59 protein-coding genes, 3 tRNA genes and 1 pseudogene (2 of these 63 running past the window's edge) are annotated in these 55738 nt (G+C 71.3%); 5 read left to right on the plus strand and 58 right to left on the minus strand.

Annotated elements, in window-relative coordinates; translation table 11 throughout:
* From WCD74_RS11210 to WCD74_RS11445, 48 genes and pseudogenes are all read right to left on the minus strand, one after another.
* On the minus strand, window positions 1-109 hold the 5' portion of the coding sequence (locus tag WCD74_RS11210) for an adenylate kinase (RefSeq protein ID WP_337694939.1). 449 nt of this gene lie to the left of the window's left edge; 109 of the gene's 558 nt are visible here — the first part of the coding sequence; it begins with the start codon at window positions 107-109; the stop codon falls past the left edge of the window.
* Window positions 110-212: 103 nt separating this feature from the next.
* On the minus strand, window positions 213-1532 hold the full coding sequence (gene secY, locus WCD74_RS11215) for a preprotein translocase subunit SecY (protein WP_337694940.1): 1320 nt from the start codon (window positions 1530-1532) through the stop codon (window positions 213-215).
* 232 nt (window positions 1533-1764) lie between these two features.
* Entirely contained in the window at window positions 1765-2214 is a 450-nt protein-coding gene (gene rplO / locus WCD74_RS11220; protein ID WP_337694941.1) for a 50S ribosomal protein L15, read from the minus strand.
* A 1-nt stretch (window position 2215) separates the two neighbouring features.
* The gene (rpmD, locus tag WCD74_RS11225) at window positions 2216-2395 is read right to left on the minus strand and encodes a 50S ribosomal protein L30 (RefSeq protein WP_337694942.1); all 180 of its coding nucleotides are present in this window, start codon (window positions 2393-2395) and stop codon (window positions 2216-2218) included.
* Between the two features lies 1 nt (window position 2396).
* Window positions 2397-2999, minus strand: a complete 603-nt coding sequence (gene rpsE / locus WCD74_RS11230; protein WP_018330924.1) for a 30S ribosomal protein S5 — start codon at window positions 2997-2999, stop codon at window positions 2397-2399.
* 58 nt (window positions 3000-3057) lie between these two features.
* On the minus strand, window positions 3058-3459 hold the full coding sequence (rplR, locus tag WCD74_RS11235; protein ID WP_337694943.1) for a 50S ribosomal protein L18: 402 nt from the start codon (window positions 3457-3459) through the stop codon (window positions 3058-3060).
* Entirely contained in the window at window positions 3459-3995 is a 537-nt protein-coding gene (gene rplF / locus WCD74_RS11240; RefSeq protein WP_286051540.1) for a 50S ribosomal protein L6, read from the minus strand. Before rplF ends, rplR begins: the two co-directional genes overlap by 1 nt.
* 19 nt (window positions 3996-4014) lie before the next feature.
* The gene (gene rpsH / locus WCD74_RS11245) at window positions 4015-4413 is read right to left on the minus strand and encodes a 30S ribosomal protein S8 (protein ID WP_286051539.1); all 399 of its coding nucleotides are present in this window, start codon (window positions 4411-4413) and stop codon (window positions 4015-4017) included.
* A complete protein-coding gene (locus WCD74_RS11250; protein ID WP_337694944.1) occupies window positions 4410-4652 on the minus strand; it encodes a hypothetical protein in 243 nt (80 codons plus the stop codon). Before WCD74_RS11250 ends, rpsH begins: the two co-directional genes overlap by 4 nt.
* Complete coding sequence (locus tag WCD74_RS11255) at window positions 4649-4834, minus strand: type Z 30S ribosomal protein S14 (RefSeq protein WP_337694945.1); 186 nt, start codon at window positions 4832-4834, stop codon at window positions 4649-4651. Before WCD74_RS11255 ends, WCD74_RS11250 begins: the two co-directional genes overlap by 4 nt.
* Before the next feature lie 3 nt (window positions 4835-4837).
* The gene (gene rplE / locus WCD74_RS11260) at window positions 4838-5398 is read right to left on the minus strand and encodes a 50S ribosomal protein L5 (RefSeq protein WP_337694946.1); all 561 of its coding nucleotides are present in this window, start codon (window positions 5396-5398) and stop codon (window positions 4838-4840) included.
* Window positions 5398-5718: a 50S ribosomal protein L24 gene (gene rplX / locus WCD74_RS11265; RefSeq protein WP_018330917.1), complete on the minus strand. Its 321-nt coding sequence runs from the start codon at window positions 5716-5718 to the stop codon at window positions 5398-5400. The genes rplE and rplX overlap by 1 nt, the downstream gene beginning before the upstream one ends.
* Before the next feature lie 4 nt (window positions 5719-5722).
* Window positions 5723-6091 carry a 50S ribosomal protein L14 gene (gene rplN, locus WCD74_RS11270; RefSeq protein ID WP_018330916.1) on the minus strand — a complete coding sequence of 123 codons (369 nt, stop codon included), beginning with the start codon at window positions 6089-6091 and terminating at the stop codon, window positions 5723-5725.
* A 64-nt stretch (window positions 6092-6155) separates the two neighbouring features.
* The gene (gene rpsQ / locus WCD74_RS11275) at window positions 6156-6494 is read right to left on the minus strand and encodes a 30S ribosomal protein S17 (RefSeq protein WP_286051536.1); all 339 of its coding nucleotides are present in this window, start codon (window positions 6492-6494) and stop codon (window positions 6156-6158) included.
* On the minus strand, window positions 6491-6727 hold the full coding sequence (rpmC, locus tag WCD74_RS11280; protein WP_018330914.1) for a 50S ribosomal protein L29: 237 nt from the start codon (window positions 6725-6727) through the stop codon (window positions 6491-6493). Before rpmC ends, rpsQ begins: the two co-directional genes overlap by 4 nt.
* Entirely contained in the window at window positions 6727-7143 is a 417-nt protein-coding gene (rplP, locus tag WCD74_RS11285) for a 50S ribosomal protein L16 (protein ID WP_337694947.1), read from the minus strand. The genes rpmC and rplP overlap by 1 nt, the downstream gene beginning before the upstream one ends.
* Window positions 7144-7146: 3 nt before the next feature.
* Window positions 7147-7998, minus strand: coding sequence for a 30S ribosomal protein S3 (rpsC, locus tag WCD74_RS11290; RefSeq protein WP_337694948.1), 852 nt, complete (start codon window positions 7996-7998; stop codon window positions 7147-7149).
* Window positions 7998-8417: a 50S ribosomal protein L22 gene (gene rplV, locus WCD74_RS11295; RefSeq protein WP_337694949.1), complete on the minus strand. Its 420-nt coding sequence runs from the start codon at window positions 8415-8417 to the stop codon at window positions 7998-8000. The genes rpsC and rplV overlap by 1 nt, the downstream gene beginning before the upstream one ends.
* Window positions 8418-8468: 51 nt before the next feature.
* Complete coding sequence (rpsS, locus tag WCD74_RS11300; RefSeq protein ID WP_286051532.1) at window positions 8469-8750, minus strand: 30S ribosomal protein S19; 282 nt, start codon at window positions 8748-8750, stop codon at window positions 8469-8471.
* Window positions 8751-8768: 18 nt separating this feature from the next.
* Window positions 8769-9608 carry a 50S ribosomal protein L2 gene (gene rplB / locus WCD74_RS11305; protein ID WP_337694950.1) on the minus strand — a complete coding sequence of 280 codons (840 nt, stop codon included), beginning with the start codon at window positions 9606-9608 and terminating at the stop codon, window positions 8769-8771.
* 16 nt (window positions 9609-9624) lie between these two features.
* The gene (gene rplW / locus WCD74_RS11310) at window positions 9625-9924 is read right to left on the minus strand and encodes a 50S ribosomal protein L23 (protein ID WP_286051530.1); all 300 of its coding nucleotides are present in this window, start codon (window positions 9922-9924) and stop codon (window positions 9625-9627) included.
* A complete protein-coding gene (rplD, locus tag WCD74_RS11315; RefSeq protein ID WP_373696064.1) occupies window positions 9921-10568 on the minus strand; it encodes a 50S ribosomal protein L4 in 648 nt (215 codons plus the stop codon). Before rplD ends, rplW begins: the two co-directional genes overlap by 4 nt.
* Before the next feature lie 212 nt (window positions 10569-10780).
* The gene (gene rplC, locus WCD74_RS11320; protein ID WP_337694951.1) at window positions 10781-11461 is read right to left on the minus strand and encodes a 50S ribosomal protein L3; all 681 of its coding nucleotides are present in this window, start codon (window positions 11459-11461) and stop codon (window positions 10781-10783) included.
* 8 nt (window positions 11462-11469) lie between these two features.
* The gene (gene rpsJ, locus WCD74_RS11325; RefSeq protein ID WP_018177839.1) at window positions 11470-11775 is read right to left on the minus strand and encodes a 30S ribosomal protein S10; all 306 of its coding nucleotides are present in this window, start codon (window positions 11773-11775) and stop codon (window positions 11470-11472) included.
* A 387-nt stretch (window positions 11776-12162) separates the two neighbouring features.
* Window positions 12163-13356 carry an elongation factor Tu gene (tuf, locus tag WCD74_RS11330; protein ID WP_337694952.1) on the minus strand — a complete coding sequence of 398 codons (1194 nt, stop codon included), beginning with the start codon at window positions 13354-13356 and terminating at the stop codon, window positions 12163-12165.
* A 192-nt stretch (window positions 13357-13548) separates the two neighbouring features.
* A complete protein-coding gene (gene fusA / locus WCD74_RS11335; protein WP_286051527.1) occupies window positions 13549-15651 on the minus strand; it encodes an elongation factor G in 2103 nt (700 codons plus the stop codon).
* A gap of 99 nt (window positions 15652-15750) precedes the next feature.
* Entirely contained in the window at window positions 15751-16221 is a 471-nt protein-coding gene (gene rpsG, locus WCD74_RS11340; RefSeq protein ID WP_286051526.1) for a 30S ribosomal protein S7, read from the minus strand.
* Window position 16222: 1 nt separating this feature from the next.
* Complete coding sequence (rpsL, locus tag WCD74_RS11345; protein WP_018330902.1) at window positions 16223-16597, minus strand: 30S ribosomal protein S12; 375 nt, start codon at window positions 16595-16597, stop codon at window positions 16223-16225.
* Between the two features lie 472 nt (window positions 16598-17069).
* Window positions 17070-20978 (minus strand): DNA-directed RNA polymerase subunit beta', encoded by a 3909-nt coding sequence (locus WCD74_RS11350; protein WP_337694953.1) that lies wholly within the window; start codon window positions 20976-20978, stop codon window positions 17070-17072.
* A gap of 84 nt (window positions 20979-21062) precedes the next feature.
* Window positions 21063-24545 (minus strand): DNA-directed RNA polymerase subunit beta, encoded by a 3483-nt coding sequence (gene rpoB / locus WCD74_RS11355; RefSeq protein WP_337694954.1) that lies wholly within the window; start codon window positions 24543-24545, stop codon window positions 21063-21065.
* A gap of 434 nt (window positions 24546-24979) precedes the next feature.
* Window positions 24980-26068 carry a hypothetical protein gene (locus WCD74_RS11360; protein WP_337694955.1) on the minus strand — a complete coding sequence of 363 codons (1089 nt, stop codon included), beginning with the start codon at window positions 26066-26068 and terminating at the stop codon, window positions 24980-24982.
* A gap of 15 nt (window positions 26069-26083) precedes the next feature.
* The gene (locus tag WCD74_RS11365) at window positions 26084-26728 is read right to left on the minus strand and encodes a hypothetical protein (protein WP_337694956.1); all 645 of its coding nucleotides are present in this window, start codon (window positions 26726-26728) and stop codon (window positions 26084-26086) included.
* Window positions 26694-28082 (minus strand): MCE family protein, encoded by a 1389-nt coding sequence (locus tag WCD74_RS11370; RefSeq protein ID WP_337694957.1) that lies wholly within the window; start codon window positions 28080-28082, stop codon window positions 26694-26696. The genes WCD74_RS11365 and WCD74_RS11370 overlap by 35 nt, the downstream gene beginning before the upstream one ends.
* A gap of 1 nt (window position 28083) precedes the next feature.
* The gene (locus WCD74_RS11375) at window positions 28084-29403 is read right to left on the minus strand and encodes an MCE family protein (protein WP_337694958.1); all 1320 of its coding nucleotides are present in this window, start codon (window positions 29401-29403) and stop codon (window positions 28084-28086) included.
* Window positions 29400-30719 (minus strand): MCE family protein, encoded by a 1320-nt coding sequence (locus WCD74_RS11380; protein ID WP_337694959.1) that lies wholly within the window; start codon window positions 30717-30719, stop codon window positions 29400-29402. Before WCD74_RS11380 ends, WCD74_RS11375 begins: the two co-directional genes overlap by 4 nt.
* A 3-nt stretch (window positions 30720-30722) precedes the next feature.
* Window positions 30723-31937, minus strand: coding sequence for an MCE family protein (locus WCD74_RS11385; protein WP_337694960.1), 1215 nt, complete (start codon window positions 31935-31937; stop codon window positions 30723-30725).
* Window positions 31934-32986 (minus strand): MCE family protein, encoded by a 1053-nt coding sequence (locus tag WCD74_RS11390; protein ID WP_337694961.1) that lies wholly within the window; start codon window positions 32984-32986, stop codon window positions 31934-31936. Before WCD74_RS11390 ends, WCD74_RS11385 begins: the two co-directional genes overlap by 4 nt.
* Window positions 32983-34464, minus strand: a complete 1482-nt coding sequence (locus WCD74_RS11395; RefSeq protein WP_337694962.1) for an MCE family protein — start codon at window positions 34462-34464, stop codon at window positions 32983-32985. The genes WCD74_RS11390 and WCD74_RS11395 overlap by 4 nt, the downstream gene beginning before the upstream one ends.
* Window positions 34461-35300, minus strand: a complete 840-nt coding sequence (locus WCD74_RS11400; RefSeq protein ID WP_337694963.1) for an MlaE family ABC transporter permease — start codon at window positions 35298-35300, stop codon at window positions 34461-34463. The genes WCD74_RS11395 and WCD74_RS11400 overlap by 4 nt, the downstream gene beginning before the upstream one ends.
* A gap of 48 nt (window positions 35301-35348) precedes the next feature.
* Complete coding sequence (locus WCD74_RS11405; protein ID WP_337694964.1) at window positions 35349-36143, minus strand: MlaE family ABC transporter permease; 795 nt, start codon at window positions 36141-36143, stop codon at window positions 35349-35351.
* A gap of 737 nt (window positions 36144-36880) precedes the next feature.
* Window positions 36881-37933: pseudogene (locus tag WCD74_RS11410) on the minus strand (ABC transporter ATP-binding protein); the annotation flags it as partial.
* 350 nt (window positions 37934-38283) lie between these two features.
* The gene (rplL, locus tag WCD74_RS11415; RefSeq protein ID WP_337694965.1) at window positions 38284-38673 is read right to left on the minus strand and encodes a 50S ribosomal protein L7/L12; all 390 of its coding nucleotides are present in this window, start codon (window positions 38671-38673) and stop codon (window positions 38284-38286) included.
* 74 nt (window positions 38674-38747) lie between these two features.
* On the minus strand, window positions 38748-39344 hold the full coding sequence (gene rplJ, locus WCD74_RS11420; protein WP_337694966.1) for a 50S ribosomal protein L10: 597 nt from the start codon (window positions 39342-39344) through the stop codon (window positions 38748-38750).
* Between the two features lie 339 nt (window positions 39345-39683).
* Window positions 39684-40394, minus strand: coding sequence for a 50S ribosomal protein L1 (rplA, locus tag WCD74_RS11425; RefSeq protein WP_337694967.1), 711 nt, complete (start codon window positions 40392-40394; stop codon window positions 39684-39686).
* Window positions 40395-40481: 87 nt separating this feature from the next.
* On the minus strand, window positions 40482-40916 hold the full coding sequence (rplK, locus tag WCD74_RS11430) for a 50S ribosomal protein L11 (protein ID WP_337694968.1): 435 nt from the start codon (window positions 40914-40916) through the stop codon (window positions 40482-40484).
* 78 nt (window positions 40917-40994) lie between these two features.
* Window positions 40995-41909: a transcription termination/antitermination protein NusG gene (gene nusG, locus WCD74_RS11435; RefSeq protein ID WP_373696065.1), complete on the minus strand. Its 915-nt coding sequence runs from the start codon at window positions 41907-41909 to the stop codon at window positions 40995-40997.
* A gap of 163 nt (window positions 41910-42072) precedes the next feature.
* Window positions 42073-42444: a preprotein translocase subunit SecE gene (secE, locus tag WCD74_RS11440; RefSeq protein WP_337694970.1), complete on the minus strand. Its 372-nt coding sequence runs from the start codon at window positions 42442-42444 to the stop codon at window positions 42073-42075.
* 81 nt (window positions 42445-42525) lie between these two features.
* A tRNA-Trp gene (locus tag WCD74_RS11445) sits at window positions 42526-42598 on the minus strand.
* A gap of 188 nt (window positions 42599-42786) precedes the next feature.
* Between WCD74_RS11445 and WCD74_RS11450 the strand changes: the two genes are divergently transcribed.
* Entirely contained in the window at window positions 42787-44037 is a 1251-nt protein-coding gene (locus WCD74_RS11450) for a pyridoxal phosphate-dependent aminotransferase (RefSeq protein WP_337694971.1), read from the plus strand.
* 14 nt (window positions 44038-44051) lie between these two features.
* Window positions 44052-44921, plus strand: coding sequence for an SGNH/GDSL hydrolase family protein (locus WCD74_RS11455; protein ID WP_337694972.1), 870 nt, complete (start codon window positions 44052-44054; stop codon window positions 44919-44921).
* Between the two features lie 10 nt (window positions 44922-44931).
* On the opposite strand, the gene WCD74_RS11460 is transcribed toward WCD74_RS11455, so the two are convergent.
* From WCD74_RS11460 to WCD74_RS11485, 6 genes are all read right to left on the minus strand, one after another.
* On the minus strand, window positions 44932-45351 hold the full coding sequence (locus tag WCD74_RS11460) for a MaoC/PaaZ C-terminal domain-containing protein (RefSeq protein WP_337694973.1): 420 nt from the start codon (window positions 45349-45351) through the stop codon (window positions 44932-44934).
* Window positions 45348-45797 (minus strand): FAS1-like dehydratase domain-containing protein, encoded by a 450-nt coding sequence (locus WCD74_RS11465; protein ID WP_337694974.1) that lies wholly within the window; start codon window positions 45795-45797, stop codon window positions 45348-45350. Before WCD74_RS11465 ends, WCD74_RS11460 begins: the two co-directional genes overlap by 4 nt.
* 13 nt (window positions 45798-45810) lie before the next feature.
* Window positions 45811-45975, minus strand: coding sequence for a 50S ribosomal protein L33 (gene rpmG / locus WCD74_RS11470; RefSeq protein WP_230756020.1), 165 nt, complete (start codon window positions 45973-45975; stop codon window positions 45811-45813).
* A 38-nt stretch (window positions 45976-46013) separates the two neighbouring features.
* Window positions 46014-46089: transfer RNA gene (locus tag WCD74_RS11475), tRNA-Met, on the minus strand.
* A gap of 49 nt (window positions 46090-46138) precedes the next feature.
* Window positions 46139-46211 (minus strand) — tRNA-Thr (locus WCD74_RS11480).
* Between the two features lie 15 nt (window positions 46212-46226).
* The gene (locus WCD74_RS11485) at window positions 46227-48275 is read right to left on the minus strand and encodes a putative bifunctional diguanylate cyclase/phosphodiesterase (RefSeq protein ID WP_337694975.1); all 2049 of its coding nucleotides are present in this window, start codon (window positions 48273-48275) and stop codon (window positions 46227-46229) included.
* 244 nt (window positions 48276-48519) lie between these two features.
* Between WCD74_RS11485 and WCD74_RS11490 the strand changes: the two genes are divergently transcribed.
* Window positions 48520-49818, plus strand: a complete 1299-nt coding sequence (locus tag WCD74_RS11490; RefSeq protein ID WP_337694976.1) for a competence/damage-inducible protein A — start codon at window positions 48520-48522, stop codon at window positions 49816-49818.
* Here WCD74_RS11490 and WCD74_RS11495 read toward each other — a convergent pair.
* A complete protein-coding gene (locus WCD74_RS11495) occupies window positions 49815-49982 on the minus strand; it encodes a hypothetical protein (protein ID WP_337694977.1) in 168 nt (55 codons plus the stop codon). The two genes, WCD74_RS11490 and WCD74_RS11495, sit on opposite strands and share 4 nt — an antisense overlap.
* 128 nt (window positions 49983-50110) lie before the next feature.
* Here WCD74_RS11495 and WCD74_RS11500 point away from each other — a divergent pair, with 128 nt between their 5' ends.
* The gene (locus tag WCD74_RS11500) at window positions 50111-50947 is read left to right on the plus strand and encodes an alpha/beta fold hydrolase (RefSeq protein WP_337694978.1); all 837 of its coding nucleotides are present in this window, start codon (window positions 50111-50113) and stop codon (window positions 50945-50947) included.
* Here WCD74_RS11500 and WCD74_RS11505 read toward each other — a convergent pair.
* From WCD74_RS11505 to WCD74_RS11515, 3 genes are read right to left on the minus strand one after another with little or no spacing between them, the layout of a single operon-like run.
* Window positions 50926-52470 carry an acyl-CoA synthetase gene (locus tag WCD74_RS11505; RefSeq protein WP_337694979.1) on the minus strand — a complete coding sequence of 515 codons (1545 nt, stop codon included), beginning with the start codon at window positions 52468-52470 and terminating at the stop codon, window positions 50926-50928. The genes WCD74_RS11500 and WCD74_RS11505 overlap by 22 nt on opposite strands.
* 53 nt (window positions 52471-52523) lie before the next feature.
* Window positions 52524-53105 (minus strand): methyltransferase family protein, encoded by a 582-nt coding sequence (locus tag WCD74_RS11510; protein ID WP_337694980.1) that lies wholly within the window; start codon window positions 53103-53105, stop codon window positions 52524-52526.
* Between the two features lie 29 nt (window positions 53106-53134).
* Entirely contained in the window at window positions 53135-54652 is a 1518-nt protein-coding gene (locus WCD74_RS11515; RefSeq protein WP_337694981.1) for a long-chain-fatty-acid--CoA ligase, read from the minus strand.
* 176 nt (window positions 54653-54828) lie between these two features.
* Here WCD74_RS11515 and WCD74_RS11520 point away from each other — a divergent pair, with 176 nt between their 5' ends.
* A protein-coding gene (locus WCD74_RS11520; RefSeq protein ID WP_337694982.1) for an acyl-CoA dehydrogenase family protein crosses the window boundary here: on the plus strand, window positions 54829-55738 show its 5' portion. The gene runs 233 nt beyond the window's last position; 910 of the gene's 1143 nt are visible here — the first part of the coding sequence; its start codon is at window positions 54829-54831; its stop codon lies beyond the right edge, outside the window.

A 55738-nucleotide genomic window follows, 5' to 3' on the forward strand; every position in this document is an offset into this window, starting at 1 on the left:
CGCGGAAGAGGTCGCCGGTGGAGATGTGCGGAGCGGCCAGCCGCTCCGACAGCCGCGCCGCCTGCGTGCCCTTGCCGGCCCCCGGCGGTCCCACCAGAACGATCCTCATGTCCACTCCTCCTCCCGCGGCGACCCTCGTCGGCCACCCGCCCATCCTGCCCGGACGCCGCGTGGGGCGCTCCTCGCCGAGGGGGTGGGTGGCGACCCGGTCGTCAGCGCAGGAAACCCTCGTAGTTGCGCTGCATCAGCTGGCTCTCGATCTGCTTCACGGTGTCCAGGCCCACGCCGACCATGATCAGCACCGCCGTCCCGCCGAAGGGGAAGTTCTGGTTCTGACCCTGGCCGGTGATGCCCAGGAAGAAGTTCGGGAGGACAGCGATGATGCCGAGGTAGATCGATCCGGGCAAGGTGATCCGCGACAGCACGTACTGCAGGTACTCCGCGGTGGGCCGCCCGGGCCGGATGCCCGGGATGAAGCCCCCGAACTTCTTCATCTCGTCCGCGCGTTCCTCGGGGTTGAACGTGATCGCGACGTAGAAGTACGTGAAGAAGATGATCAGCGCGAAGTACAGCGCGATGTGCACCGGGTTCGACTGGTTCGCGAGGTAGTTCTGCACGAAGACCGCGAAGCCCGAGGTCGAGTTCCCGACCAGCCGGGAGAGCAGGTCGGGCAGGTAGAGCAGCGACGACCCGAAGATGACCGGGATGACACCGGCCTGGTTCACCTTGAGCGGCAGGTAGGTCGACGTGCCGCCGTACATCCGGCGCCCGACCATGCGCTTGGCGTACTGCACCGGGATGCGGCGCTGCCCCTGCTCGACGAACACGACGCTCGCGATGATCGCGAGGCCGAACAGGCAGACCACCGTGAAGACCAGGGCGCCGGAGCTCTGCAGGATCTGGTTGCCCTCGGCGGGGATGCGCGCGGCGATCGAGCAGAAGATCAGCAGCGACATGCCGTTGCCGACGCCGCGCTCGGTGACCAGCTCGCCGAACCACATGATGACCGCGGTGCCCGCCGTCATCACCAGCACGATGACCGCGAGGTCGAAGATGCCGGCGTTCGGGAGGATCGGGTACTGCGTCGGGTCGCAGTTCGCGAACAGCTGGCCCCGGTCGGCCAGGGCGACGATCCCGGTGGACTGCAGGATCGCCAGGGCGATCGTGAGGTACCGGGTGTACTGCGTGAGGGTGCCCTGCCCGGACTGCCCCTCCTTCTTCAGCTGCTCGAACCGCGGGATGACCACGGTGAGCAGCTGGACGATGATGCTGGCCGTGATGTAGGGCATGATGCCCAGCGCGAAGATCGACAGCTGGAGCAGCGCGCCGCCGGAGAACAGGTTGATCAGCGAGTAGACGCTCGCCGCGTCGCCGCCCTCGACCTGGCGCAGGCAGGCCTGCACGTTGGTGTACGAGACACCGGGCGCCGGCAGGGTGGCGCCCAGCCGGTAGACCGCGACGATGCCGAGCGTGAACAGGATCTTCTTGCGCAGGTCCGGCGTCGCCAGCGCGGACCGCACGGGGCCGAGCACTCGGACCTCCAGCTGGTCGTCGATTCAGGCGCGTCCCGACCCGCCGCACGGCCGGGTACGACCGGCCGGGGACGGCCGACGCTCCGTCGAGGTGGCGGAGCGGTCCGTGTCACGCGGAGCGGCCTCTCGGCGAGCCTAACAGCAGGCCCTCCCCGCGATCGGACCCCTGCGAACGCACGCGGGCCCGGAGGAGCACGGTGGCTCCTCCGGGCCCGGGGCACGGATGCGGTGCTCAGACGACCGTGGTCGTCCCGCCCGCCGCGGAGATCTTCTCGCTGGCGGCGCCGGAGAACGCGTGCGCGCTCACCCGGAGCGTCACCGAGCCGAGCTCGCCCTCGCCGAGCACCTTCACCGGGTGCCCCGCGCGGACGGCCCCGGCCGCGACGAGCTCGGCCGGACCGACCTCGCCGCCGTCGGGGAACAGCCGGGCCAGGTCGCCGACGTTGACGACCTGCGCGACGACCTTGTTGCGGTTGCGGAAGCCCTTGAGCTTCGGCAGGCGCATCTGCAGCGGCATCTGCCCGCCCTCGAAGCGCGCGGGCACGTTCTTGCGGGCGCCCGTGCCCTTCGTACCGCGGCCGGCGGTCTTGCCCTTGGAGGCCTCACCGCGGCCGACGCGGGTCTTCTCCGTCTTCGACCCGGGGGCCGGACGGAGGTGGTGGAGCTTCAGCGGTTCGGTCATGTCAGACCTCCTCGACGGAGACGAGGTGCCGCACGGTGTGGACGAGCCCGCGGTTCTGCGGGGTGTCCGGCCGCATGACCGTCGCGCCGATCCGGCGCAGGCCGAGCGTCCGCAGGGTCTCGCGCTGGTTGCGCTTGCCCCCGATCCCGGAGCGGATCTGCGTGACCTTGAGGTCGGCCATGTCAGACCCCCTGACCCGCGCGCTGACGCAGCATCCGCGCCGGCGCGACCTCGTCGAGCGGCAGACCCCGGCGGGCCGCGACGGCCTCGGGGACCTGCAGCGCCTTCAGGGCCGCCACCGTGGCGTGCACGATGTTGATGGCGTTCTGGCTGCCCAGGGACTTGGACAGGATGTCCTGGATCCCCGCGCACTCCAGGACCGCGCGCACCGGGCCGCCGGCGATGACACCGGTACCGGGGCTCGCGGGGCGCAGGAGGACGACGCCCGCGGCGTCCTCGCCCTGCACGGGGTGCGTGATGGTGCCGCCGATCCGCGGGACGCGGAAGAAGTTCTTCTTCGCCTCCTCCACGCCCTTGGCGATCGCGGCCGGCACCTCCTTGGCCTTGCCGTAGCCCACGCCGACCTCGCCGTCGCCGTTGCCGACGATGACGAGCGCGGTGAAGCTGAAGCGGCGGCCGCCCTTGACGACCTTGGCCACGCGGTTGATGGCGACGACGCGCTCGAGGTGCGGCGTCCTGTCCTGGGCGCCGCCGCGGCCGCCGCCCTGACGGTCGCGGTCGCGCCCGCCCTGGCCGCCGCCCTCGCGGCGCTGAGTGCCCGGCATCAGGCGTCCTTCCCTTGCAGGTATTTCCGATCAAGCACAGTCGTGATCGAGGGAGCCATCAGAAGGTCAGGCCCCCCTCGCGGGCCGCGTCGGCGAGCTGCGCGATGCGGCCGTGGTACCGGCGCCCGCCGCGGTCGAACACGACCGCGTCGATGCCGGCGCTCTTCGAACGGGAAGCGACCAGCTCGCCGACCTTGGCGGCCTGCGCCTTCTTGTCGCCCTCCAGCCCCCGCACGTCGGCCTCCATGCTGGAGGCGTGCGCGAGGGTGTGGCCGGCGAGGTCGTCGACCACCTGCGCGGTGATGTGCCGCGAGGAGCGGGTGACGACCAGACGCGGACGCTCGGCCGTGCCCTCCACCTTCTTGCGGAGGCGGGTGTGACGGCGGATGCGGCCGGTGCGCCGGGTCTCGGAGACGTTCTTCCCGACCTGGGTGCGCTTCTTCTCGGTGGTCTCAGCCATCACTTACCCGTCTTCCCGACCTTGCGGCGGATCTGCTCGCCGGCGTACCGCACGCCCTTGCCCTTGTAGGGGTCGGGCTTGCGCAGGCGGCGGATGTTGGCGGCGATCTGCCCGACGGCCTGCTTGTCGATGCCCTGCACCGAGAAGCGGGTCGGGTTCTCGACCGCGAACGTGATGCCCTCGGGCGCCTCGATCCGCACGGGGTGGCTGTAACCGAGGGCGAACTCGAGGGTGGAGCCCTTGAGCTGCACGCGGTAGCCGACGCCGTGGATCTCGAGCTTCCGCTCGAAGCCCTGCGTGACCCCGAGGACGAGGTTGTTCAGCAGCGAGCGGGAGAGCCCGTGCAACGACCGGTTCTCGCGCTCGTCGTTCGGCCGGGTGACCGAGAGGACACCGTCCTCGAGTCCGACCTCGATCGGGCGGTCGACGGTGTGGGTCAGGGTGCCCTTGGGCCCCTTCACGGTGACGTTCTGGCCCTCGACGGTGACGTCCACGCCGGACGGCACGGTGATCGGGGCCTTGCCGATGCGTGACATGGTTCGGTTCCCCTCTCCGCTACCAGACGAAGGCGAGGACTTCCCCGCCCATCCGTCGCTGGTAGGCCTGCCGGTCGGTCAGCAGACCCGAGGACGTCGAGATGATCGCGACGCCGAGGCCGCCGAGCACCCGGGGGAGCTCGGTGGACTTCGCGTAGACGCGCAGGCCCGGCTTCGAGATGCGCTTGATGCCGGCGATGCTGCGCTCGCGGTTCGGTCCGTACTTCAGGTCGACGACCAGGCTCTTGCCCACGGTCGCGTCCTCGCTGCGGTACCCGGCGATGTAGCCCTGCTCGAGCAGGACCTGCGCCACGTGGGCCTTCAGCTTGCTGTGCGGCATGGTCACGTTCTCGTGGAACGCCGAGTTGGCGTTCCGGATGCGCGTGAGCATGTCCGCGATGGGGTCGGTCATCGTCATCGCGACCAGGTCACCTTCCTCGCCGTGGTACCCCGGGTCGTCCGGCGGGCGGACGACCCCGTGGCGGGCCTGCGGCGTCCGGGGCGGGTCAAGTTGTTCGAACGGTGGTGCTCGTGGGACTCCGGGAGCAGGTGCTCGCGGTGGGCCACGCGCTGGATGAGCTCGAGCAGCTGCGGGTCGATCGGTCGGCCCGGCAGCTCCTCCTCGGTCACGGTCTCGGCCGTGTCGGGCGTGCTCACCACGAGGACTTGCTGACGCCCGGGAGCTCGCCCCGGTGCGCCATCTCGCGCAGGCAGACGCGGCAGAGCCCGAACTTGCGGAGCACCGCACGCGCGCGCCCGCAGCGGTTGCAGCGGGTGTAGCCGCGGACCTTGAACTTCGGGGTCTGCGCGGCCTTGTTGACCAGTGCCTTCTTCGCCATGGCTCAGTTCTCCCTGAACGGGAAGCCGAGGGCGCGCAGCAGGGCCCGGCCTTCCTCGTCGGTGGTCGCGGAGGTGACCACGGTGATGTCCATCCCCCGCGGCCGGTCGATCGAGTCCTGGTCGATCTCGTGGAACATCGTCTGGTCCGAGAGACCGAAGGTGTAGTTGCCCGACCCGTCGAACTGCTTCGGCGAGAGTCCGCGGAAGTCGCGAATGCGCGGGAGGCTGATCGAGACCAGGCGGTCCAGGAACTCCCACATGCGGGCACCGCGCAGCGTCGTGCGCGCCCCGATCGGCATGCCCTCGCGCAGCTTGAACTGCGCGATCGACTTGCGCGCCCGGCGGATCTCCGGCTTCTGGCCGGCGATCAGCGTGAGGTCGCGGACCGCGCCCTCCATCAGCTTGGAGTCCCGCGCGGCCTCGCCGACGCCCATGTTCACGACGACCTTGACGACGCCGGGCACGAGCATCGGGTTCGGGTAGTGGAACTGGTCCGTGAGCTCCTGACGGATCGCGTCCCGGTACCGCGCCTGCAGCCGAGGACGAGTCTCGGTGCTCGTCATCAGATGTCCTTCCCGTTGCGGCGCGAGACGCGCACGCGCTTCTGCTCACCCTCGCCGCCGTCGCGGTAGCCCACGCGGGTCGGCTTGCCGTCGGAGTCGACGACCATCACGTTCGAGACGTGGATGGCGGCCTCCTGCGTGACGATCCCGCCGGACTGCGCGCCCCGCTGGTTGGCGGACTGGGCGGTGTGCTTCTTGACCCGGCCGACGCCCTCGACGAGGACCTTGTCGCGGTCGGGGTAGGCCTGGATGACCTTGCCCTTCGCGCCCTTGTCCTTGCCGGCGATGACGAGGACCGTGTCGCCCTTCTTGACCTTCATCTGGCTACAGCACCTCCGGTGCGAGCGAGATGATCCGCATGAACCGCTTGTCGCGGAGCTCCCGGCCGACCGGGCCGAAGATGCGGGTCCCGCGCGGCTCGCGGTCGTTCTTGATGATCACCGCGGCGTTCTCGTCGAACTTGATGTACGAGCCGTCCGGGCGGCGCTTCTCCTTGACGGTGCGCACCACGACGGCCTTGACGACGTCCCCGCGCTTCACCCCGGAGGCCGGGATGGCCTCCTTGACGGTGGCCACGATGACGTCGCCGATGCCCGCGTAGCGGCGGGACGAGCCACCGAGCACACGGATGCACAGGATCTCCCTGGCACCCGTGTTGTCGGCGACCCGGAGTCGCGACTCCTGCTGGATCACTGCTTCTCTCCTGACCTTCCCGACGCCGGGCGTCGGATGGTTTCGATGTGGCCCCGAAGGGGTGCTACTTGGCCTTCTCGAGGATCTCGACGAGCCGCCACCGCTTGGTGGCCGAGAGCGGCCGGGTCTCCATGAGGAGCACGCGGTCGCCGGGGCCGGCGGTGTTGTTCTCGTCGTGCGCCTTGACCTTCTTGGTCCGGCGGATGACCTTCGAGTAGCGCGGGTGCTTCACCCGGTCCTCGAGGCTCACGACGATCGTCTTGGACATCTTGTCCGAGACGACCAGGCCCTCGCGGGTCTTGCGCAGGCCGCGGTCGTCGTTCCGCTCGCCCGGCTTCTGCTCGGCAGGGGCGTCGGCCTTGACCTCGCTGCGCACCTGCTCGCTGTCAGCGGCGCTGGTCATGCCGCCCCTTCCTCGTCGGGGGCCGCGGACAGACCGAGCTCACGCTCGCGCATCACCGTGTAGATGCGCGCGATGTCGTGGCGGACGGTCCGCAGCCGGCGGTTGTTGTCGAGCTGCCCGGTCGCCATCTGGAACCGGAGGTTGAACAGCTCGGCCTTCGCCTCACGGGCACGCGCGACGAGGTCCTCGGAGGACAGCTCGCGGAGCTCGCTGGCGGGGGTTCCCGCTGCCATCAGAACGCCTCCTCACGGGTGACGATGCGGCAGCGCATCGGCAGCTTGTGCTGCGCGCGACGCAGTGCCTCACGGGCGGTGGCCTCGTTGGGGTAGCTCATCTCGAACATGACCCGGCCCGGCTTCACGTTCGCGACCCACTTCTCCGGCGAGCCCTTGCCGGAACCCATGCGGGTCTCGGCGGGCTTCTTGGTCAGCGGGCGGTCCGGGAAGATGTTGATCCAGACCTTGCCGCCACGGCGGATGTGGCGGGTGATCGCGATACGGGCCGACTCGATCTGGCGGTTCGTCACGTAGCCGTGCTCGAGCGCCTGGATCCCGTAGTCGCCGAACGCCATCTGCGTGCCGCCCTTGGCGGCACCCGAGCGGTCGGGCCGGTGCTGCTTGCGGAACTTGACCCGGCGGGGCATCAGCATGGCTCAGGCCTCCGATCCGGTCGACGCCGGCGCGGTGGACGCGGACCCGGTCGAGCCCGCGGCCTGCTCGGCGGCGGCGCGCCCGGCCTCGGTGCCCGAGCCGGTCGTGCCGGAGGCGCCGGAGCGGCGGCCGCGGGGGCGGTCGTTGCCACCGCCGCCACCCCGGCCGCGACGCGGCTCGCGGGTCGCGGCGTCGAGGGCGGCCTGGCGCTCGGACTCGCGCTTGCCGCCGACGACGTCGCCCTTGTAGATCCAGACCTTCACGCCGATGCGGCCGAAGTTGGTCCGCGCCTCGAACAGGCCGTAGTCGATCTCCGCGCGCAGCGTGTGCAGCGGCACGCGCCCCTCGCGGTAGAACTCCGAGCGGGACATCTCGGCGCCGCCGAGCCGGCCGGAGCACTGCACCCGGATGCCCTTGACGCCCGGCGAGCGCATGGCCGACTGCATGGCCTTGCGCATCGCGCGACGGAACGACACGCGGTTGGACAGCTGCTCCGCGACGCCCTGCGCCACGAGCTGCGCGTCCGCCTCGGCGCCCTTGACCTCGAGGATGTTCAGCTGGACCTGCTTGCCGGTCAGCTTCTCGAGGTTGCCGCGCAGGCGGTCGGCCTCCGCGCCGCGGCGACCGATGACGATCCCCGGGCGGGCGGTGTGGATGTCCACGCGCACCCGGTCGCGGGTGCGCTCGATCTCGACCTTGGAGATGCCGGCCCGCTCCATGCCCTTGGAGAGCATGCGGCGGATCTTGACGTCCTCGGCCACGTAGTCGGCGTACTGCTTGTCGGCGTACCACCGGGACTTCCAGTCCGTGGTGATGCCCAGACGGAACCCGTGCGGGTTGATCTTCTGACCCATCAGCGGGTCCTTCCCTTCGAGCGCCGGCGACCGCCCCGGTCCGCGTCGGTCACGGAGGTGACCTCGACGGTGATGTGGCTGGTCCGCTTGCGGATGCGGTACGCACGCCCCTGAGCGCGGGGCTGGAACCGCTTCATGGTCGGGCCCTCGTCCACCGTGATCGTCGAGATGACGAGGGTGGAGGGGTCCAGGTCGAAGTTGTTCTCGGCGTTCGCCACCGCGCTCGCGACGAGCTTGGCCACCGGCGTCGCGGCGGACTGCTCGGCGAACCGCAGCACCGACGCGGCCTGGCCGACGGGCATGCCCCGGACCAGGTCCACGACGCGGCGGACCTTCATCGGCGACATGCGCACGTAGCGCGCCCGAGCCACGGCGGAACGCGGGGTCCCGTCCGTGTCGGTGTCGGCTGGTGCAGACATCGTTCGTCTACCTTCCTGGTTTCGCGGGTGGTGACCGTCGGGTGTCGTCGCCTAGCGGCGACGGGACCGGCGGTCCTCCTTGACGTGCCCGCGGAACGTGCGGGTCGGGGCGAACTCGCCGAGCTTGTGCCCGACCATGGCCTCCGAGACGAAGACCGGGACGTGCTTGCGACCGTCGTGCACGGCCAGCGTGTGGCCGAGCATGTCCGGGATGATCGTCGACCGGCGCGACCAGGTCTTGATGACCGACTTCCGGTTCGAGTCGTTCAGCGCGTCGACCTTCTTGAGCAGGTGGTCGTCGACGAACGGCCCCTTTTTGACACTGCGTGGCATCGCTGTCTCCCTCCTGCTCTATCGCTTCTTGTTCTTGCCGGTACGCCGGCGGCGCACGATCATGCGGTCGCTCTCCTTGCGGCCGCGGGTGCGGCCCTCCGGGGTACCGGCCGGGTTCACCGGGTGGCGGCCACCGGAGGTCTTGCCCTCACCGCCACCGTGCGGGTGGTCGACCGGGTTCATGGCGACACCGCGCACCGTCGGGCGCTTGCCGCGCCAGCGGTTGCGGCCCGCCTTGCCCCAGTTGATGTTCGAGTGCTCGGCGTTGCCGACCTCGCCGATCGTCGCGCGGCAGCGGACGTCGACGTTGCGGATCTCGCCGGACGGCATGCGGAGCTGGGCGTACGGCCCGTCCTTGGCCACCAACTGCACCCGCGCGCCGGCCGACCGCGCGATCTTCGCGCCGCCACCGGGGCGGAGCTCGATCGCGTGGATCACGGTGCCGGTGGGGATGTTGCGCAGCGGCAGGTTGTTGCCCGGCTTGATGTCGGCGCGGGCACCGCTCTCCACCGCGTCGCCCTGGCCCAGCCGCTCCGGCGCGATGATGTAGCGCTTCTCGCCGTCGGCGTAGTGCAGCAGGGCGATGCGCGCGCTGCGGTTCGGGTCGTACTCGATGTGCGCGACCTTGGCCGGCACGCCGTCCTTGTCGTTCCGGCGGAAGTCGATCAGCCGGTAGGCGCGCTTGTGGCCCCCGCCCTGGTGCCGGGTGGTGATCCGGCCCGTGGCGTTGCGGCCGCCCTTGTTGTGCAGCGGGCGGATCAGCGACTTCTCCGGGTGGTCGCGCGTGATCTCGGCGAAGTCCGAGACGCTCGCGCCACGCCGCCCGGCGGTCGTCGGCTTGTACCTACGGATTCCCATTGGTCAGCTAGCTCCCTCAGGCCCCGGGCCCGCCGAAGACGTCGATCGTCCGGCTCTCCGGCGTCACGGTGACCACGGCGCGCTTGGTGTCCTTGCGCTTGCCGACGCCGCGGCGGGAACGCTTGCGCTTCCCCTCGCGGTTGAGCGTGTTCACGCTCGCCACCGTCACGTCGAAGATCTGCTGCACGGCGATCTTGATCTGGGTCTTGTTCGCGTCCGGGCGCACCAGGAACGTGTATTGGCGCTCCTCGAGAAGGCCGTAGCTCTTCTCCGAGATCACCGGCGCGAGGATGACGTCGCGCGGGTCCGCGATCACTGGTCGACCTCCTCGGCACCCGCGGTGCGGGTGCTGACGAACGCGTCGAGCGCCGCCGACGTGAAGACCACGTCGTCCGCGCGGAGCACGTCGTAGGTGTTGAGCTGGTCCGGCGTCAGCAGGTGCACCGTCGGCAGGTTCGCGACGCTGCGACGCGCGGCCTCGTCGCCGCGTGCGACGACCGCCAGCACCTTCTGGTGCTCACGGCTCGGGGTGATGACGCCCTCGAGCGCCGCCCGGGCGCCCTTGGTCGACGGCGCGGTGCCGTCCACCAGCGCCGAGAAGACGTGGATCCGCTCGTGGCGGGCCCGGTCGGACAGCGCGCCGCGCAGGGCCGCCGCCTTCATCTTCTTCGGCGTCCGCTGCGAGTAGTCCCGCGGCGTCGGCCCGTGGACCGTGCCGCCGCCGGTGAACTGCGGGGCGCGCGTCGAGCCCTGGCGGGCGCGGCCGGTGCCCTTCTGGCGGTACGGCTTCTTGCCGCCGCCGCGGACCTCGCCCCGGGTCTTGGTGTCGTGCGTGCCCTGGCGGGCCGCCGCGAGCTGGGCGGTGACCACCTGGTGCATCAGCGCGGTGTTCGCCGGGGCGTCGAAGAGCTCCGCGGGGAGCTCGACGGTGCCGTCGGTGCCGCCGGTCGGCGTGTGCACCGGCACGCTGCGGGTCTCCCCGGTCGCCGCCGCGGTCTGCGCGTCGTGCCGCGCGGTCCGCCGCGCCTCGCCGGCGGAGAAGCCGCGGCGCCGGGCGACCCGCAGGGTCGCGGTGGCGGCCGCCGTCGACGAGGACGTGCCCGCGTCGACCGTCTCGGCCGCGTCGGGGCCCTCGGTGTCGGTCACGCCGGGCGTGTGTCCGTCAGGGGTGCTCACTGCTGGTCACCGCCCTTCTTGGCAGCAGAGGTGACGAGGACGAGGCCGCCGCGCGGGCCGGGGACGGCGCCGCGGATGAGCAGCAGACCCGCGTCGGCGTCCACACCGTGGACGGTCAGGTTCTGCGTGGTCGTCCGGACGTTGCCCATCCGGCCGGCCATGCGGGTGCCCTTGAAGACGCGGGCCGGGGTGGCGCAGCCGCCGATCGAGCCGGGCGAGCGGTGCTTGCGCTGCGTGCCGTGGCTCGCGCCGAGGCCGCCGAAGCCGTGCCGCTTCATGACGCCCGCGGTGCCCTTGCCCTTGCTGGTGGCCGAGACGTCGACGACCGCGCCGGCGGCGAACGCCTCGGCGGTGACCTCCTGGCCGACCTCGTAGGCCGAGGCGTCGGAGGTCCGGAGCTCGACGAGGTGGCGCCGCGGGGTGACGCCGGCCTTGGCGAAGTGGCCGGTCTCCGGCTTGTTCACCTTGCGCGGGTCGATGGCGCCGAAGGCGATCTGGACCGCGTTGTAGCCGTCGATCGAGGGGGTCCGCACCTGCGTGACGACACAGGGGCCCGCCTTGACCACGGTGACGGGGACGACGCGGTTCGCCTCGTCGAACACCTGGGTCATGCCGACCTTGGTGCCGAGGACGCCGCGCATCTGCCTCTCGTTGCTGCGGAGAGGGTCTGCAGACATGCCGGACCTCACTGGATGTTGACGTCGACGCTCGCCGGCAGGTCGATGCGCATGAGCGCGTCCACCGTCTTGGGCGTCGGGTCGACGATGTCGATCAGTCGCTTGTGGGTGCGCATCTCGAAGTGCTCGCGCGAGTCCTTGTACTTGTGCGGCGAGCGGATGACGCAGTAGACGTTCTTCTCCGTCGGCAGCGGCACCGGACCGACGACCGAGGCACCGGTGCGCGTCACGGTCTCGACGATCTTGCGAGCCGACGCGTCGATGGCCTCGTGGTCGTAGGCCTTGAGCCTGATGCGGATCTTCTGTCCCGCCATGTGGCTTGCCGTTCCTCTTCTCGTCTCGACCGGCACCAGGCTGGCGACCCGGTCGCTCCGCGCGACGACCCCGTGGACCTCGTCCGGTTCACGCGGTCGGGCGTGTCGACCCTGTCGGCTGGCGCGCCCCGGACGTTGGTCGCTCCGCGGCTTCAGGCCTTCGCTGTGCGCTCGGACCCCGCTGTTCATGGTGTGTCCGTCCCGCGTCCCGCTCCCGGAGGAGGTTCGGCGGCACGGTGGCCCGGCCTCGCGACCGGACCCAGGTCCTCGACGGACCCCGCTCACGCCGGGGCGGCCGGCTCGATACCGATTGAGCCGACCGCCCGGGCAAGCAACCCGACAAGTGTCGCACGCGCCGTACGGCGCGCCGACACCGGGGTGGTGGTGCTACTTCTGGATCTTCGTGACCTGGCCCGCGCCCACGGTCCGGCCACCCTCACGGATGGCGAACTGGAGGCCCTCCTCCATGGCGATGGGCTGGATCAGCTGGACGGACATCTCGGTGTTGTCACCGGGCATGACCATCTCGGTGCCCTCCGGCAGCGTCACGACGCCGGTGACGTCGGTCGTCCGGAAGTAGAACTGCGGGCGGTAGTTGTTGAAGAACGGCGTGTGCCGCCCGCCCTCGTCCTTGCCCAGGATGTAGACCTGGCCCTCGAACTCGGTGTGCGGGGTGATCGAGCCCGGCTTGCAGATGACCATGCCGCGCTCGACGTCCTCGCGCTTGATGCCGCGCACGAGCAGGCCGACGTTGTCGCCGGCGCGCCCCTCGTCGAGCAGCTTGCGGAACATCTCGATGCCGGTGGCGGTGGTCTTGGTCGACTTCGCGCGGATGCCGACGATCTCCACCTCCTCGTTCACCTTGACGATGCCGCGCTCGACGCGGCCGGTGACGACGGTGCCGCGGCCGGTGATCGTGAAGACGTCCTCGACGGGCATGAGGAACGGCTTCTCGGTGTCGCGCTCCGGCGAGGGGATGGCCTCGTCGACGGCGTCCATGAGGCTGACGATCGCGTCGGCCCACTCGGCGTCGCCCTCGAGGGCCTTGAGCGCCGAGACCCGGACGACCGGGAGGTCGTCGCCGGGGAAGTCCTGCGAGGACAGCAGCTCGCGGACCTCCATCTCGACGAGCTCCATGATCTCCTCGTCGTCGACCATGTCGGCCTTGTTCAGCGCGACGACGATGTAGGGCACGCCGACCTGGCGGGCGAGCAGCACGTGCTCGCGGGTCTGCGGCATCGGGCCGTCGGTGGCGGCCACGACCAGGATGGCGCCGTCCATCTGGGCGGCACCGGTGATCATGTTCTTCACGTAGTCGGCGTGCCCGGGGCAGTCGACGTGCGCGTAGTGCCGGTTCTCGGTCTGGTACTCGACGTGCGCGATCGAGATCGTGATGCCGCGCTGGCGCTCTTCCGGCGCCTTGTCGATCATGTCGAACGCGGACGCCTGGTTGAGGTCCGGGTACTTGTCGTGCAGGACCTTGGTGATGGCCGCGGTCAGCGTCGTCTTGCCGTGGTCGATGTGACCGATGGTGCCGATGTTGACGTGCGGCTTGGTCCGCTCGAACTTGGCCTTCGCCACTGCTCTCGTCCTCCTGGACTTTCTGGGTCAGTCGTCGCCGTGGATCGGCGGTCGTACGTCGGTCGTGCGGTCCTCTGGTGGGCTGACGCTCAGGTGGAGGACCCGAGGTGACCTCACGAGGCTAACGGGGACGGATCCCCCGCCTCACCGCGGCCCGTCCTCCGGGGTCCGGACTCGGGGCCGCGGCGGTGCTCACTCGCCGGTCACCTTGGCGATGATCTCCTTGGCGACGCTCGCCGGGACCTCGCCGTAGGAGTCGAACTGCATGGAGTAGTTCGCCCGACCCTGGGTCTTCGACCGCAGGTCGCCGACGTAGCCGAACATCTCCGAGAGCGGCACGACCGCCTTGACGATCCGGTTGCCGCTGCGCTCCTCCATGGCCTGGATCTGGCCACGGCGGGAGTTCAGGTCGCCGATGACGTCGCCCATGTAGTCCTCGGGCGTCGACACCTCGACGGCCATCAGGGGCTCGAGGATGGCGGGGTCCGCCTTGCGGGCCGCCTCCTTGAGCGCCATCGAGCCGGCCACCTTGAACGCCATCTCCGACGAGTCGACCTCGTGGTACTGACCGTCGAGCAGCGTCAGGCGCAGGCCCGTCATCGGGTAGCCGGCCAGGATGCCGTACTGCATGGCGTCCTGGGCGCCGGCGTCGACCGACGGGATGTACTCGCGCGGCACGCGACCGCCGGTGACCTTGTTGACGAACTCGTAGAGCGCGCCGTCCTCGGTCTTCTCCATCGGCTCGAGCGCGATGATGACGCGCGCGAACTGCCCGGAGCCGCCGGTCTGCTTCTTGTGCGTGTACTCGAACTTCTCCACCGGCCGGCGGATGGTCTCCTTGTAGGCGACCTGCGGCTTGCCGATGTTGGCCTCGACCTTGAAGTCCGACTTCATCCGGTTGACCAGCACCTCGAGGTGGAGCTCGCCCATCCCCTTGATGATGGTCTGGCCGGTCTCCTCGTCGCGGGCGACCTGGAAGGTCGGGTCCTCGTCGGAGAGACGCTGGATGGCGGTGGAGAGCTTCTCCTGGTCGGCCTTCGACTTCGGCTCGATCGCGACCTCGATGACCGGCGTCGGGAACACCATCGACTCGAGGATGACCGGGTTCTGCGGGTCGCAGAGGGTGTCACCCGTCGTGGTGTCCTTCAGCCCGACGACCGCGTAGATGTGGCCCGCCATGGCCTCGTCGACCGGGTTCTCCTTGTTGGAGTGCATCTGGAAGACCTTCCCGATGCGCTCCTTCCGGTCCTTGGTCGAGTTGATCATCTGCGCGCCCGAGGCGATCTTGCCCGAGTAGACGCGGATGTACGTGAGCTTCCCGTAGAACGGGTGGCTCATGATCTTGAAGGCCAGCGCGGCGAAGGGCTCCTCGGTGCTGGCGCGACGGACCACGGGGGTCTCGCCGTCGAGCAGCGTCCCCTCGACCGGCTTCACGTCGACCGGGGCGGGCAGGTAGGCGATGACCGCGTCGAGCATGGGCTGGACGCCCTTGTTCTTGTACGCGGTCCCGCACAGCACGGGGTTGTACTCGCTGGTGACCGTCACGGCTCGGATGCCGTGCTCGATCTCCTCGACCGAGATCTCCTCGCCGGCGAAGTAGCGCTCCATGAGCGCCTCGTCGTTCTCGGCGATGGCCTCCATGAGCGCCTCGCGGTACTCGGCGGCCTGTTCGGCGTACTCCGCCGGGATCTCCTCGATCGCGTAGTCCTCGCCCTTCTGCACCTCACCGCGCCAGGTCAGCGCACGCATGCGGACCAGGTCGATGACGCCGTAGAACTCGGACTCGACACCCATCGGCAGCTGCAGGACCAGCGGCTTCGCGTGCAGCCGGTCCTTGATCGTCTGCACCGTGAAGTAGAAGTCGGCGCCCAGCTTGTCCATCTTGTTGACGAAACAGATGCGCGGGACGTCGTAGGTGTCGGCCTGCCGCCACACCGTCTCCGACTGCGGCTCGACACCCTCCTTGGCGTCGAACACCGCGACCGCACCGTCGAGGACGCGCAGGTTGCGCTCGACCTCGATGGTGAAGTCGACGTGCCCGGGGGTGTCGATGATGTTGAGCTGGTGGTCCTTCCAGAAGGTCGTCGTCGCGGCGGACGTGATCGTGATGCCGCGCTTCTGCTCCTCCTCCATCCAGTCCATCGTGGCCGCGCCGTCGTGGACCTCACCGATCTTGTAGTTGATGCCGGTGTAGTAGAGGATGCGCTCGGTCGTGGTGGTCTTGCCCGCGTCGATGTGGGCCATGATCCCGAAGTTGCGGACCTTGCCCAGGTCGGTCAGCACGTCGCGTGCCACGGAATTTCCTCTTCCCGTCGGGTCGTCGCCGCGGGTCCCGCGGCGGGATGGTTCGCGACGGCGGGTGCCCCCGGCGGTTCGCACCGGGGGCACACCGCGTCACCAGCGGTAGTGCGCGAAGGCCTTGTTCGACTCGGCCATCTTGTGGGTGTCCTCGCGGCGCTTGACCGCAGCGCCCAGGCCGTTCGAGGCGTCGAGGAGCTCGTTGGTGAGCCGCTCGACCATGGTCTTCTCGCGGCGCGCCCGCGCGTAGGTGATCAGCCAGCGCAGCCCGAGCGTCGTCGAGCGGCCGGCGCGCACCTCGATCGGCACCTGGTAGGTCGCGCCACCGACGCGGCGGCTGCGGACCTCGAGGGCCGGCTTCACGTTGTCCAGCGCACGCTTCAGCGTGACGACCGGGTCGGCGCCGTTGCGCTCGCGGCAGCCCTCGAGGGCGCCGTAGACGATGCGCTCGGCCAGCGATCGCTTGCCGTCGACGAGCACCTTGTTCACCAGCTGCGTCACCAGCGGGGCCCCGTAGACGGGGTCGGCGACCAGCGGACGCTTCGGAGCGGGTCCCTTGCGCGGCATGTCAGCCCTTGTCCTTCTTCGTCCCGTAGCGGCTGCGGGCCTGCTTGCGGTTCTTGACCGCCTGCGTGTCCAGCGCGCCGCGGATGATCTTGTAGCGAACGCCCGGCAGGTCCTTCACACGACCGCCGCGCACGAGCACGATCGAGTGCTCCTGCAGGTTGTGGCCCTCGCCCGGGATGTACGCGGTGACCTCGATCTGGTTCGAGAGGCGCACGCGCGCGACCTTGCGGAGCGCGGAGTTCGGCTTCTTCGGGGTGGTCGTGTACACGCGGGTGCAGACACCCCGCCGCTGCGGGCTGCCCTTGAGTGCCGCGGTCTTGGTCTTCTCGACCTTGTCCTCGCGGCCCCGGCGGACCAACTGCTGAATGGTGGGCATTCGTTCCTCTGGCTCGTGTCCTGCTCGAACTTCGTCGTCGTCGGTGTCGTGGCCCCGTCGCGGGGCCGGGCGTGTCGGCGAGAGCCGTGGGCAGCCCTCACACTCGACACCGCCGACGCGTCCGGTCGACGCCGCGCGCCCGTCGGGCGGGCGCAGCGCGACGACCCGATCACGTCGGGCACCGGAGACGATACCCGGCGTTGACGCCAGGGTTCGCAGGTGGGTCCGGATCCGCGCCCCCGGAGACTCGGAGACGTCCTCGACGGACCACTCGTGCCCTCGAAGGCCGACCAGGACCTCCATATCGACGACGACAGCCACCACGTCGTCGAACGGGCTCGCCGCAGACTACACCACCGGCGTCTCCGGGCAGCACAACGCGTCGTCGGGGAGCGGCATTCCCCTCTCGCGACGACGCCCCCGCCCGGAGGACCGGGCGGGGGCGTCGGGTCGTGCGGGACGCGGACTCAGGTCAGCGGTACTGGCCGAAGTCGTAGTCGTCGAGCGGGACGGCCACGCCGCTGCCGCTGCCGAACACGTCCGGCGAGTAGTACCCGTCGTCGTAGCTCGGCAGGGCGTACGCCGCGGCGCGCGCCTCCTCGGTCGGCTGCACCTGGATGTTCCGGTACCGGTTGATGCCGGTGCCGGCCGGGATCAGCTTGCCGATGATCACGTTCTCCTTCAGCCCCACGAGGCTGTCGGACTTCCCCTCGATCGCGGCGTTCGTGAGGATGCGGGTCGTCTCCTGGAACGACGCCGCCGAGAGCCACGACTCGGTGGCCAGCGAGGCCTTCGTGATGCCCATGAGCACCGGACGCCCCGCCGCCGGGTCGCCGCCCTCGGCGACGACCTTGCGGTTCTGGCCCTCGAACTCCGCGCGGTCCACGACGCCGCCGGGCAGGAACTCCGTCGCGCCCGAGTCGATGATCGTCACCCGGCGCAGCATCTGCCGGACGATGACCTCGATGTGCTTGTCGTGGATCGACACGCCCTGCGAGCGGTAGACCTTCTGGACCTCGTCGACGAGGTGCAGCTGCACCTCGCGGGGGCCCATGACGCGCAGGATCTCGTGCGGGTCGGCGGTGCCCTCGAGCAGCTGCTGCCCGACGTCGACGTGGTCGCCGTCCTGCAGCGGGCGCTCGGTGCCGTCCACGGTCAGCGTCGCGAGGCGCTGGCGCTTGGACAGCTTGTCGTAGACGACCTCCTCGCTCCCGTCGTCCGGGATGAGGGTGATCTTCCAGAACTTGTCGCCGTCCTCGAGCTGGATGCGCCCGTCGACGTCTGCGATCGGCGCCTTGCCCTTGGGCACGCGGGCCTCGAAGACCTCCTGCACACGGGGCAGACCGGTCGTGATGTCCTCGCCGGCCACGCCACCCTGCTTGAAGGTGCGCATGGTCAGCTGCGTGCCGGGCTCACCGATCGACTGCGCGGCGACGATGCCGACGGCCTCGCCGACGTCCACGAGCTGCCCGGTCGCGAGCGACCGGCCGTAGCACATCGCGCAGACACCCTGCGCCGAGTCGCAGGTCAGGACGCTGCGCACCCGGACCTTGCCGATGCCGTGGGCGATCAGCGAGTCGATCGCCTGCTGCCCGATGTCGCCGCCCTTCTCCAGGACGACGTTGCCCTCGGAGTCGGTGACCGCCGAGGCCGCGGTGCGGGTGTACACGCTGGTGTCGACGTGCACGTCGCGCACGAGGCCGGTCGGGGTCTCTTCGGCGATCGGCATCGGGACACCGCGCTCGGTGCCGCAGTCGACCTCGCGGACGATGACGTCCTGCGAGACGTCGACCAGACGCCGGGTCAGGTAGCCCGAGTCCGCCGTCCGCAGCGCGGTGTCGGCGAGACCCTTGCGGGTGCCGTGGGTCGAGATGAAGTACTCGACCACCGTGAGGCCCTCGCGGTAGTTCGCCTTGATCGGGCGCGGGATGAACTCGCCCTTCGGGTTCGCCACCAGGCCCTTGATGCCGGCGAGCTGCCGGATCTGGGTCATGTTGCCGGCCGCGCCGGACTCGACGATGCGGCGAATGGAGTTGTCCTCGGGGAACTGGTCCTCCATCGCCTTCGCCACCTCCTCGGTGGCCTGGCCCCAGATGCGCACCATCTCGTCGTTGCGCTCCTGGTAGGAGAGCGCACCGCGCTGGTAGCGCTTGTTGACCTGCTCGGCCCGCTCCTCGTACCCCTCGAGGATCTGCGGCTTGTTCGCCGGCACGACGACGTCGTCCATGGCGACCGTGACGCCCGAGCGCGTGGCCCAGTGGAAGCCGGCGTCCTTGAGCCGGTCCAGGGTCATCGCGACCTCGGTCATCGAGTAGCGCTCGGCGAGGTCGTTGATGATCGCCGCCTGCCGCTTCTTGGGCAGCAGGTCGTCGACGAAGGGGTAGTCCTCGGGCAGGAGCTCGTTGAAGAGCACCCGGCCCAGCGTGGTGTCCGCGAGCCACGGCGTGCCGGGCTCGTGGTCTTCGCCGACCATGCCCGGGCCGGGCACGACGTCGCCCGAGAGCCGGATCCGGCACGGCGCCTGCAGGTGCAGCGTCCCCAGGTCGTAGGCCATGATCGCCTCGGCCGGCGACGAGTAGGCGTTGCCCTCGCCGTCGGAGCCCGGACGCTTCGTCGTCAGGTAGTACAGGCCCGTGACCATGTCCAGACGCGGCATGGCCAGCGGCTTGCCCGACGCCGGCGAGAGGATGTTGTTCGCCGACAGCATGAGGATGCGGGCCTCGGCCTGCGCCTCCGCCGACAGCGGCAGGTGGACCGCCATCTGGTCACCGTCGAAGTCGGCGTTGAAGGCCTCGCACACCAGCGGGTGGAGCTGGATGGCCTTGCCCTCGACCAGCTGCGGCTCGAAGGCCTGGATGCCGAGGCGGTGCAGCGTGGGCGCCCGGTTCAGCATCACCGGGTGCTCGTTGATGACCTCCTCGAGCACGTCCCAGACCTGGCCGCGCTGACGCTCGACCATCCGCTTGGCGGACTTGATGTTCTGGGCGTGGTTGAGGTCGACCAGCCGCTTCATGACGAACGGCTTGAACAGCTCGAGCGCCATCTGCTTGGGCAGGCCGCACTGGTGCAGCTTGAGCTGCGGGCCGACCACGATGACCGAGCGGCCGGAGTAGTCGACGCGCTTGCCGAGCAGGTTCTGACGGAACCGGCCCTGCTTGCCCTTGAGCAGGTCGGACAGCGACTTGAGCGGGCGGTTGCCCGGCCCGGTCACCGGCCGGCCGCGGCGGCCGTTGTCGAACAGCGCGTCGACGGCCTCCTGCAGCATCCGCTTCTCGTTGTTGACGATGATCTCGGGCGCACCGAGGTCGATCAGTCGCTTGAGGCGGTTGTTGCGGTTGATGACCCGGCGGTACAGGTCGTTGAGGTCCGAGGTGGCGAAGCGGCCACCGTCGAGCTGCACCATCGGGCGCAGGTCCGGCGGGATGACCGGGACGCAGTCGAGCACCATGCCGCCGGGACGGTTCCCGGTGGCCTGGAACGCCGCGACGACCTTGAGCCGCTTGAGCGCGCGCAGCTTGCGCTGCCCCTTGCCCGACCGGATCGTCTCGCGGAGGTTCTCGGCCTCGGCGTCGATGTCGAAGGTCTCCAGCAGCTTCTGGATCGCCTCGGCACCCATGGCGCCGGTGAAGTAGTCCGCGTAGCGGTCGTAGAGCTCGCGGTAGAGCGACTCGTCCTGGATGAGCTGCCCGCGGTCGAGCTTCGCGAAGGTGTCCCACACCTCCTGGAGGCGGTCGAGCTCGCGCTGCGCACGGTCGCGCAGCTGACGCATCTCGCGCTCGCCGCCCTCCTTGACCTTGCGGCGCACGTCGGACTTCGCGCCCTCGGCCTCGAGCTCGGCGATGTCGTTCTCGAGCTTCTGCGCGCGGGCCTCGAGGTCGTTGTCGCGCTGGGTCTCCAGGCGCTTGCGCTCCCCGGCGATCTCGTTCTCGAGCGTCGAGGAGTCGTTGTGGCGCTGCTCGGTGTTCACGTCGGTGATCACGTACGCGGCGAAGTAGATGATCTTCTCGAGATCCTTCGGCGCGAGGTCGAGCAGGTAGCCCAGGCGCGAGGGGACGCCCTTGAAGTACCAGATGTGCGTGACGGGCGCGGCCAGCTCGATGTGGCCCATCCGCTCACGGCGCACCTTGGCGCGGGTCACCTCGACGCCGCAGCGCTCACAGATGATGCCCTTGAAGCGGACGCGCTTGTACTTGCCGCAGTAGCACTCCCAGTCCCGCGTCGGACCGAAGATCTTCTCGCAGAAGAGTCCGTCCTTCTCGGGCTTGAGCGTGCGGTAGTTGATGGTCTCGGGCTTCTTGACCTCGCCGAAGGACCACTGCCGGATGTCGTCGGCGGTGGCCAGACCGATCCGGAGCTCGTCGAAGAAGTTGACGTCGAGCAAAGGTTCTCCCCTGGATGGGTGAGCTGATTTCTCTAGAAGGTCCGTGGGGCCGGCCCCGGCAACGCCGAGGCCGGCCGGCGAGCGCTAGTTGACGACGTCGTCCACGGAGGGCGACTCGTTGCGCGAGAGGTTGATCCCGAGGTTCGCCGCGGCGCGCTCGAGGTCCTCGTCGTCGCCGTCGCGCATCTCGATGGCGGCACCGTCCGAGGACAGCACCTCCACGTTGAGGCACAGCGACTGGAGCTCCTTGAGCAGCACCTTGAACGACTCGGGGATGCCGGGCTCGGGGATGTTCTCGCCCTTGACGATCGCCTCGTAGACCTTGACGCGACCGAGCACGTCGTCGGACTTGATCGTCAGCAGCTCCTGCAGCGTGTACGCCGCGCCGTAGGCCTGCATCGCCCAGCACTCCATCTCGCCGAAGCGCTGGCCACCGAACTGCGCCTTACCGCCCAGCGGCTGCTGGGTGATCATCGAGTACGGGCCGGTGGACCGGGCGTGGATCTTGTCGTCCACCAGGTGCAGCAGCTTCAGGATGTACATGTAGCCGACCGCGATCTGGTGCGGGTACGGCTCGCCGGTCCGTCCGTCGAAGATCTGCGCCTTGCCGTCCTCGCCGACCAGCCGGACGCCGTCGCGGTTGGGCAGCGTCGAACCGAGCAGCCCCGAGATCTCGGTCTGCCGCGCGCCGTCGAACACCGGGGTGGCGGTGTTCGTGTCGGGCGCGACGTAGCGCATGTCGTCGGGGAGGTTCACGGCCCACTCGGCGGTGTTGTCCGCGTCGACCTCCCAGCCGCTCTTCGCGATCCACCCGAGGTGGGTCTCGAGCACCTGGCCGATGTTCATGCGTCGCGGCACGCCGTGGGTGTTCAGGACGATGTCGACCGGGGTCCCGTCGGCGAGGAACGGCATGTCCTCGACCGGCAGGATCTTGCCGATGACGCCCTTGTTGCCGTGGCGGCCGGCGAGCTTGTCGCCCTCGGAGATCTTGCGCTTCTGGGCCACGTAGACCCGGACCAGCTCGTTGACGCCGGGCGGGAGCTCGTCGTCGTCGTCGCGGGAGAAGACGCGGATGCCGATGACCTTGCCGGTCTCGCCGTGCGGGACCTTGAGCGACGTGTCGCGGACCTCGCGGGCCTTCTCACCGAAGATGGCGCGCAGCAGGCGCTCCTCCGGGGTCAGCTCGGTCTCGCCCTTGGGCGTGACCTTCCCGACCAGGATGTCGCCGTCGGCCACCTCGGCCCCGATGCGGATGATGCCGCGCTCGTCGAGGTCGGCCAGGACCTCCTCGGAGACGTTCGGGATGTCCCGGGTGATCTCCTCGGCGCCGAGCTTCGTGTCGCGGGCGTCGATCTCGTGCTCCTCGATGTGGATCGAGGTCAGGACGTCGTCCTGCACGAGCCGCTGCGACAGGATGATCGCGTCCTCGTAGTTGTGCCCCTCCCACGGCATGATCGCCACGAGCAGGTTCTTGCCCAGGGCCATCTCACCGTCCTCGGTGCACGGCCCGTCGGCGAGGACCTGGCGGGCCTCGACGCGGTCGCCCTCGGAGACGATCGGCTTCTGGTTGATGCACGTGCCCTGGTTGGAGCGCGTGAACTTGTGCAGCCGGTGCGTCTCGCGCTGGCCGTCGTCGTCCATGATCGTGATGTAGTCGGCGCAGAGCTCCTCGACCACACCCGGACGGTCCGCGGCGATGACGTCGCCCGCGTCCACCGCGGCGCGCAGCTCCATCCCGGTGCCGACGAGCGGCGACTCGGACCGCAGCAGCGGCACCGACTGACGCTGCATGTTCGCGCCCATGAGGGCGCGGTTGGCGTCGTCGTGCTCGAGGAACGGGATCATCGCCGTCGCGACCGACACCATCTGGCGCGGCGAGACGTCCATGTAGTCGACGCGGGTCGGCGCGATGAGGTCGACGTCGCCACCCTTGCGGCGGACCAGGACGCGGTCGTCCTGGAACCGGCCGTCGTCGTCCAGCGGCGCGTTGGCCTGCGCGACGACGAAGCGGTCCTCCTCGTCGGCCGTGAGGTAGTCGATCTGGTCGATGACGACCCCGTCGACGACCTTGCGGTACGGCGTCTCGATGAAGCCGAACGGGTTGACCCGCGCGAAGCTCGACAGCGACCCGATCAGGCCGATGTTCGGGCCCTCCGGGGTCTCGATCGGGCACATGCGGCCGTAGTGCGACGGGTGGACGTCGCGGACCTCCATGCCGGCGCGCTCACGGGACAGACCGCCCGGGCCCAGCGCGGAGAGCCGGCGCTTGTGCGTCAGCCCGGCGAGCGGGTTGGTCTGGTCCATGAACTGCGAGAGCTGGGAGGTGCCGAAGAACTCCTTGATCGCCGCCACGACGGGACGGATGTTGATCAGGGTCTGCGGCGTGATCGCCTCGACGTCCTGGGTCGTCATGCGCTCGCGGACGACGCGCTCCATCCGGGACAGACCCACGCGGATCTGGTTCTGGATGAGCTCGCCGACCGTGCGCAGGCGCCGGTTGCCGAAGTGGTCGATGTCGTCGGTCTCGACCGGGATCGTGTCACCGTTCTCGGCCGCCACCTCGGTCTCCCCCGCGTGCAGGCGCACGAGGTAGGAGATCGTCTGGATGATGTCGTCCTCGGTCAGCGTGCCGGTCGACGGCTCGACCTCGAGGCCCAGCTTCTTGTTGACCTTGTAGCGGCCGACCTTCGCGAGGTCGTAGCGCTTGTCCTTGAAGAACAGGTTCTCCAGGAGCGTCTGCGCCGACTCGCGCGTCGGCGGCTCGCCCGGACGCAGCTTGCGGTAGATGTCGAGCAGGGCCTCGTCCTGCCCGGCGGTGGCGTCCTTCTCCAGCGTGGCGAGCAGCGTCTCGGAGAAGGAGAACTTCTCCTGGATCTGCTCGGTGGTCCACCCGAGGGCCTTCAGCAGCACGGTCACCGGCTGGCGACGCTTGCGGTCGATGCGGACACCGACGGTGTCGCGCTTGTCGACGTCGAACTCCAGCCACGCGCCGCGGCTCGGGATGATCTTGACGCTGAAGACGTCCTTGTCCGTCGTCTTGTCGACGGTGCGGTCGAAGTACACACCCGGCGAACGCACGAGCTGCGACACGACGACGCGCTCGGTGCCGTTGATGATGAACGTGCCCTTGTCGGTCATCACGGGGAAGTCGCCCATGAAGACCGTCTGGGACTTGATCTCACCGGTGGTGTTGTTGGTGAACTCGGCCGTCACGAAGAGCGGGGCCGAGTAGGTCATGTCCTTGTCCTTGCACTCCTCGACGGAGGCCTTCACCTCGTCGAAGCGCGGGTCGGAGAAGGACAGCGACATCGAACCGGAGAAGTCCTCGATCGGAGAGATCTCCGCGAGGACCTCCTCCAGGCCGCCGACCGGGGAGTCCTCGCCCGCGTCCACGCGGCGCTCGAACCATTCCTCACTGCCGACCAGCCACTCGAAGGACTTGGTCTGCAGGTCGAGGAGGTCGGGGACCTCCAGCGGCTGGTCGAGCTTGGCGAAGGAGACCCGCAGAGGGGCCCCGGGGAAAGAAGCGTGGTGGTTCGAGGACCTGGTGGCGCGGGTAACTGCCAAGATGCGTCCTTCCGGAACAACGCTGTCTGACGCTGTCAGTAGCTTCGTCCGCCTGAGACGCAGCGCAGTGCCCCGGGCGGCCGGATCGCGCGGCCGATCGGGGGTCCACGGATGACGTGGGCACACGTGAAGGCAGCGCGATCCGACAGTCTAGCCACAGGCCCGACACGTGTCGAACGCCCCCCTCCGTGACGCGCCTGCGGGGGCCGGTCCGTGGGGGCCGGGCCCGACCGCGGGGTCGGACGTCGGGGGTCTCGCGCTGGGAACAGAGTGACCGGTGACCACGCTCGCGTCAAGTCCGACGCGCCCCCGGCCTGACCGCACCCGCCGGTGTTCCGCCGCAGGTCAGAGCCACCCCAGACACGACCGAGCCCGGGAGACGACCCCATCGTGGGGTTCGCCTCCCGGGCTCGGGGGCGTGCGCGGGTGCGCGATCAGACCGGCGTGAGCTCGCTGAGCTTCCAGCGGCCGTCCTCCTTGACGACCTGCACCGTGAGCAGACCGGGGGCGTTCGTGGTCTGCCCGTTGGTCGTGCGCTCGGCGGTGAACTGCACCAGCGCGAGGAGCGTGGCGCGGTCGCCGGAGAGCTGCTGCACGCCGATGTTGAGCACGCTCGCGGTCTGGCGGAGCTTCTGGTCGGTGGCCGGCCTGCGGATGGTCTGCTCGAACACCGCCAGGTACTGCGAGCCGAACTCGCCGGTCGCCTGCGTCCGCACCGCGTTCACGGAGTCGTCGAGCTTGGTGAAGTCGTAGGACAGGATCTGCTCGATCGCCGTCCGGGACTGCCCGACGACCTCGGCGGTGCCGCCGACGTCGACCACGGCCTGGTTGGCGTACGGGGTGCCCTCCGCACGGTCGGCGAGGGCCGCGACGAGGGCCCAGGTCCCCAGGCCGAGGCTCAGCACGAGCACGACCACCAGGGTCGTGACGAGCCGCTTCGGGGTGGCGCCGAGCGCGGCGACGGGACGCGTGGTCGACGCGAGGGCCCGGGCGAGCCGGGACGGGCCGGCCTCGGTGCCGGGCCGGGACGGCCGCGCCGGCGCCGGGCGGTCCAGCACGGCCGTGCCGCCGCGGCGGCCGGTCGGGGCGGCCGCCGCCGACGGCGCGGCGGGGGTCATCGTGCGCCCGGTGCGGCGGCCCTTCGGCGTCGGCCGGGACGGCGCGTCGCCGGCGTCGTCCGGGTCGACCGAGTCGTCCGGGTCGCCCGAGGTGTTCGCGACGACGGGCGTGCCGGCCGCCGAGGCGGGCCCGTCCGTCGTGGCCGGCTGGTCCGTCGCGGCCGACGCGGTCGTTGCGGTCGTTGCGGTCGGCTCGTCGTCCGGGGCCGACGTGGCGTCCCCCTCGACGGCCTCCGGCGCGGGGCCCGGCTCGACGGCCTCGTGGTCGACGACGTCGTCGGTGGCCCGGTCGGCGACGGGGGACTCCGAGGTCACTCCCCGGCGGCGCGGGTCACGCAGGCCGGCGACCTTCGGGCGGCGGCCGGCCGGGGCGGTGGTCGTGGTGGCGCGGGTACGGGGCGGCATCGACGCTCCCCTCCTCTAGCTCTGGCCCGCGGTCGGCGCGGCCTTGGAGGCCTTCCAGCCGTCCGGGGTCCGCTGCATGTCGACCTGGAACAGCTGCTGCTTCTGGGTGGGCTGCTGGTTGGCGCTCGACGCCGTCACGTTGATCGCGACGATGGCCGAGGCGGTGCCGCGGTCGTCGTCGAAGGCCGTCAGCGACGCCCCGGCGGGGGTCGCGACGACGGACGCCTGCGCCTTCTTGAGGCTGTCGGCGAACTGCTGGCGGACCTTCTGGTACTCCGAGAGCATCGGGTCGGTCAGCGACGTCTGCGCGGCCGCCAGGTCGGCGTCGATCGTCTGCGGCCGCACCGTGTTGATGTTGACCACGATCTGCTCCGCGGCGTCCACTGCGACGTCCCGGTCGTAGGCCTGGTTCGCGGTCGGGCCGTGCGACCCGATCCACCAGTAGACGCCGGCCGCCACGGCGGCGGCGAACGCCAGGGCCGTCGCGACGGCCAGGATGCGAATCGTCGTGCGCTGCGACGGGGCCCGCAGGCCGCGTCGGGTGGACGACGACTCCGGCTTGTCCAGCGTGTCGTTCGTGGGCAGGGTCCTCAGCTCCTCGGGGTGGGAGGCCCGCCGGTCGTGGTCAGCCCAGTCCAGGGATGATGACCGGCGGGGCACCGCGCCCGGAGTTCGCCAGGACGTCAGCCGGGGACGACGAAGCTGCGGGGAACGCGGTGGTCTGCTCTGCATTCTGCGACGAGGCCTGTGACGCCGATGACCCGGGGTTGCTTCCGGGGGCGGGAGCGGGTCGCTGGCCGGGCGTGTAGGGGGTCGCGGGCACCGGCGTGATGTTCGGGAACGCGCCGGGCGGGGCCGTCGGGCCGTAGTAGTACTCGTTGGGGTTCAGCAGCCCGCCACGCTTGCTGCCGTCCAGGTTCGGCGTGCGCTGGGCGCCGCGCGGGTCCACCTCGCCGCCCTCGGCGCAGTACACCCGCGTGTCCATCGGGATGAAGGACTGGTCCGTGGCGGGCCGCCAGCCGGCTCCGGGCTGCAGGTAGCCGTCCCGGCAGTACGGCGGGTCCTGGATGTTCAGGACCAGCCCGAAGTGCACGCGCCCGTCCCCGGGCACGACGGCGGGCGCCACCGCGGACAGACCCGGGTAGGTCACGAGCAGCTGCTCGACCCCGGCCAGACGCGGCTGGATGATCCGCACGGTCGTCAGGAGGTTCGCGAGGACGCGGGAGAGGTCCGGGCCGGTCTCGCGGATCAGCGCCTCGAGCTGCGCAGCCGCCGGAGGGGCGGCCCGCACGAGCCGGCGCAGGTTCGGGTCGTCGGCCTTGAGCTGGGCGGTGAACAGGTTCAGGTCGCGGCTGAAGGACAGGATCTGCGGCCCGAGGCTCGCCTGGGTCCCGAGGACGACGCGCCCGTCCCGCAGCAGCTGGGTGGTCTGCGGGAGGTTCTGGATCGCGGTCGCGACGAGGGCGTTGGAGCTGTCCAGCAGGCGCTGCAGGTCGGGGCCGGTGCGGTCGAACGCGGTGTAGAGCTCGTCGACCGTGGTCCGCAGCTCCGGGATCGGCACGGACGTCGCCAGCGTGTTCAGGTTGGCGAGCAGCCCGTCGACCGGCACCGGCGTGCGGACGCGATCGGCCGGGATGATCGAGCCGTCCTCCAGGAACGGCCCACCGTCGCGCGGCGGCTGCAGGTCCACGTACTGCTCCCCGACCGCAGACCGGTTCGCGATGACCGCGACCGCGGAGGCGGGGACGTCCGGGCTCTCCTGCTCGATCTCCAGATCCACCTCGAGGCCGCCGGGCGTGATCCGCATGTCGCCGACCTTGCCGATCTCGACCCCGCGGTAGCTCACCGAGGCCTTCGGGAAGATCCCGCCGGACTCCTTCATCTCGACCTTGACCGTGTACGGCCCGAGGCCGACCAGCGAGTCCGCACCGACGTAGCGGAAGGCGATGTAGCTGATCCCGACGAGCGAGATGACGACGAAGAGGATCAGCAGGTTCCGGATCTGCTTCGTCATGTCAGTTCCCGCCCTCGTCCGGGGCGTCGCCACCCGTGTCGCCGGTGGTGTCCGGCGTCGTCCCGGCACCGTCGCCGGTGTCGGCACCGGTCCCCGTGCCGGTGCCCGCGCCGGTTCCCGTGCCCTGCGGCGTCCCGGCGCCCGCGGGCGTCTGGGCACCCGCCGGGGTCCCGGTCGCGCCGCCCACTCCCGGCAGGAGCCCGGTCACGCCCGGCAGGGCGAGCGCGGGGGCCCCCGTGGCCGCCTGCCGGTTCTGCAGCAGGTTCAGGATCTGGGTCAGGCTGGTCGTGTCGGCGTTGACCCCGAGCAGGTTCTGCAGCAGCCCGCTCAGCGACAGCTCCACGGACACGTCGATGTTCGCGAAGTCGCCCTTGATGACGTTGAGCGCGTTGTCGGCGAACGGGATCGTCAGGAGGATCTGCAGCGACCCGGGCAGCGCGTCGCCCGAGGCGATCAGGTTCGCCAGGATCGGCTGCAGCGCGTAGAGGTCGGCGATCGTGTTCGCGCCCGCCCGGTTGATCACGTCGGTGCCGACCACGGAGAGCCGCTGGAGGGCCTGGAGCGTCCCGACGAGCAGCCCGCGCTGCTCGTTGAGCACGTCCAGGCCGGGCTGCAGGTTGTCGATGACGTTGGCGATCTTCGCGCGCTGGTCGACGAGCGTCGCGGCGAGCCGGTCGACCGAGTCCAGCGCCCGGACGATGTCGCCGCGCTGCTGGTCGAGCGTCCCGACGAAGACGTTGAGGTTGTCCAGCAGCGCCCGGATCTGGCTCTCGTTGCCCGACAGCGCGGCGTTGAGCTCCCGCGAGATCGTCTGGACCTTCTCGACGCCGCCGCCGTTCAGCAGCAGCGACAGGGCACCGAGGACCTCCTCGACCTGGGCCCCGACGTCCGTCCGGTCCAGCGGGATCACCGCGCCGTCGGCGAGCCGGCCCTGCGGCGCCCCGATGGCCGGGTTGCCGAGCTCCACGAACTTCTCGCCCAGGAGGCTCGTCTGGCGCAGCTTCGCCATCGCGTTGGCCGGCAGGGCGACGTCGCCGTTGACCGACATCGTCACCTCGGCGGTCCACCCGTCCGGCGCCAGCCGGACCTCGCGGACGACGCCGACCGGGACGTCGTTCGTGCGCACGCTGGCGTTCGGCACCAGGTCGACGACGTTGGAGAGCAGCGCGGTCACGGTGTACGGCTCGTCGCCCAGAGCCGCACCGCCCGGGAGCGGCACCTCCTGGATCGACTGCAGCCCGCAGCCGGACAGCCCGACCGCCGCCACCACGGCGACGACGGCCAGCCGCCAGGACCGGCGGGGGGTGCGTGGGGTGGTCACCGTCCTCCTCCCGTCAGGCCCGCGAGCAGGCCCTGGCCCGGAGCCGTGGGCGCGGTCTGGTCCTGCGTCGCCTCGCGCGGCGTCAGCGCCTGGGTGGCGTTGGTCAGCACTCCGGCGGCGAGCGGGGCCACCGCCTGGTTCTGGTTGAGCAGGCCGGCCAGTTCCTGGAACGGCGCGAGCGCCTGGTTGAGCGCGTCCACACCCGCCGGGGTCTGGGTCGCACACTGGACCTGCCCGGCCAGCAGCAGCGGCGGCAGTGGAGTCCCCGGCGGCAACTGCGGCAGCAAGCCTCCGCCGAGGAGTCCACAGAGGATCGACTCCCGACTGATCGGGGGGAGGTCGAAGCCCGGGAAGAGGACCGGTCGGACGTCGAGCGTGTCGCCGCTGGCGTTGAACGAGTTCGTGAGGTTGCCCAGCGCGAGCGGGGCCGCGTCCGTGAACTCGGTGAGCGCCCGGCTCTGCCGGACCAGGATGTCGGTGATGCTCGCCAGCTGGCCGACGTCGGTCCGCAGCCCGTCCCGGTTCTCCCGGACGAACGCCTCGACGTCCTCGAGGGCCGGCGGCAGCACCCGCAGGACCTCCGAGAGGTTGCCGCGTTCGGCCGCGAGGAAGCCGGAGATGTCGGCGAGCTGGTTGTTCAGCAGCCGCACCTGGCCGTCGTTGCGGGCCAGCATGTTCGTGAACACGCCGAGGTTGTCGACGGTGGCGAACAGGTTGCCGCGGTTGTCCGACAGCGTGCCGACCGCTCCCGCGAGCTCGGTGATCGTCTGCTTGAGCGCCTCGCCGTTGCCGCCCAGGGCGTTCGCGGAGGAGCGGAGCAGGCCGTTGAGGGCACCGTCCTTGTTGACGGCGTTCGGTCCGAGCGACGTCGCCAGCAGGTCCAGGCTCTTGTAGACCCGGTCGAGCTCGACAGGCACCGCGGTCCGCTGCACGGGGATCACGGCCCCGTCGTTCATCATCGCCCCGCCCGTGTAGTTCGGGCCGAGCTGGACGTAGCGGTCCGACACCAGCGTCGGGGCGACGATCACGGCCTGCGCGTCCGCGGCGATCGGCACCCGGTTGTCGACCTTGAGCTCGACCCGGACCACGTTGCCCTGCGGGACGATGTCCTCGACGGTGCCGACCGGCACGCCGTTCACGTTGACCGTGTTCTTCGTGTAGAGGCCGACCACGCTCGAGAAGTACGCGGTGATCGTCCGGGAGCTCCCGCGCTCCAGGGCGTACCAGAGGCCGGCGGTCGCGACGAGCGCGACGATCAGCACGATCGCGAGGGTCCGGGCGAAGCTGTCGAACAGCGTCTTAAGGCGCGTCGTCACGGGTCAGCCCCCTCCCTGGGTCGGCTGCTGGGCCGGGGTCTGTGCCTGCGCCGGTTGCTGACCGATCGCGGCGGGGTTGATGAGCGGGATGCCGCCCGGGAACAGGGTGTTCAGGTCGATCCCGGCCGCCTGGCCCGCCTGCAGCAGCGGCCCGCCGAGCTGGTTCACCGCGCCGGTGATCACGGGGGAGCTCGGCGAGATGTTGCCGAGCAGGTCGGTGAGGAAGCCCGCGGGGTTGCCGCCGGCGGCGTCCGGGTTGCAGGCCTGGTCGAGCGGCGGGTCCAGGTTGCAGATGTAGGCGTCGAACCAGCGGCCGTTGCCGACCACGTTCGCGAACACCCGGACGAAGGGCGCCAGGAGGCGGATGCCGTTCTCGAGGTTCGCCGAGTTCTCCTGCAGCGTCGTCAGGACCCCGTTGAGGCTCTCGAGCGTCGGGCCGAGGGTGTCCCGGTTGTCGGCGACCAGGCCGCGCAGCTGGTTGGAGAGCGCGATCGTGCCGTTCAGCAGGTCGTCGATGGCCGCCTTGCGGCTGCGGAGCTCTCCGAGGAGCAGGTTGCCGTTCTGGATGAGCAGCTCGACGTCGCGGTTGCGGTCGGCCAGCACCTGGGTGGTGGCCCGGGTGTTCGCCAGCAGCTTCGCGAGCTCCTGGTCGCGCGAGGAGATCGTCCGCGACAGCCGGGACAGCCCGTCGAGGGCCGGGCGGATCGGGCCGGACGCGCCGTCGAGGGTCTCCGACAGGGTGTCGAGGCTGGTGCCGAGCTGGTCGGTGTTCAGGCTCTCCACCGTCGTCGTCAGGTCCGAGAAGGCCTGGATGACGTCGAACGGCGCGGTCGTGCGGCTCCGCGGGATCGCGACATCCGGGTTCAGCGCCTCCGAGCCCTCCGGGTCGAGGGCGATGTACTTCTGCCCGAGCAGCGTCTTGATCTCGATGGAGGCCCGGGTCTGGTCGCCGATCCAGGCGTCCGGCGCCTTGAAGGAGATGACCACGTCGTTGCCGTCGAGCGCGACGTCGGTGACCGTGCCGACCCGGATGCCGGCGACGCGGATGTCGTCGTCGGGCTGGACCCCGGCCGCCTCGCCGAAGCGCGCGGTGTAGGTCGCCCCCTGGCCGATCAGGGGCAGGTCGCGGATGTTCAGCGAGGCCAGGATGAGCAGCACCAGGACGAGGATGCTCACCGCCCCGATGACGATCGGGTTCCGCTTCCGGAACGGCTTCATCCGCTGCATCGGTACTCCGTCCCGGGAAGCGGCAGGGAGATGTCGATGTTGGGCGGCAGGGGGAGCTGGATCGGACCGGGCAGCGTGGTGTCGATCTTGAGGCCCGCCGCGCACAGGTAGAAGTTGAACCAGGACCCGTAGCTGCCGGCCCGCCCGAAGTTGTTGGCCTTCTGCGGGATGTTCCGCAAGGCGTTCTCCACGAGGCCTCGGTTGCGGTTGAGGATGTCGGCCTCCTGGCCGAGCTTGACGATGTCGTCCCGCAGCGGCGGGCGGGCATCGGCGAGGAAGCCGGCCGTGACCTGGGTGAGGTCGGCGATCGGCTGCAGCGTCGACCCGATCGCCACCCGGTCCTGGGCGAGGCCGGTGACGAGCTGCTGAAGCGAGACGATCAGGCTCGAGAGCTTCTCGTCCCGCGCGTTCACGGTGTCCAGCGTCAGGTTCAGGTTGTTGATGACCCGGCCGATGACGGCGTCGCGGTCGGCGATCGTCGAGCTCAGCGACGCCGCGCTCGCGAGCAGCTGGTTGATGTTGCCGCTCTCGCCCTGCAGCACCTGGATGATCTCGAACGACAGCTTGTTGACGTCGTCCGGGCTCAGCGCCTGGAACAGCGGCTTGAAGCCGTTGAACACCACGGTCAGGTTCAGCGGCGGCTGGGTCTGGGTCACCGGCACCGTGTCACCCGGGGCGAGGAACTGGTTCATCGCGCCGTTGCCGCGCTGGATCTCCAGGTACCGCTGGCCGACGAGGTTCTGGTACTTGATCGCGAACCGCGCCCCGACCGGGAGCTTCCGCGCCTCCTCGACGTCGAAGGACACCTCCGCGACCGACCGGTCGACGACCTGCACGTCGGTGACCCTGCCGACCCGGACCCCGGCGATCCGGACGTCGCTGCCCGCGATCAGGCCGGAGGCGTCAGTGAAGCGCGCCTTGTACTCCTCGGTCGAGGAGAAGAAGTTGTTCTGGATCGTGCCGAGCAGCAGGAGCACCGACAGCACGGTGACGATCGCGAAGATGCCCAGCTTGATCAGCGGGGCTACGACCCCCCTCATCCGAGCTCCACCGTGGTGCCGCGCATCGTCGATGCGGTCAGGTACGGGGCGAACGCGGGGACCTGCGACGGGGCGAGCCCCATCTGCATCCCGGTCAGCTCGGTCACGAGGGTGCGCTCCTCGGGCGAGTTGGGGGTGTTCGGCAGGCCGATGTTCGCCGCGTCGATCCGGGCGGCGCCCTGGCCCTCGGTCTCCTCGCCGCCCGCGTCCGGTGTCCCGGTCGGGGCGCCGACGCCGGCGTTGCCGCTCGCGGTGTTGCCCGCGGCGTTGTCGGGCGAGACCGCCGCGGCGGGCGGTGCCTGACGGGTCTGGATCCCGCCGTTGTCGCCGCCGGTGACGTCCATGCCCGCGTTGCTCGCGGCCGGCGGGGCGAACGACCCGTCGGCGAACGGGCCGCCCGGCGGGTACTGCGGCGCCTTGCCGTTGACGATGTAGCAGCGCGGCCCGCGGGTGTCGCGGTAGGCCGGCGCGTCGCTCGGGACGTACTTGCCGCGGTCGATGACGATCTCCGCCGCGATCTGGATCCCGGTGTCCGGCTTCAGGACGTCGTTGATCTTCGGCGTGAGGTCCGTGAGCTGCTGGAACAGGCACGGGAACTCGGGGCTGTACCGGCGCAGCAGGTCGAGGACCGGGTAGGAGCGTGCGCTGAGCTCGATGATGTTCGCGCGGTTCGCCGCGAGGAACGTCGTCGTGACGTCGGAGGCGGAGGTGACCGACCGGAACGTCGCCTCGAACGCGGCCCGCTCCTCGACCAGCGTCCGGCTCGTGGTCACGAGGTTGTCCAGCGCGGAGAGCAGGTCCGGCAGGGCCGCGTTGTAGATGTCCGCGGTCGGCGCCAGCAGGCGCAGGTCGTTGATGAGGTCCGGCAGCGACGGGTTGATCCCGGTGAGGAACTGGTTCAGCTGGACCAGCGTCGCGCCGGTCTGCTGGCCGCGGCCGGACAGCGCCTGCGAGACCGCGCCGAGCGTGTCGGAGAGCTTCTGCGGCTCGACCGCCTGGATGACCGGTAGCAGGTTGTTCAGCACCTGCTCGGTCTCCACCGCGTTCTGCGAGCGGTCCTGGCCGATCAGGTCGCCGTCCTGCAGCCGGCGCTCCGTCGGGTCCTGCGGGATCTCGAGCGACACGTAGCGCTCGCCGAACAGCGTCTTCGGGATGAGCCGGGCGGTGACGTTGCTCGGGACCGCCGTGAGGGCGTCGGGGTCGAGCGCCATCTGGACGGTCGCCCGCTGCCCGTCGGACTCGACCGAGCGGATCTCGCCCACGATGACACCGCGGACCTTCACGTCACCCTGCTTGGAGAGCTGGTTGCCGACGGTGTCGGTCTGCAGCGTGACCATGTCGACCGGCTTGAACACCTTGTTGAACTGCGCGATGCACAGCCCCACCACGAGCGCCATGATCAGCAGCAGGGCGATGCCGTACAGCCGGCGCTGGGTGGACGAGAGCGGTGGGCGGAGGTCCTTCGTCGGGGCGGTCATCCGGCGATCCGGATCGACGTCGTGGTGCCCCAGATGGCGAGGGTCAACAGGTTGTCCAGGACGGTGAAGACGACGATGGAGTTCCGCACCGCGTTCCCGACGGCCACACCCACGCCGGCCGGCCCGCCGCCGGCGTTGTAGCCGTAGTAGCAGTGGATCAGGATGATCGCGAAGGCGAACACGAGGACCTTGGCGAACGAGTAGACGACGTCCTCGGGCGGCAGGAACAGGTTGAAGTAGTGGTCGTAGGTGCCCGACGACTGCGTGTAGAAGTTCGTCACCAACAGCCGTGACGCCAGGTACGAGGCGACCAGGCCGATGACGTAGAGCGGGATGACGGCGATGAAGCCGGCGATCACCCGCGAGGTCACCAGGAACGGCAGCGATGGCACCGCCATGACCTCGAGTGCGTCGATCTCCTCGGACACCCGCTGCGCGCCGAGCTGCGCGGTGAACCCGGCACCGACCGTCGCGGACAGGGCGAGCGCCCCGACCAGGGGCGCCACCTCACGGGTGTTGAAGTACGCCGTGACGAAGCCCGAGAAGGCCGAGGTGCCGATCTGGTTGAGCGCCGAGTAGCTCTGCAGGCCGACCACCGAGCCGGTGAAGAACGTCAGGGTCGCGACGATGACGACCGTCCCGCCGATGAGCGCCAGGGCACCCGAGCCGAACGCCACCTCGGTGAGGAGGCGCAACACCTCGCGCTTGTAGCGCCGCAGGGTGCGGGGGATCCAGCCGATCGTCTTCGCGAAGAACGCCGCCTGGTCCCCCATCGTGTCGAGGACGCCCAGGGGGCCGTCCACGAGCGCGCGGGCGCGACGCGTGATCACTGCCATCGTGTTTCTCCGGCCGTGTGGGGAGCGAGCCGCATGAGGGGTTCGTGCCTAGAACTTGTTCGGTGGGACGAGGTTCAGGTACACGGCCGACACGATCACGTTGATCGCGAACAGCAGGATGAACGTGATGACGACGGCCTGGTTGACCGCGTCCCCCACGCCCTTCGGCCCGCCCGAGGGGTTCAGCCCCCGGTAGGCCGCGACGACCCCGGCCGCGAGGCCGAACAGGACCGCCTTGATGAAGCCCACCAGCAGGTCGCTGGGCTTCGAGAGGGCCGAGAAGCCCTGCAGGTAGGCGCCCGGGGTGACGCCCTGCAGGACCACGTTGAAGTAGTAGCCGCCGGCGACGCCGACGATGGAGACCAGGCCGAACAGCAGCGCCGACACCAGCATCGCGGCGAGGACGCGGGGGACGACGAGGCGCTGGATGGGGTTGATGCCCAGCACCTCCATCGCGTCGATCTCCTCACGGATGGTGCGGGCGCCGAGGTCCGCGCAGACCGCCGAGCCGCCGGCGCCCGCCACCAGGAGGGCGCAGATGACGGGGGCGGCCTGCTGGATCACGGCCAGGGTGCTGGCGGCGCCGGAGAACGACTGGGCGCCGAACTGCCGGATCAGGGACCCCAGCTGCAGCGAGATGACCGAACCGAAGGAGATCGAGACCAGTGCCGCGGGCAGGATGCAGACCCGCGAGATGAACCAGCACTGCTCGATGAACTCCTTCGTCTGGAACGGCCGCTGGAAGATGCCGACGAAGATGTCCAGCCCGAGCGCGAAGAGCTTGCCCGTGGCGGAGAGCGCACCGGCGCCGGGGAAGCGCCCGGCCGTGATGCGTGACGTCACGAGCCGCTCCGGCGGAAGAGGCGACGCAGGCCGCCCTCGGACCGCCCGCGGTGCTGGGACCCGCCCTGGGTCTCCTGCGGGTTCTGCGGGTTCTGGGGGTTCGCACCTCCGGCCAGCTGGTCGGCGGCCGAGAGCTCCTGCCCCTGGCCGTCGGCCGCGGCCGGCGCGGCCCACCCGGAGCGCTCGTCCCCGCGGTCGGAGCCCGCGGGCTGCGTCGCGACCAGCTGCGTGGGGCCGTCGTCCGAGGCGTCCTGCCCGGACCCGCCGTCCGAGCCCCCGCCGTCCGAGCCCCCGCCGTCCGACGACCCGCCCTGCGACCCCGCGGCGTTCTGGGCCGGGATCTGCTCGGTGCGCTGGTCGTCGTCGGAGTCCTGGTCGTCGGCCTCGTTCTCGGTGCCGGCGTCGTCGGCCGCGGTCTCGGTCATCTCCGAGCTGGAGCCGGAGGCGTCGGGAGCGGAGCCGCTCTCCTCGGCCTTCTCGTCGTCGGACTTGGTGTGCTCGCCCGCCTGGGGCAGGACCACCGTGCCTCCGGCGTAGTCGTCGACCGGCACACCGACCAGCGGCTCGTCGGACTCCGGCGGCTCCGGTGGGGCCTTGCGCGCCTCGGCGTCGGCGTTCGGGTCACCGCTGCCGGCCTGGTCGCCCTCGCCCTCGCCTGCGCCGCCGGGGCTGCCCTCGACCATCGACTCGGTCTGGTTCTCCTCCATCGCCTGGTACCCGAACGGGTCGGCGTCCTCCGGAGGGTTGTCCCGGGTGACCTCGATGAGCTCGGTGCGGTCCTGGTCCCGCGAGATCCCGTACCGCTCCATGTCCTCCTCGGTCAGCGACTCGAGGATGGCCGACTGCGCCTTCTCCGGGAGCGTGTGGAGGATCTGCATGACCCGGTCCTTGCGGCGCTGTGTCGCCTTGCGCTCGCCCAGGCCCTCGGTGGGCAGCAGCTGCGGGTCGATGAACGACTCCTCGGACTCCGCGCTGCCCCCCTGCTTCTTCAGCTCCTCCATCTCGGCCTCCATCTGGGCGGTGTCCTTCTCCTCGGACATCCCGATGGGACCGACGCGGCGGCCCTGCAGGAACTGCTGGACCACGGGCTCCTCGGAGGTCAGCAGGACCTCGCGCGGGCCGAACATCACCAGGTTGCGGCGGAACAGCATCCCGATGTTGTCCGGGAGCGAGCGCGCGGTGCCCAGGTGGTGGGTGACGATGAGGATCGTCGCGTCGAGCTGGGTGTTCAGGTCGACGATCAACTGGTTGAGGTACGCGGTGCGCACCGGGTCCAGGCCGGAGTCCGGCTCGTCGACCAGGATGATCTCGGGGTCGAGCACGAGCGCGCGGGCCAGCCCGGCGCGCTTCTTCATCCCGCCGGAGATCTCGCCGGGGAGCTTGTCCTCCGCGCCGCCGAGCCCGACCAGGTCGAGCTTCTCCATGACGATGTCCTTGATCTCGGACTCGCCCTTGCGGGTGTGCTCACGCAGCGGGAACGCGATGTTGTCGTAGAGGTTCATCGAGCCGAACAGCGCGCCGTCCTGGAACAGCACGCCGAACAGCTTCCGGATCTCGTAGAGCTTCGACTCCGAGCACCGCACCAGGTCGGTGTCGTGGATGAAGATCGAGCCCTTCTCCGGCTTCAGGAGCCCGATGATCGACTTCAGCAGGACGGACTTACCGGTCCCCGACGGGCCGAGCAGGACACTGACCTCACCGGCCGGCAGCGTCAGCGTGACGTCGGACCAGATGTTCGAGCTCCCGAACGACTTCGAGAGGTTCTTGATCCCGACCTCGACGCCACCCATGTGCTGATTTCCTCCCGGCCTGGTGTCCGACCTCGCCGTTCGCGACCGGCCACGTCCTCGACCGGATCGAGCTGTGCGCCCGACCACGGCGCGACGGCCCGAGGAGTCGGGCATCACATCGACAACGACGGGTGCGAGGGGAGGTTACTGGACGGGTAACCCGGCTCACCCGCCAGGGATGTCCCCTCCGTACGGACGATGCGCGACCGCGACGAACGGGTGACCCGAAGTCCATCTTCACTGCTCCTGACGGAGCAACGACGACGGGGCGGGGTCCTGGTGGACCCCGCCCCGTCGTGGTGCGGTCGTGCTGCGCCCTCACCTCGGGGAGGGCGCGTGGTGGCGCTCGATCAGGTCAGGGAGACCTTCGCGCCGGCCTCCTCGAGCTTCGCCTTGGCGGCCTCGGCGGCCTCCTTGGTGGCGCCCTCGACGATCGGCTTCGGGGCGCTCTCGACGAGCTCCTTGGCCTCCTTGAGGCCCAGGCCAGAGACGACCTCGCGGACGACCTTGATGACCTGGATCTTCTTGTCGCCGGCGGCCTCGAGGACGACGTTGAACTCGTCCTTCTCCTCCTCGACCGGCGCGGCGGCACCGCCGGCCGCCGGGGCGGCGGCCGCGGCGACCGGGGCGGCCGCGGTGACCTCGAAGGTCTCCTCGAACTGCTTCACGAACTCCGAGAGCTCGAGGAGCGTCATCTCCTTGAAGGCGTCGAGCAGCTCGTCGGTGGACAGCTTCGCCATGGTGGCGGTTCCTTCCTCGTACGACGCCCGGTCCGTGACCGGGCGGGCTGGTGGGGTGGGTCGGGGTGGACCCGTCAGGCGTCGGCGGCGGCGGCGTCGGCCGACTCGACCGCCGCGACGGCCTCCTCGGTGCTCCCGCTGCCCTCGGCGGCCCGCTTGTCCTGCAGGGCCTGGGCGAGCCGGGCGATCTGCGAGGCCGGGGCGTTGAACAGCCCGGCGGCCTTCGCGAGGTTGCCCTTCATGGCGCCCGCGAGCTTCGCCAGCAGGACCTCGCGGCTCTCGAGGTCGGCCAGCTTGTCGATCTCGGCGGCGGAGAGGGGACGCCCCTCCATGTAGCCGCCCTTGACGACCAGCGCCTTGTTGTCCTTCTGGAACTCGCGCAGCGCCTTCGCGGCGTCGACGGGCTCCCCGGACACGAACGCGATCGCCGTGGGCCCGACGAGCAGGTCGTCCAGCCCCTCGACCCCGGCGTCCGCGGCAGCCCGCTTGACCAGGGTGTTCTTCGCGACGGCGTAGGTCACGTCGGAGCCCAGCGAACGACGCAGCTGCGTGATCTGCTTCATCGACAGGCCCCGGTACTCGGTGACGACCATGGCCGAGGCGTCGCGGAACTCCGCGGCGATCTCGGCGACGGCGGCCACCTTGTCGGCGGCCGGTGCACGTTCAGCCATCCGCGCCTCCTCTCCTCACTCGGGCGTACGGACGGTGCTTCCCCGAGAACGACGGGCCCGAGAACGACGAAAGCCCCGTGCGCAGGCGCACGGGGCTCGGTGAGAGGGGCGGACCCCACCAGGGGCCACCGCATCGCGAACCTCGTCCTCCTGCGCGGGCCGTCCGGCGAGCGGACCTTCGTCCTCTCCCGCCGGGGCGGGGGAGGAGACCAGCGGTCTCGGGTGGAACTCGGTGACGATACCGGCGGACGGGTCCGCCGGGTTGTCCTGACCAGGATACGCGACGGCCCGGGCCACCCCCGACGTCGGGGGTGGTCCGGGCCGTCGACGGGGGGTGACTCAGGCGTCGGCCGCGGACAGGTTCCGCGTCCGGTTCGGGTCGACCGGGATGCCCGGGCCCATCGTCGTCGTCACGGTGATCTTCTTGACGTAGCGGCCCTTGGCGGCGGCCGGCTTCGCCCGGAGGATCTCGTCGAGGGCGGCCCCGTAGTTCTCGACGAGCTTCTCGGCGTCGAAGCTGGCCTTGCCGATGACCAGGTGCAGGTTCGCCTGCTTGTCCACGCGGAAGTTGACCTTGCCGCCCTTGATGTCGGAGACCGCACGGGCCACGTCCGGGGTGACCGTGCCGGTCTTCGGGTTCGGCATCAGGCCGCGCGGGCCGAGGATGCGGGCGACGCGGCCGACCTTCGCCATCTGGTCGGGCGCGGCGACGGCGGCGTCGAACTCCAGCCAGCCGCCCTGGATGCGCTCGATCAGGTCGTCGGAGCCCACGACGTCGGCGCCGGCGTTCTCGGCCTCGGTCGCCTTGTCACCGGTCGCGAAGACGATGACGCGGGCGGTCTTGCCGGTGCCGTGCGGCAGGTTGATCGTGCCGCGCACCATCTGGTCGGCCTTGCGGGGGTCGACCCCGAGGCGCATCGCGACCTCGACGGTCGCGTCCATCTTCGTGTTCGCCGTCTTCTTCGCGAGCTCGACCGCCTCGAGGGGCGCGTAGAGGTGCTCCTCGTCGATCAGCTCGGCGGCCTGGCGGTAGGCCTTGCTGCGCTTCATCTGCTGTCCGTCCTTCGGGGGTTCGTTCTCGGATCAGGTGTGGTCACGGGCGGCGCACGCCCTCCCACGGGCTCCGGCTGGGCGGTCTCAGCCGGAGACGGTCAGGCCCATCGACCGGGCGGTCCCGGCGATGATCTTCGCGGCCTGGTCCAGGTCGGTCGCGTTCAGGTCGGCCATCTTGGTCTGCGCGATCTCGCGGACCTGCGCGTCGGTGACCGAGCCGACCTTCTTCGAGTGCGGCGTCGCGCTGCCGGATTGGAGACCGGCGGCGGCCAGCAGCAGCTTCGCGGCCGGCGGCGTCTTCAGCTTGAAGTCGAACGACCGGTCCTCGTAGATCGAGATCTCGACCGGCACGACCTGACCGCGCTGCGCCTCGGTGGCGGCGTTGTAGGCCTTGCAGAACTCCATGATGTTGACGCCGTGCTGACCCAGCGCGGGGCCGACCGGCGGGGCCGGCGTGGCCGCACCGGCCTTGATCTGCAGCTTGACGACCGCGGACAGTCGCCTCTTCTTCGGGGGCATGCCTCGGACTTCCTCACGTTCTTCGTCGGGGCTCGCCCCGCGGCCCGGACGCCGCAGGGCGGAGTTGGGGGTGGACGACTAAATCTTCGAGACCTGGTTGAAGCCCAGCTCCACCGGGGTCTCGCGGCCGAAGATCGACACCAGGACCTTGACCTTCTGGGCGTCGACGTTGACCTCGGAGATGCTCGCCGGCAGCGTCGCGAACGGGCCGTCCATGACGGTGACCGACTCGCCGACCTCGAAGTCCACCTCGACCGGCGCCGGGCCGCTCGTGCCCGAGGACGCGGCGGCGGCCGCGTCGGCGCCGCCCTTGGCCTTCTTGGCGGGCGCCTCCTGGCGCGGCAGGAGGAACTTGACGACCTCGTCGAGGGTCAGCGGCGAGGGCCGCGACGTCGCCCCGACGAACCCGGTGACGCCGGGGGTGTTGCGCACCGCGCTCCACGAGGCGTCGTTCAGGTCCATCCGCACCAGGATGTAGCCGGGCAGCACCTTGCGCTGGACCTGCTTGCGCTGGCCGTTCTTGATCTCGGTGACCTCCTCGGTGGGCACCTCGACCTGGAAGATGAAGTCCTCGACGTCCAGCGTCTGCACGCGGGTCTCGAGGTTGGTCTTCACCTTGTTCTCGTAGCCGGCGTAGGAGTGCACGACGTACCAGTCGCCCGGGGCCAGCCGCAGCGAGTCCTTGAGGGCCTTGACGGGGTCCTCGGGCTCCTCCGGCTCGGCGGGCTCGGTCGGCACCACCACCGGCGCGCCCTCGGCGTCGACGTTGGCCGCGTCCGCGGTGCCGGCCGCCTGGGAGGGCAGGTCCTCGGGCTCCTCCTCGGGGGTGCCGCCCAGGGCCTCGCGAGCCGCGGCGAGGTCGGCCTCGGGGTCGTGCTCGGAGTCGGCGTCCTCGGCGTCCGTGTCGTCCTCGTCGGACTCCTCGCGCGCCTGCGCGGCGGCCCGGGCGACCTCGGCGTCGTCGAGGGTGGCCGGGGCCTCCTCGGTGCTCAGGTCGGAGCCCTCGCGCACGATCACGCCGCGCGTGCGGGACTCGCCCACGAGCTCGGGCTCGCCGCCCTCGGGCCCGGTGGCGGGGACATCTGCGGAGGTCACTTCTCGTCTCACTTCCTTCGGGTGTGCGGCGGTGGGCCGCACGGGAGGTGCCGGCGGGCGGTCAGCCGAACAGCGTGAAGGTCAGCTTCTGGAAACCGACGTCCAGCAGGCCCACCAGCGTGACCATGAAGGCCACGAAGACCAGCACGACCACCGTGTACACGACGATCTGCCGCCGCGTCGGCCAGTGGACCTTCCGCAGCTCGGCGACGACCTCCCGCAGGAACCGGCGCAGCCGCTGCAGCGGGTTGCCCTCGGACCCGGACGGCCGGCCGTCCCGCGACGGGGTCGGTGACCCCTTGGTGGCGATCGCCGAGCCCGAGGACGTGTCCTCGCCGTCGGCCGCCCGGCGGCGCCGGCCCGCGGCGGTGGTGGGACGCGCGTCGTCGCCGTCGGGCCGGTCGGCCCCACGGCCGCTGCGGTCCTCGCTCACTGTTCCGTCCTCACCCCGGGCCTCCCGCGCACCGACCTGCGGGCCGCGGGGCGCCGTTCTCGATCCTGCACGGTCGCGCTGCAGGGGCGACAGGACTTGAACCTGCAACCTGCGGTTTTGGAGACCGCTGCTCTGCCAATTGAGCTACGCCCCTGTGGCGGCCCGTCGGGAGCCGCCGGGCGAGGAGAGCCCGGACACGGACGCGCACGCACGCCGAACCGAGGACTCATCGCCCTGTGCGGACCATGCTACGGCACCCCGTCGACCCCGTTCCCGACGGCCCTGCGCACGTCGGTGACCTGCCGGGGGTGCGCGCGGGAGCGGGTGGGAGAATCCCACGACATGACCGCAGTCACGCCCTCGTCCTCCGGGGGACTCGCCCCCGCCGCCTCCGACCGCCGCATCTCCGAGCGCATCGGCGGGATCGCGGAGTCGGCGACGCTGGCCGTGGACGCGAAGGCGAAGGCGCTCAAGGCCGCCGGTCGTCCCGTGATCGGGTTCGGCGCGGGCGAGCCGGACTTCCCCACCCCGCAGCCGGTCGTCGACGCCGCGATCGCCGCGTGCAGCGACCCGAAGAACCACCGCTACTCGCCGGCGGGCGGCCTACCCGAGCTGCGCGAGGCCGTGGCGGCCAAGACGCTGCGCGACTCCGGGTGGGAGATCCCGGCCTCGCAGGTGCTGATCACCAACGGCGGCAAGCAGGCCGTGTTCGAGGCGTTCGCGACGATCGTGGACCCGGGCGACGAGATCCTGCTGCCCGCGCCGTTCTGGACGACCTACCCCGAGGCCGCCCGGATGGCCGGCGGGAACCCGGTGCAGGTCGACACGGACGCCTCCACCGGCTTCCTGCCCACCGTCGAGGCCCTCGAGGCGAAGCGCACCCCGCGCACCAAGGTGCTGCTGTGGTGCTCGCCGTCGAACCCGACCGGGGCCGTCGCCCCGCGCGAGCTCGTCGAGGCCGTCGGGCGCTGGGCCGCCGAGCACGGCATCTGGGTGATCGCCGACGAGATCTACGAGCACCTGGTCTACGACGGGGCGGAGCACGTCTCGATGCCCGTGGCCGTGCCGGAGATCGCCGACCGCTGCATCGTCGTGAACGGCGTGGCGAAGACCTACGCCATGACCGGCTGGCGCGTGGGCTGGCTGATCGGGCCGTCGGACGTCGTGAAGGCGGCGGCGAACATGCAGTCCCACGTCACCTCGAACGTCGCGAACGTGTCGCAGCGCGCCGCGCTCGCGGCCGTCTCCGGTCCGCTGGACGCGGTCGCCGAGATGCGGTCCGCCTTCGACCGGCGCCGGCGCACGATCGTCGAGATGCTCTCGGCCATCGACGGCGTCGAGTGCCCCACGCCGAAGGGCGCGTTCTACGCCTACGCCGACGTGCAGGGGCTGCTCGGCCGGGAGCTGCGCGGGGAGCGCCCGAAGACGTCGGTCGACCTGGCCGCCGCGATCCTCGAGCACGCCGAGGTGGCCGTGGTCCCGGGTGAGGCCTTCGGGACGCCGGGCTACTTCCGGCTCTCGTACGCCCTCGGCGACGACGACCTCCGCACCGGCGTCAGCCGGATGGGCGATCTCCTCGGCGAGATGTCCTGAGAGATCCTTCCCGGGTGCAGCGGACGTGGCGGTCGGTGCTGGTCGGGGTCGTCGTCGCGGGGCTGGTCCTCGGGAGCGCGGGGACGGCGTCCGCGCAGGACGCCGGGCCCTACGTGGCGCTGGGTGACTCCTACACCGCCGCTCCGCTGACCGGGACGAATGCGGGCAGCCCGATCGGCTGCCTGCGCTCGGTGAACAACTACCCGCACCGGGTCGCGGAGCGGCTCGGTGCCCCGCTCACCGACGTCAGCTGCTCCGGTGCGACGACGACGGACTTCCGGGTCCCCCAGACCACGAGCGCCGGGGTGAACCCGGCGCAGTACGCGGCCCTGTCGGAGGACACCGAGCTGGTCACCGTGCAGGTCGGCGGGAACGACATCGGGTTCGGCGAGATCGTGCGGACCTGCCTCGCGGCCCTGCCGTTCGGCACGCCCTGCCGCGACCGCTGGACCGCAGGCGGTACCGACCAGCTGCGCGAGCGCATCGCCGCCCTCGGGCCGACGCTCGCCGGCGTGCTGCGCGAGGTGCACCGCCGCGCACCCGACGCCCGGGTCGCCCTCGTCGGCTACCCGTCGGTGCTGCCCGCGTCCGGGTTCGGCTGCTACCCGGCCGTGCCGATCACCCCCGGGGACGTCGCGTACCTGCGCGGCGTCCTCGCGGACCTGAACACGCGGATCGAGCGGTCGGCCGAGGCCGGGGACGCCACGTACGTCGACACGTACTCGCCCACCGTCGGGCACGACTTCTGCCAGGGGCCGGGGGTGAAGTGGATCGAGGGCCTGCTGCCCACCGCGCCCGCGTACCCGTTCCACCCGAACGCCGCGGCCTCGGAGGCGATGTCGCGCGCGGTCGTCGACGCGGTCGGGGACGCCGCCGCGGAGTGATCCGGCCGCCTCAGCGGCTGCGGACGACCGCCAGGGCCTTGCCCAGCACGGCCTTGGTGTCCGGCCCGTGGGCGGTGACGGCGAGCGTGACCGACCCGTCGTCGTCCACGGCCTTCACGGTGGCGCCGAGCGAGACCCGCGCGCCCTCGTCGTCGTCGGGGACGACGACGGGGCGGGTGAAGCGGGTGGAGAAGGACCGGACCGCGGCCGGGTCACCGGCCCAGTCGGCCACGAACTGCGCCGCCAGCGCCATCGTCAGCATCCCGTGCGCGATGACGCCGGGGAGGCCGACCGCCGTGGCCGTGCGCTCGCTCCAGTGGATCGGGTTGAGGTCACCGGATGCGCCGGCGTAGCGGACCAGGTCGGCGCGGGTCAGCGTGACCTCGTGGCCGGGCAGCTCGTCGCCGACCGCCACCGCGGGGAGGCTCACGCACCCTCCCCGGCCCGGCCGACGAGCGTGGCCGAGGTGACCAGCACCGACTCGCCGTCGGGATCGGTCACGTCGCACCGGAAGGTGACGACGTCGTTGCCCGCCAGCTCCTTGATCTCGGCGACGCTCACGACCGTGGTCAGCACGTCGCCCGCCACCACCGGGCGGTGCACCTCGAACGACTGGTCGCGGTGCACGACCCGGGTGAAGTCCAATCCGAGCGCCGGGTCGTCGACGACCTCGCGGGTCGCCTCCCACGTGAAGACGACGGGGAACGTCGGCGGGGCGACGACGTCGGCGTGCCCGGCGGCCCGGGCCGCCGCGGCGTCGACGTGCACGGGGTCGGTGGCGCCGACCGCCGTCGCGAACTCCCGGATCTTCTCGGCACCCACGCGGTAGGTGCGCGCCGGCCAGCTGCGGCCGACGAAGGAGGCATCCAGGGCCACAGCGGCGCGGTTCCTAGCGGGTCTCGCGGTGCCCGCGGTGCGTGCCGCAGTTCGGGCAGAACTTCTTCAGCGTGAGCCGGTCGGGGTCGTTCCGCCGGTTCTTGCGCGTGATGTAGTTGCGGTTCTTGCACTCCTCGCACGCGAGCGTGATCTTCGGGCGCACGTCGGTTGCGGCCATGGGAGTGTCCTCTCGAGTACTACGCGATCATTCGGTCGTGGTAGCGGTGGCCGGACTTGAACCGGCGACACAACGATTATGAGCCGTTTGCTCTGCCACCTGAGCTACACCGCCACGGCATGACGAAACCGGCGGACCCAGCCCGCCGGCCTCCTCGTCACCGAGCCCCTTTACGGAATCGAACCGTAGACCTTCTCCTTACCATGGAGACGCTCTGCCGACTGAGCTAAAGGGGCCAGTCCGCCTCCGGATCAGGCGGCTCCGGTGGTGCCGGGCGCCGTCCCCGAGGGTGGCACCCAGCGTACAGGGCCGCCCTCGGCGCGCGCCGAAGCACCCCCCGCGTCGATCAGCGCGTCCAGCCACCGCTCCAGGCTCCCCGCGGGCATCGGCCGGGAGACCAGGTAGCCCTGGGCCACGTCGCAGCCCATCTCGGTCAGCGCCGTGCGCACCGCGGCGCTCTCCACGCCCTCCGCGACCACCGTGAGTCCGAGCGTGTGGCCCATCTCGACGATCGCCCGCACCACCGCGACGTCCCCGGACTCGGTGCCCATGCCGAGGACGAAGCTCTTGTCGATCTTGACGGTGTCGACGGGCAGGCGTCGCAGGTGGGCCAGCGAGGACTGCCCGGTGCCGAAGTCGTCCACCGCGAGGCGGCAGCCGAGCGCGTGCAGGCGGCGCAGGGCCGGCAGGGCGTGCTCGCGCTCCACGGACACCCCGCTCTCGGTGACCTCGAGCGTGAGCAGCTCGGCCGGGACGTCGTGGCGGGCCAGCGCCGCGGCCACGAGGTCGGGGAAGTCGTCGTCGAGCGAGCCGACCGAGAGGTTCACCGCCACCGACAGCCGCAGGCCGCGGTCCAGCCACCCGCGGGCGGCCGCGAGCGACTCGTCCAGCACGAACTCGGTCAGCCCGCCGATCTGGCCGGTCGCCTCCAGCACGGGGACGAACTCGTCCGGCAGCAGGGCCCCGAGCTCGGGGTGCTCCCAGCGCGCCAGGGCCTCCACGCCGAGCACGATGCGCCCCTCGAGCGAGACGGTGGGCTGGTAGTGCACCCGCAGGTGCCCGTCGGTGACCGCGGGCCCGAAGCCGCGGATCAGCGCGAGCCGCCGGTCCGCCCGCTCCCCCATGCTCGGCTCGTAGCAGCGGACCGGGACGCCGCCCTCGCGGGCCGCCGACAGGGCGATGTCGGCCCGGGAGAGCAACCGCGACGCGAGGACGTGGCCGTCGTGCTCGCCCGCCAGCCCGGGCACCCCGGCCGCCGCCACGCCGACCAGCACGGGCGCCTCGAACGGGATGCCCTCGACGACCAGCGGCCGGACCAGGTGCTCGCGCATCTCCTCCGCGCCGCGGTGCGCCGTCGGGGGGTCCACGCCGGGCACGACGACCGCGAAGGTGTCGCCCTCCAGCCGGGCCGCCAGGCGGGCGCCGCTCGCAGTGGTCGCGGCGCGGCTGCTCGCGCACACCTCGTCCAGCCGCCGGGCGGCCAGGGTGACGAGGCGTTCGCCGCTCGCGTGCCCGAGGGTGTCGTTGACCTGGTCGACGATCCCGAACGACACCACCGCCACCGCGCCGCGCCCGTCGCGCACCTCGCGCGCCGCGGCCTGCAGGAAGCCGGAGCGGTTGAGCAGGTCGGTCAGCGGGTCGCGGTGGGCGTCGCGCCGCAGGCGGGCCTCCAGCCGGGTGTTCTCCACCTCCGCGCCCACCTGGCGGGCGATGGTCGCGAGCAGGGCGAGCTCGCCGCGCACCGTCGAGCGTCCGGGCAGACGCCGGCCGCGACCGGGTTCGTGGATCTCGATGACCCCGCGGCGGGAGCGCACCACCTCGGAGGGCTGCACCGCGCCGGCCGCGTCGTAGAGCTCCGGGGCGGCCACCGGGGCGACCAGGATCTCGGCGGTGCGCCGCACCCGCATCCAGGCCCGCACGGCGGCCGGGGCGCTGCGGCGGTGCCACCGCGACGCCCCGCGGCCGGGCCGGAAGGCCTCCTCCGGCGCCACCAGGTCGACCGCCCGCAGGTCGTCGGGCAACGGCGGGCCGGCCAGCTCGACGAGGGTGGCCACGGCGACGACGACGCGGCGGGCGTCGTACCGCAGCCGCAGCGCCTCCGCGATCGCGCGGGCGGCGGCCCGCCCGTCGTCGGTCCCCCGGCGGCCGGCGTGGGCGGCCAGCGCCCGCCCGACCGCCCCGAGCGTGCGCAGGTCCGACGACCGGCGCCGGCGGGCGGCGTGCAGCCCGGTCGCGACGAGGACCAGGACGACGGTCGCGACGAGCCCTCCGGAGGTGATGACGAGGGCGTTCACCGTCACCCCCGTCCCGGCTCCGCTGCGGGCCGACGCATCGTCACTCCATCAGGTACCCGTTCACTCTACGCAAGAATCCTGGGGAAGTTGCGCCCTCTTCTATCACTCGTTGGGACCAACGCGGCCGGATCCTCGCCGAACGGACGGGGGACGATGACGCTCCGGGATCTTCGCGGTACGGCCCGGCACGACCGGCCCCGCCCTGGTGGGATGGGAGGAGGCGGACGCCACGAACGAGGAGGACCTGTCGATGTCGGTGGGAGCTGGGGTCACGGCGGGCATCGTCGCCACCGGGAGCGAGCTGCTGGCGGGCCGCGTGCGGGACGCGAACGGCCCGTGGATCGCGGAACGGCTCGGGGAGCTCGGCGTGGACGTCGTCGAGATCGTCCTCGTCGGCGACCGGCCCGAGGAGATGGAGTCCGCGCTGCGCTCCCTGGCCGGGGTCGACCTCGTCGTCACCAGCGGCGGTCTCGGCCCGACCGCGGACGACCTGACGGCGGCCGTGGTCGCCGACCTGACCGGACGTCCGCTGGAGCTCGACGAGCACATGGAGAAGGTGGTCGGCGACATCATCGCGCGCTTCGCGGACCGCCTCCGCTGGGACGCTGACGCGCTCGCCGAGGCCAACCGCAAGCAGGCGATGGTCCCGCGCGGGGCGACCCCGATCCCGCCGGTCGGCACGGCGCCGGGGCTCGCGGTGCCGCCCGGCGACGGCTACCGCCCCACCGTGCTGGTGCTGCCCGGCCCGCCGCGGGAGGTCCGCGGCATGTGGGACGACGCGGTCGCGTCCGGGCCGGTGCAGGAACTGCTCGAGCGCACCGAGCCGTTCGTCGAGACCCACCTGCGGCTGTTCGGGGTGCCCGAGTCGGAGATCACGGGGACCCTGCGCGCGGCCGGGGAGCGCGCCGACCTGTCCGCCCTCGAGGTCGTCACGTGCCTGCGCGACTTCGCCCTCGAGGTCGACCTGCGCCGCCGTCCCGGGGACGACGCCGCGGCGGCGGCCCACGACGCCGTCGTCGCCGAGATCGACGCGCGGCACGGCTCGGCGGTGTTCTCGCGGACCGGCGAGACCATCGACGAGATCCTCTTCGGCCTCCTCCGGGGGCACACCATCGCGACCGCGGAGTCCTGCACGGGCGGGCTGCTGGCCGGGCGGCTGACCGAACCGGCCGGGGCGTCGGCCCACGTGCAGGGCGGGATCGTGTCGTACTCCAACGCGGCCAAGGCGCACCTGCTCGGGGTGCCGCAGCAGGTCCTCGACACCGACGGGGCCGTCTCCACGCGCGCGGTGCAGGCCATGGCCCGGGGGGCGATCGACGCCTTCGGCGTGGACGTCGCGGTGGCCATCAGCGGGATCGCCGGCCCCGGGGGCGGGACCGACGAGAAGCCGGTCGGCTACGTCTGCTTCTGCGTGCGCACCGCCGACGGCGCGGAGATCGTCCGGGACCCGGTGCTGCCGGGCGCGCGGGGAGACGTGCGGGAGCGCTCGGTGGTGCTGGCGATGCACCTCGTCCGGCGCATCCTCACCACCGGCGACCAGGTCGACTAGGCCGTCAGCCCCCGGAAGAACCGGATGATCTGGCTGATCGCGTCGCCGATCGCGGCCAGGATCTGACGGACCAGGGCCGCGGCGTTGTCGGGCTGGGCGATGACGAAGTAGAGGATGACCGCGACGACGAGCAGGATGATCAGGAGTCGCACTCGCGGGTTCATCGGGTCCTTCCACCTGCTCGCCCACCCGCCCGGGGGACCGGGCGCGGGCCGACCGTAGCGGTCGGACCCCGGCGGGCGGGGCCGTTCCGGCACGTGTCGCGGATGCGTCTCGGGCAGGATGGCCGACCATGACCCGGCTGACCGCCTTCACCCACGGATCGCTGCGGTTCGACGTCACCGACGCCGGACCGGCGGACGCCGACGAGACCGTCCTGCTGCTGCACGGCTTCCCGCAGACGTCGGTCTCCTGGGGCCCGGTGGCCGCGCGGCTGCAGGAGGCCGGCCTGCGCACGCTCGCGCCGGACCAGCGCGGCTACTCGCCCGGGGCGCGGCCGGACGGCCGCCGCGCCTACCGGGTGGAGAACCTGGTGGCGGACGCCGCGGCCCTGGTCGAGTCGTCCGGCGCCGGATCGGTGCACGTGGTGGGCCACGACTGGGGTGCGGTCGTGGCGTGGGCGCTCGCCGCGCACCGGCCGGAGCTCGTGCGCACCGTGACCGGCGTGTCGGTGCCGCACCCGGCCGCGTTCCTGCGGGCGATGTACGCCGGGCCGCAGCTGCCGCACTCCTGGTACATGGGGATGTTCCAGCTGCCGCGGGTGCCCGAGCTCCTGCTCGGCGACGAGCAGCGGTTCGCCGCGGTCCTGCGGCGGACCGGCGCGACCGCGGAGCACGCCGCCCGCGACGCCGCCGCCGTGTCGCCGCACCTCACCGGGCCGCTGAACTGGTACCGCGCGCTGCCGTTCGCCTCCCCCGGCTACACCGCCCGCCCGGTGCAGCGGCCCGCCCTGCAGGTGTGGAGCGACGGCGACGGGTTCATCACGCGGGCCGCCGTCGGGCACAACCCGCGCTACGTGGACGCGCCCTACCGGCTCGAGGTCCTCGACGGCGTGTCGCACTGGATCCCCGACGAGGCCCCCGAGGAGCTGGCGGCGATGATCCGCACTCAGGTGGCCGCCGCGGCGTAGCGCTCGCGCAGCGTGTGCTTGACGAGCTTGCCGGTCGGGGTGCGCGGCAGGTCGTCGTCGAAGACCAGCCGGCGCGGCACCTTGTAGCCCGCGATCCGGCCACGGACGTGCGCGAGCAGCTCCTCGGCCAGCGCGTCGGACGCCTCACCCGCGGGACTGACCACCGCGAGGACCGACTCCCCCATGTCCTCGTCCGGGACGCCGACCACCGCGACGTCGAGCACCCGCGGGTGCAGCGCCAGGGCGTCCTCGATCTCCTGCGGGTAGATGTTCACCCCACCCGAGATGATCATGAAGCTCTTCCGGTCGGTGAGGTAGAGGAAGCCCTCCTCGTCGAGCCGGCCGAGGTCGCCCGTCGTCGTCCACGTCGGGTGCTCCGGGTGCTGCGCGGCGCGGGTCCGCTCCTCGTCGTTGTGGTAGGCGAACGGGAGCTCCTCGCGCTCGAAGTACACGGTGCCGACCTCGCCGGTCGGGACCTCGCGGCCCTCGTCGTCGCAGATGTGCACGATGCCGAGCGCCGCCCGGCCGACCGAGCCGGGGTGGGCCAGCCAGGTCGGCGAGTCGATCAGCGCGACGCCGTTGGCCTCGGTGGCGGCGTAGTACTCCTGGAGCACCGGACCCCACCACTCGATCATCGCCCGCTTGACCTCGACCGGGCAGGGCGCCGCGGCGTGCACCGCGACCCGCAGGCTCGACACGTCGTAGGCGTCCCGGGTCTCCTGCGGCAGCTTGAGCATCCGCACGAACATGGTCGGGACGAACTGCCCGTGGGTCACGCGACGGCTCGCGATGGTCGCCAGGGCGGTCTCGGGGTCGAACCGCTGCAGCATCACGACGGTGCCGCCGGTGGAGTGGATCATCCCGCCGTAGCGCAGGGGGGCGGCGTGGTAGACCGGCGCGGGCGAGAGGTAGACGGTGTCCTCGTCGAACCCGTAGAGGCGGCCGAACACCGCGAGCATGAGGTCGCCCGGCTCGTCGACCTGCCGGTCCGGCAGCGGCGGCTTGATCCCCTTGGGCCGGCCGGTGGTGCCGGAGGAGTAGAGCATGTCCGCGCCGCGCGGCTGGTCCGCGAGCGGCTCGGCCGAGGTGGCGGCCAGCAGGGCGGCGCCGTCGTCGTACCCCTCGAGCGCACCGTCCAGGGCGATGCGATGCTCCACCCCGGGCGTCCGGTCGACCAGCGCGACGGCGAGCTCGCGCAGCGCCGGCCGCTGCCCGGCGACCACCAGGACGCGCGCGCCGCAGTCGGCCACGATGTAGGCGGCCTCGTCCGGCGCGAGGTGGTGGTTGATCGCCGTGATGTAGAGCCCCGAGCGCTGCGCCGCCCAGTAGACGACGAAGGCCCACGGGGTGTTGTCGGCGAGCATCGCGACGACGTCGCCGCGCCGCAGCCCCTGCTCGCCCAGCAGTCGGGCGAGGCGCGTGGACTCGCGGTCGAGCTCGGCGTAGGTCAGCGTCTCGCCGGTCTCGGCGACCACCACGGCGGGCCGGTCCGGTGCGGTCGCGGCGAAGGTCCCGGGGTACACGTGTCGTCCTCCCAGACGGTCGTCGTGGTGCGGCGGCTGGAACGTAGCGCCGCTTATGGTCGGCGTCCACGCAGGGCGGGGATCAGGCGCGGGGTGCTCGCCGCGTACGCGTCGTAGCCCGGCAGCTCCCGGCGCAGCAACGCGTCCTCGGCCTCCATGCGGAGGCGGTACGCGGTGCCCACCGCGGCGAGCGTCAGCGCGGGCGCGAGGACGTTGCGGGCGGCCAGGGCGGCCCCCGCCCACAGCAGCACCACGCCCAGGTAGCCCGGGTGCCGCACGTGACGGTAGGGCCCGGAGTGGATCACCGGCTGGTCCTCGACGACCCGCACCGCGTGCGCGTAGTGCCCGCTCAGGGTCCGCATGGCCCACACCCGCAGGACCACCCCCGCCACCTGCACGGCGACGCCGAGCGGGCCGCACCACCGGGGCAGGCCGGACGTCAGCGCCGGGCTGGCGACGATCGCGCCGGCCGACAGGACGTAGGCCCGCGGGAGTTCCCGCAGACCGGCCTGGTCCGCGGGGGCCCCGACGTCGTCGCCCGTGACCGCGGGCCGGAGGGACTCGACGACCTTCAGGCCGCCGAAGGCGCCCGCCACGCCGACGACGGCCCAGGCGGTGTCGGACAGGACTCGCACGGGAGCAGCCTGGCCGTCACGACCCGCCGTCAGGAACCCTCGCCGTACTGTGCGCGGAGATCCTTCTTGAGGATCTTCCCGGTCGCGTTGCGGGGCAGGGCGTCGACGACGTCGACCGAGCGGGGGCGCTTGAAGCCGGCGATGCGCTCCTTGGTCCAGGCGACGAGCTCGTCGGGGTCGATCGTCTGCCCCTCGTTCGCGACGACCACCGCCTTGACCTCCTCGCCCCACTTCTCGTGGGGCACCCCGATGACGGCGACGTCGGCGACCGCCGGGTGCTGCGCGACGACGTTCTCCACCTCGATGGGGTACACGTTCTCCGCGCCGGTGACGATCATGTCCTTGATCCGGTCGGTCAGGAACAGGTAGCCCTCCTCGTCGAGGTAGCCGCCGTCGCCGGTCCGCAGCCACCCGTCGGACGTGAGCGCCTTCTCCGTCTCCTCCGGGCGACGCCAGTAGCCTGCGGTCACCTGGGAGGAGCGGATGTACACCTCGCCGATCTCGTTCGGGCCGACCTCGGCGTCCTCGACGACGATCTTCAGCTCCACCCACGGGTAGGCCTTGCCCGCCGAGCGCATGAGGTGGGCGCGGGGTCCGTCCGGGTCGTGGTCCTCGGGGTCGAGCTGGGTGATCGCGCCGGTCGTCTCGGTGGCGCCGTAGACCTGGAACAGCGGCGCCTTGAACGTCTCCAGCACCTTGTTCAGCACCGCGCCCGTGATCGGCGAGGCGCCGTAGGCCACGGCCCGCAGCCGGGACCAGTCGCGGTCGGCCGCCCCGGGGACCGCGCACAGCATCTGCAGGACGGCCGGGACGAGGAACGCGTTCGAGACGCCCTCCGCGGCCATCGTCTCGAGCAGCCGGTCCGGCACGATGTCGGCCACGAGCACCACCCGCGCCCCGAACGACAGGCACACCAGCGCGAAGCCGGACCCGCCGATGTGGAACAACGGCATGGCGCAGAGGCCCACCGAGTCGTCGTCGAAGCCCCAGTGCCCGCCCACCGAGAGCAGCGCGGCGAAGTTGCCGTGCGAGAGCAGCACGCCCTTGGCCCGGCCGGTGGTGCCCGAGGTGTAGAGCTGCAGGACGGCGTCGTCGTCGGCCGCGTCCGGCGACGGCTCGACCCGCTCGGTCAGCCCGTCGGCCCAGCCCTCGTAGTCGTCCCCGACGACGAGGACCCTGGCCCCGTCGATCTTCTCCCGCAGCCCCGCGAAGTCCGGGCCGAGCACGACGAGGCCCGCCTCGGCGTCGTCCACCAGGTCGACCAGCTCCGCCGGCGTGAGCCGCAGGTTCAGCGGGGCGATCGCCGCGCGGACCGACGCCGCACCGAAGAGGAGCTCGAAGAACGGGATCGCGTTCTTGCCGATCCACACCACCCGGCCGCCCTCGCCGAGCCCGAGGTCGCGCAGCCCGCCCGCCACCCGGGCGGACCGCTCCTCGAGCTCGGCGTAGGTCAGGCGCTGGTCACCGGCGGTCAGGGCGACGCGGTCGCCGTGGTCGCGGGCGTGGTCGCGGACGATGTCGGTGAGCCGGAACGGGGTCGTGGCCACGGCGCCTCCTGGTGCGGCGAAACGGACGAAGCGGGCGTCCGGTGACACGCGACACACCGCGAGGCGGCACGGTAGCCGGACGGACGGACCACGGGAAGACGCCGAGGAGTCAGACTTGACTGTTACCGGGCGGTCCGGGGACGCTGAGGTCCACACCCCGCGAGAGGAGCTTGCCCGTGGAGCGCACGATCTTCACCGACGAACACCACGCGTTCCGGGAGATGGTCCGCGACTTCCTCGAGAAGGAGGTCGCGCCGTACCACGAGGAGTGGGAGGCCCAGGGCCACGTCAGCCGCGACGTCTGGCTGCAGGCCGGCAAGACCGGGCTGCTCGGCCTCGACGTCGAGGAGCGGTTCGGCGGCGGGGGTTCGGACGACCTGACCTTCCTCTGGATCCTCTCCGAGGAGATCGCCCGCTCCGGCTTCTCGGGGCTGGGCTTCCCGCTCGCGAACGACGTCGTGACGCCCTACCTCACGGAGCTGACGAACGACGAGCAGAAGGAGCGCTGGCTCCCCCGCTTCTGCTCCGGCGAGATGATCACCGCGATCGCGATGACCGAGCCGGGCACCGGGTCCGACCTGCAGGGCATCCAGACCCGCGCGGTGCGCGACGGCGACGAGTGGGTCATCAACGGCGCCAAGACCTTCATCACCAACGGGATCATGTCCGACCTGGTGCTGGTGGTCTGCAAGACCGATCCGGACGCCGGGTCGAAGGGCTTCTCGCTCATCGCGGTCGAGCGCGACACCCCCGGCTTCGAGCGGGGCCGCAACCTGGACAAGATCGGCATGAAGGCCCAGGACACCGCGGAACTGTCGTTCACCGACTGCCGGGTGCCCGCGTCGAACCTGATCGGCGAGGAGGGCCAGGGCTTCATCTACCTGATGCAGAACCTGCCCCGCGAGCGCCTCTCGATCGCGATCGCCTCCACGGCGGGCGCGGAGAAGGTCCTCGAGGACACGATCGCCTACGTCAAGGAGCGCACGGCCTTCGGGCGCCCGATCGCCTCGCTGCAGAACACCCGCTTCACGGTCGCCGAGCTGACCACGAAGCTCGCCGTCACCCGCACCTTCGTCGACCGGTGCA

This window comes from Actinomycetospora aurantiaca (genome assembly GCF_037401875.1).
Lineage (GTDB): Bacteria > Actinomycetota > Actinomycetes > Mycobacteriales > Pseudonocardiaceae > Actinomycetospora > Actinomycetospora aurantiaca.

What these genes read in the sequence shown, in the direction of transcription:
- rplP (WP_337694947.1), bottom strand. Translation starts at nt 7,143, where the DNA reads ATGCTGATGCCCCGCCGGGTCAAGTTCCGCAAGCAGCACCGGCCCGAC.
- WCD74_RS11385 (WP_337694960.1), bottom strand. Translation starts at nt 31,937, where the DNA reads ATGAAGCCGTTCCGGAAGCGGAACCCGATCGTCATCGGGGCGGTGAGC.
- rplA (WP_337694967.1), bottom strand. Translation starts at nt 40,394, where the DNA reads ATGAAGCGCAGCAAGGCCTACCGCCAGGCCGCCGAGCTGATCGACGAG.
- WCD74_RS11360 (WP_337694955.1), bottom strand. Translation starts at nt 26,068, where the DNA reads ATGCCGCCCCGTACCCGCGCCACCACGACCACCGCCCCGGCCGGCCGC.
- rplR (WP_337694943.1), bottom strand. Translation starts at nt 3,459, where the DNA reads ATGGCTGAGACCACCGAGAAGAAGCGCACCCAGGTCGGGAAGAACGTC.
- WCD74_RS11390 (WP_337694961.1), bottom strand. Translation starts at nt 32,986, where the DNA reads ATGAGGGGGGTCGTAGCCCCGCTGATCAAGCTGGGCATCTTCGCGATC.
- WCD74_RS11370 (WP_337694957.1), bottom strand. Translation starts at nt 28,082, where the DNA reads ATGACGAAGCAGATCCGGAACCTGCTGATCCTCTTCGTCGTCATCTCG.
- rplK (WP_337694968.1), bottom strand. Translation starts at nt 40,916, where the DNA reads ATGCCCCCGAAGAAGAGGCGACTGTCCGCGGTCGTCAAGCTGCAGATC.
- rpsG (WP_286051526.1), bottom strand. Translation starts at nt 16,221, where the DNA reads ATGCCGCGCAAGGGACCCGCTCCGAAGCGTCCGCTGGTCGCCGACCCC.
- rpsH (WP_286051539.1), bottom strand. Translation starts at nt 4,413, where the DNA reads ATGACGATGACCGACCCCATCGCGGACATGCTCACGCGCATCCGGAAC.
- WCD74_RS11495 (WP_337694977.1), bottom strand. Translation starts at nt 49,982, where the DNA reads ATGAACCCGCGAGTGCGACTCCTGATCATCCTGCTCGTCGTCGCGGTC.
- rpsQ (WP_286051536.1), bottom strand. Translation starts at nt 6,494, where the DNA reads ATGACCAGCGCCGCTGACAGCGAGCAGGTGCGCAGCGAGGTCAAGGCC.
- rplL (WP_337694965.1), bottom strand. Translation starts at nt 38,673, where the DNA reads ATGGCGAAGCTGTCCACCGACGAGCTGCTCGACGCCTTCAAGGAGATG.
- rpsJ (WP_018177839.1), bottom strand. Translation starts at nt 11,775, where the DNA reads ATGGCGGGACAGAAGATCCGCATCAGGCTCAAGGCCTACGACCACGAG.
- rplX (WP_018330917.1), bottom strand. Translation starts at nt 5,718, where the DNA reads ATGAAGGTCAAGAAGGGCGACACGGTCCTCGTCATCGCCGGCAAGGAC.
- WCD74_RS11500 (WP_337694978.1), top strand. Translation starts at nt 50,111, where the DNA reads ATGACCCGGCTGACCGCCTTCACCCACGGATCGCTGCGGTTCGACGTC.
- WCD74_RS11490 (WP_337694976.1), top strand. Translation starts at nt 48,520, where the DNA reads ATGTCGGTGGGAGCTGGGGTCACGGCGGGCATCGTCGCCACCGGGAGC.
- WCD74_RS11255 (WP_337694945.1), bottom strand. Translation starts at nt 4,834, where the DNA reads ATGGCGAAGAAGGCACTGGTCAACAAGGCCGCGCAGACCCCGAAGTTC.
- rpmD (WP_337694942.1), bottom strand. Translation starts at nt 2,395, where the DNA reads ATGGCCGACCTCAAGGTCACGCAGATCCGCTCCGGGATCGGGGGCAAG.
- rplE (WP_337694946.1), bottom strand. Translation starts at nt 5,398, where the DNA reads ATGACGAGCACCGAGACTCGTCCTCGGCTGCAGGCGCGGTACCGGGAC.
- rplC (WP_337694951.1), bottom strand. Translation starts at nt 11,461, where the DNA reads ATGTCTGCAGACCCTCTCCGCAGCAACGAGAGGCAGATGCGCGGCGTC.
- rpsL (WP_018330902.1), bottom strand. Translation starts at nt 16,597, where the DNA reads ATGCCCACCATTCAGCAGTTGGTCCGCCGGGGCCGCGAGGACAAGGTC.
- rpmC (WP_018330914.1), bottom strand. Translation starts at nt 6,727, where the DNA reads ATGGCAGCGGGAACCCCCGCCAGCGAGCTCCGCGAGCTGTCCTCCGAG.
- rpmG (WP_230756020.1), bottom strand. Translation starts at nt 45,975, where the DNA reads ATGGCCGCAACCGACGTGCGCCCGAAGATCACGCTCGCGTGCGAGGAG.
- WCD74_RS11400 (WP_337694963.1), bottom strand. Translation starts at nt 35,300, where the DNA reads ATGGCAGTGATCACGCGTCGCGCCCGCGCGCTCGTGGACGGCCCCCTG.
- rpsS (WP_286051532.1), bottom strand. Translation starts at nt 8,750, where the DNA reads ATGCCACGCAGTGTCAAAAAGGGGCCGTTCGTCGACGACCACCTGCTC.
- rpsE (WP_018330924.1), bottom strand. Translation starts at nt 2,999, where the DNA reads ATGCCGGGCACTCAGCGCCGCGAGGGCGGCGGCCAGGGCGGGCGCGAC.
- rplF (WP_286051540.1), bottom strand. Translation starts at nt 3,995, where the DNA reads ATGTCACGCATCGGCAAGGCCCCGATCACCGTGCCGTCCGGCGTGGAC.
- rplV (WP_337694949.1), bottom strand. Translation starts at nt 8,417, where the DNA reads ATGTCTGCACCAGCCGACACCGACACGGACGGGACCCCGCGTTCCGCC.
- rplO (WP_337694941.1), bottom strand. Translation starts at nt 2,214, where the DNA reads ATGACCGAACCGCTGAAGCTCCACCACCTCCGTCCGGCCCCCGGGTCG.
- rplB (WP_337694950.1), bottom strand. Translation starts at nt 9,608, where the DNA reads ATGGGAATCCGTAGGTACAAGCCGACGACCGCCGGGCGGCGTGGCGCG.
- WCD74_RS11450 (WP_337694971.1), top strand. Translation starts at nt 42,787, where the DNA reads ATGACCGCAGTCACGCCCTCGTCCTCCGGGGGACTCGCCCCCGCCGCC.
- rpsC (WP_337694948.1), bottom strand. Translation starts at nt 7,998, where the DNA reads ATGGGTCAGAAGATCAACCCGCACGGGTTCCGTCTGGGCATCACCACG.
- rplJ (WP_337694966.1), bottom strand. Translation starts at nt 39,344, where the DNA reads ATGGCTGAACGTGCACCGGCCGCCGACAAGGTGGCCGCCGTCGCCGAG.
- WCD74_RS11395 (WP_337694962.1), bottom strand. Translation starts at nt 34,464, where the DNA reads ATGACCGCCCCGACGAAGGACCTCCGCCCACCGCTCTCGTCCACCCAG.